The organism is Noviherbaspirillum galbum, assembly GCF_010974945.1.
Taxonomy (GTDB): domain Bacteria; phylum Pseudomonadota; class Gammaproteobacteria; order Burkholderiales; family Burkholderiaceae_D; genus Noviherbaspirillum; species Noviherbaspirillum galbum.
Genome location: NZ_JAAIVB010000052.1, coordinates 56,480 through 105,201, shown reverse-complemented (window position 1 = coordinate 105,201; position 48,722 = coordinate 56,480). Strand labels below are relative to the sequence as shown.

The 48,722-nt window shown below is 63.9% G+C and carries 39 protein-coding genes and 1 pseudogene (1 of these 40 cut by a window edge); 8 read left to right on the top strand and 32 right to left on the bottom strand.

Features of this window, described 5'->3' with window-relative positions:
- Positions 1–148: 148 nt before the first annotated feature.
- The 11 genes from G3574_RS16040 to sdhC form a co-directional block, all read right to left on the bottom strand.
- On the bottom strand, positions 149–1,267 hold the full coding sequence (locus G3574_RS16040) for a hybrid sensor histidine kinase/response regulator (RefSeq protein ID WP_163965125.1): 1,119 nt from the start codon (positions 1,265–1,267) through the stop codon (positions 149–151).
- Between the two features lie 14 nt (positions 1,268–1,281).
- Entirely contained in the window at positions 1,282–1,869 is a 588-nt protein-coding gene (locus G3574_RS16035; protein WP_163965122.1) for a chemotaxis protein CheB, read from the bottom strand.
- A gap of 7 nt (positions 1,870–1,876) precedes the next feature.
- Positions 1,877–2,695 (bottom strand): CheR family methyltransferase, encoded by an 819-nt coding sequence (locus tag G3574_RS16030; RefSeq protein WP_163965118.1) that lies wholly within the window; start codon positions 2,693–2,695, stop codon positions 1,877–1,879.
- A gap of 24 nt (positions 2,696–2,719) precedes the next feature.
- Entirely contained in the window at positions 2,720–5,842 is a 3,123-nt protein-coding gene (locus G3574_RS16025; RefSeq protein WP_163965115.1) for a response regulator, read from the bottom strand.
- Between the two features lie 181 nt (positions 5,843–6,023).
- Complete coding sequence (locus G3574_RS16020; RefSeq protein ID WP_163965113.1) at positions 6,024–8,294, bottom strand: ATP-dependent DNA helicase; 2,271 nt, start codon at positions 8,292–8,294, stop codon at positions 6,024–6,026.
- Positions 8,291–10,006 (bottom strand): VRR-NUC domain-containing protein, encoded by a 1,716-nt coding sequence (locus G3574_RS16015; RefSeq protein WP_163965109.1) that lies wholly within the window; start codon positions 10,004–10,006, stop codon positions 8,291–8,293. The genes G3574_RS16020 and G3574_RS16015 overlap by 4 nt, the downstream gene beginning before the upstream one ends.
- 511 nt (positions 10,007–10,517) lie before the next feature.
- Entirely contained in the window at positions 10,518–11,477 is a 960-nt protein-coding gene (locus G3574_RS16010) for a ketopantoate reductase family protein (protein WP_163965106.1), read from the bottom strand.
- 97 nt (positions 11,478–11,574) lie between these two features.
- Complete coding sequence (locus tag G3574_RS16005; RefSeq protein WP_163965103.1) at positions 11,575–12,285, bottom strand: succinate dehydrogenase iron-sulfur subunit; 711 nt, start codon at positions 12,283–12,285, stop codon at positions 11,575–11,577.
- A 45-nt stretch (positions 12,286–12,330) separates the two neighbouring features.
- Entirely contained in the window at positions 12,331–14,109 is a 1,779-nt protein-coding gene (sdhA, locus tag G3574_RS16000; protein WP_163964862.1) for a succinate dehydrogenase flavoprotein subunit, read from the bottom strand.
- 3 nt (positions 14,110–14,112) lie between these two features.
- Entirely contained in the window at positions 14,113–14,487 is a 375-nt protein-coding gene (gene sdhD, locus G3574_RS15995) for a succinate dehydrogenase, hydrophobic membrane anchor protein (RefSeq protein WP_163964887.1), read from the bottom strand.
- Between the two features lie 23 nt (positions 14,488–14,510).
- Positions 14,511–14,921, bottom strand: coding sequence for a succinate dehydrogenase, cytochrome b556 subunit (sdhC, locus tag G3574_RS15990; protein ID WP_163964859.1), 411 nt, complete (start codon positions 14,919–14,921; stop codon positions 14,511–14,513).
- 189 nt (positions 14,922–15,110) lie between these two features.
- Here sdhC and G3574_RS15985 point away from each other — a divergent pair, with 189 nt between their 5' ends.
- The 3 genes from G3574_RS15985 (at position 15,111) to G3574_RS15975 (ending at position 17,815) form a co-directional block, all read left to right on the top strand.
- Positions 15,111–16,040, top strand: coding sequence for a LysR family transcriptional regulator (locus tag G3574_RS15985; RefSeq protein ID WP_163965100.1), 930 nt, complete (start codon positions 15,111–15,113; stop codon positions 16,038–16,040).
- A gap of 71 nt (positions 16,041–16,111) precedes the next feature.
- A complete protein-coding gene (locus tag G3574_RS15980; protein WP_205609809.1) occupies positions 16,112–16,564 on the top strand; it encodes a CopG family transcriptional regulator in 453 nt (150 codons plus the stop codon).
- A 117-nt stretch (positions 16,565–16,681) separates the two neighbouring features.
- The gene (locus G3574_RS15975; protein ID WP_163965095.1) at positions 16,682–17,815 is read left to right on the top strand and encodes an extracellular catalytic domain type 1 short-chain-length polyhydroxyalkanoate depolymerase; all 1,134 of its coding nucleotides are present in this window, start codon (positions 16,682–16,684) and stop codon (positions 17,813–17,815) included.
- Between the two features lie 51 nt (positions 17,816–17,866).
- Here the strand turns inward: G3574_RS15975 and G3574_RS15970 are convergent, their stop codons facing one another.
- The 7 genes from G3574_RS15970 to G3574_RS15940 all read right to left on the bottom strand — a co-directional run bounded on the left by G3574_RS15970 (position 17,867) and on the right by G3574_RS15940 (position 28,651).
- Positions 17,867–18,820 carry a crotonase/enoyl-CoA hydratase family protein gene (locus G3574_RS15970; RefSeq protein ID WP_163965091.1) on the bottom strand — a complete coding sequence of 318 codons (954 nt, stop codon included), beginning with the start codon at positions 18,818–18,820 and terminating at the stop codon, positions 17,867–17,869.
- A 103-nt stretch (positions 18,821–18,923) separates the two neighbouring features.
- Positions 18,924–19,565 carry a TenA family transcriptional regulator gene (locus tag G3574_RS15965; RefSeq protein ID WP_163965089.1) on the bottom strand — a complete coding sequence of 214 codons (642 nt, stop codon included), beginning with the start codon at positions 19,563–19,565 and terminating at the stop codon, positions 18,924–18,926.
- Positions 19,566–19,581: 16 nt separating this feature from the next.
- On the bottom strand, positions 19,582–21,819 hold the full coding sequence (locus tag G3574_RS15960; protein WP_163965086.1) for an ATP-binding protein: 2,238 nt from the start codon (positions 21,817–21,819) through the stop codon (positions 19,582–19,584).
- 14 nt (positions 21,820–21,833) lie between these two features.
- Entirely contained in the window at positions 21,834–23,060 is a 1,227-nt protein-coding gene (locus G3574_RS15955; RefSeq protein ID WP_163965084.1) for an EAL domain-containing response regulator, read from the bottom strand.
- Positions 23,061–23,374: 314 nt separating this feature from the next.
- Complete coding sequence (ggt, locus tag G3574_RS15950; RefSeq protein ID WP_163965081.1) at positions 23,375–25,216, bottom strand: gamma-glutamyltransferase; 1,842 nt, start codon at positions 25,214–25,216, stop codon at positions 23,375–23,377.
- Positions 25,217–25,445: 229 nt separating this feature from the next.
- Positions 25,446–27,704, bottom strand: a complete 2,259-nt coding sequence (locus G3574_RS15945; protein ID WP_163965078.1) for an ATP-binding protein — start codon at positions 27,702–27,704, stop codon at positions 25,446–25,448.
- Between the two features lie 71 nt (positions 27,705–27,775).
- Positions 27,776–28,651: a YihY/virulence factor BrkB family protein gene (locus G3574_RS15940; protein ID WP_163965075.1), complete on the bottom strand. Its 876-nt coding sequence runs from the start codon at positions 28,649–28,651 to the stop codon at positions 27,776–27,778.
- A gap of 170 nt (positions 28,652–28,821) precedes the next feature.
- Here G3574_RS15940 and G3574_RS15935 point away from each other — a divergent pair, with 170 nt between their 5' ends.
- Positions 28,822–29,076 carry a GlsB/YeaQ/YmgE family stress response membrane protein gene (locus G3574_RS15935; protein ID WP_205609808.1) on the top strand — a complete coding sequence of 85 codons (255 nt, stop codon included), beginning with the start codon at positions 28,822–28,824 and terminating at the stop codon, positions 29,074–29,076.
- A 67-nt stretch (positions 29,077–29,143) separates the two neighbouring features.
- Here G3574_RS15935 and G3574_RS15930 read toward each other — a convergent pair whose 3' ends face one another.
- The 11 genes and pseudogenes from G3574_RS15930 to uraH all read right to left on the bottom strand — a co-directional run bounded on the left by G3574_RS15930 (position 29,144) and on the right by uraH (position 42,626).
- Positions 29,144–31,171: a hybrid sensor histidine kinase/response regulator gene (locus G3574_RS15930; protein WP_163965072.1), complete on the bottom strand. Its 2,028-nt coding sequence runs from the start codon at positions 31,169–31,171 to the stop codon at positions 29,144–29,146.
- A gap of 109 nt (positions 31,172–31,280) precedes the next feature.
- The gene (lnt, locus tag G3574_RS15925) at positions 31,281–33,782 is read right to left on the bottom strand and encodes an apolipoprotein N-acyltransferase (protein ID WP_235953476.1); all 2,502 of its coding nucleotides are present in this window, start codon (positions 33,780–33,782) and stop codon (positions 31,281–31,283) included.
- A gap of 2 nt (positions 33,783–33,784) precedes the next feature.
- Positions 33,785–34,381, bottom strand: a complete 597-nt coding sequence (locus G3574_RS15920; protein WP_163965070.1) for a hypothetical protein — start codon at positions 34,379–34,381, stop codon at positions 33,785–33,787.
- 150 nt (positions 34,382–34,531) lie between these two features.
- Positions 34,532–35,620, bottom strand: coding sequence for an SGNH/GDSL hydrolase family protein (locus G3574_RS15915; RefSeq protein WP_163965067.1), 1,089 nt, complete (start codon positions 35,618–35,620; stop codon positions 34,532–34,534).
- A gap of 232 nt (positions 35,621–35,852) precedes the next feature.
- Positions 35,853–37,835, bottom strand: coding sequence for a sensor domain-containing diguanylate cyclase (locus G3574_RS15910; protein WP_163965065.1), 1,983 nt, complete (start codon positions 37,833–37,835; stop codon positions 35,853–35,855).
- The gene (locus G3574_RS15905) at positions 37,789–38,397 is read right to left on the bottom strand and encodes a TetR/AcrR family transcriptional regulator (RefSeq protein ID WP_163965048.1); all 609 of its coding nucleotides are present in this window, start codon (positions 38,395–38,397) and stop codon (positions 37,789–37,791) included. The genes G3574_RS15910 and G3574_RS15905 overlap by 47 nt, the downstream gene beginning before the upstream one ends.
- A gap of 103 nt (positions 38,398–38,500) precedes the next feature.
- On the bottom strand, positions 38,501–39,655 hold the full coding sequence (locus G3574_RS15900) for a GGDEF domain-containing protein (RefSeq protein WP_163965046.1): 1,155 nt from the start codon (positions 39,653–39,655) through the stop codon (positions 38,501–38,503).
- 400 nt (positions 39,656–40,055) lie between these two features.
- Positions 40,056–40,259 (bottom strand): annotated as a pseudogene (gene hfq / locus G3574_RS28400) (RNA chaperone Hfq); the annotation flags it as partial.
- Between the two features lie 39 nt (positions 40,260–40,298).
- Positions 40,299–40,703 carry a hypothetical protein gene (locus G3574_RS15890; protein WP_163965040.1) on the bottom strand — a complete coding sequence of 135 codons (405 nt, stop codon included), beginning with the start codon at positions 40,701–40,703 and terminating at the stop codon, positions 40,299–40,301.
- Positions 40,704–41,002: 299 nt separating this feature from the next.
- Positions 41,003–42,244, bottom strand: coding sequence for a urate hydroxylase PuuD (locus G3574_RS15885; protein ID WP_163965037.1), 1,242 nt, complete (start codon positions 42,242–42,244; stop codon positions 41,003–41,005).
- 25 nt (positions 42,245–42,269) lie between these two features.
- On the bottom strand, positions 42,270–42,626 hold the full coding sequence (gene uraH / locus G3574_RS15880) for a hydroxyisourate hydrolase (RefSeq protein ID WP_163965034.1): 357 nt from the start codon (positions 42,624–42,626) through the stop codon (positions 42,270–42,272).
- A gap of 284 nt (positions 42,627–42,910) precedes the next feature.
- Between uraH and G3574_RS15875 the strand changes: the two genes are divergently transcribed.
- The 3 genes from G3574_RS15875 to uraD are packed head-to-tail and all read left to right on the top strand — an operon-like array spanning position 42,911 to position 45,894.
- Positions 42,911–44,413, top strand: coding sequence for a nucleobase:cation symporter-2 family protein (locus G3574_RS15875; RefSeq protein WP_163965031.1), 1,503 nt, complete (start codon positions 42,911–42,913; stop codon positions 44,411–44,413).
- Between the two features lie 18 nt (positions 44,414–44,431).
- Positions 44,432–45,379, top strand: coding sequence for an allantoinase PuuE (gene puuE, locus G3574_RS15870; protein ID WP_163965028.1), 948 nt, complete (start codon positions 44,432–44,434; stop codon positions 45,377–45,379).
- A complete protein-coding gene (gene uraD / locus G3574_RS15865) occupies positions 45,376–45,894 on the top strand; it encodes a 2-oxo-4-hydroxy-4-carboxy-5-ureidoimidazoline decarboxylase (RefSeq protein WP_163965026.1) in 519 nt (172 codons plus the stop codon). Before puuE ends, uraD begins: the two co-directional genes overlap by 4 nt.
- 69 nt (positions 45,895–45,963) lie before the next feature.
- Here the strand turns inward: uraD and G3574_RS15860 are convergent, their stop codons facing one another.
- Both G3574_RS15860 and G3574_RS15855 read right to left on the bottom strand, forming a co-directional pair.
- Complete coding sequence (locus G3574_RS15860; protein ID WP_163965021.1) at positions 45,964–46,656, bottom strand: GntR family transcriptional regulator; 693 nt, start codon at positions 46,654–46,656, stop codon at positions 45,964–45,966.
- A gap of 118 nt (positions 46,657–46,774) precedes the next feature.
- Positions 46,775–47,686, bottom strand: coding sequence for a LysR family transcriptional regulator (locus G3574_RS15855; protein WP_163965019.1), 912 nt, complete (start codon positions 47,684–47,686; stop codon positions 46,775–46,777).
- Between the two features lie 57 nt (positions 47,687–47,743).
- Between G3574_RS15855 and G3574_RS15850 the strand changes: the two genes are divergently transcribed.
- Entirely contained in the window at positions 47,744–48,526 is a 783-nt protein-coding gene (locus tag G3574_RS15850) for a GntR family transcriptional regulator (RefSeq protein ID WP_407941676.1), read from the top strand.
- Between the two features lie 61 nt (positions 48,527–48,587).
- On the opposite strand, the gene G3574_RS15845 is transcribed toward G3574_RS15850, so the two are convergent.
- Positions 48,588–48,722: the 3' end of an HAL/PAL/TAL family ammonia-lyase gene (locus tag G3574_RS15845; RefSeq protein ID WP_163965016.1), read on the bottom strand. The gene runs 1,491 nt beyond the window's last position; 135 of the gene's 1,626 nt are visible here — the last part of the coding sequence; its start codon lies beyond the right edge, outside the window; it ends in the stop codon at positions 48,588–48,590.

The following is a 48,722-nucleotide window of genomic DNA, read 5'->3' as shown; positions in this document are numbered from 1 at the left end:
CGTCCCGCCAGCCTTCGCCCAGCTCGACATACTGCCTTGCGACCTCGTCCATGGCCGTACCCTCCATCAACAAAGGCTTGGACACGATTTCGTCTCACTCATTCCGCATACTTACAGCTGTAGTATTTATAGCCTGGCCCCTGCCTTCTTACCTTGCCAGGCTGCCAGCGACGCGGCGCGGAATGTCGACGCAGAACGTCGTGCCGTCTTCCGGGGAAGATCGAACCGTGATCTCGCCGCCGTGGGCCTCCACGAAGCTCTTGACGATATACAGCCCCAGCCCCAGTCCCGCCGACGCGGTGCGGTTTTGCCGGCCTGACTGAAACGGCTGGAATACATCCTCCACGCGATCCGGCGAAATCTCTCCGGCATTGCATACTTCCAGGCATATGCGGTCGTGGCGCATGCCATCAATGCGGACTGTCACCGGGGCATGAGCGATGCCGTGCTTGATGGCGTTGCCGATCAGGTTGGACAATACCTGCGCCATGCGGTCCGGATCGAATTCTCCAGCCATGTCGCCTTGATCCGACAAGCCGATCGCGGTCCCGTGGTGGCTGCCCTTGAATTCTTCGATGACCGCCGCCGCGACGTCGCGGTAATTTCCAGGTGCGGACATGATTTCCAGGCGGCCGGAGCGGATCAAGGCGGTATCGAGCAAGCGGTTCACCATGCTCTCCATGCGCATGCCGCATGCCTTGATGCGTTGCGCCGCGGCAGTGATCTTTTCGTCGGTCGACAACACCTCGACGAGTTCCGCACCATGAATGGCGGCGGCCAGCGGCGTGCGCAGATCATGCCCGAGCACCGCGACGAACAGCTCGTTGATGTGCAGGGCATCCTGCAACTCCGCGATCTTTTGCCCCAGCAGTTTCTTTTGCCGGTACATCTCGATGAAGATCCTGACCTTGCTGAGCAGGATTTCCGGGGGAAAGGGCTTGTTCAGGAAATCGACAGCGCCGCTCTGGTAGCCGGCGAAGGTCCTGCCAGGTTCGTGCAGAGCCGCCGTCACGAAGATCAGCGGAATGTGCCGGGTCCTGGAATTACCCCGCATCAGTTCGGCCAGGGCAAAGCCATTCATGCCAGGCATGTTGACGTCCAGCAGGGCAAGCGCGACCTCATGGGTCAGGAGCAGCTCGAGCGCCTCTTCTCCGGAACGGGCCTGCAGGATGCGTATGCCCGGCTGTGAAAGCAGGGCTTCCATCGCGTCGAGGTTGTACTGGATGTCGTCGACCACCAGCAGGTTCACGACGTCGTCCGCGTGCATGTGTTCTAAGCTCGTCATCGTTCGGCCCGGTCCAGGCGCTTCAGTTTCTGCTTCATGGCTTCCAGCGTGAGCACGCTGTCCGGCGCCGCCGCATCGATGGCTGCCTGCGGCATGATCGTTGCCAGCGCATCGGCCGGTTCCTGCACCCACGTCGTTCCGCCATGCTCGCTGATCGCCTTCAGGCCCGCGCTGCCGTCCTGGTTCGCGCCGGTCAGCACGATGCCCAGCAGACGTTCACGGTACACCCAGGCGGCGGATTCGAACAGCAAATCGATGGAGGGGCGGCTGAAATGCACCGCTTCGTCCTGCGACAAGGACAGGCTGCGGTCCGGTTCGACCAGCAGGTGGTAGTCGGGAGGCGCGACATAGCCGCGCCCCGGTACGATGTCTTCCTTGTCCTGAGCTTCTTTGATCGGCAGGCTGCAGCGATTGGACAAGACGCTCGCAAGCACGCTGCGGCAATCGGCGGGAAGATGGAGAACGATCAGCACCGCGGCAGGAAACGATTCGGGCAAGTCTTCCAGAAGCGTCAGCAAGGCTTCGACGCCGCCGGCGGAGGCGCCAATCACGACGGCATCAAACTTGGAGTGCTGACGGTGCATAGATTGATCAGGTTCGCTGGTACAGCCGCTCCTCGCGGGCAATTTCCTTGAAGCGGTCGGCGAAGGAAGTCAGCTGCAGAGATTCCTTGTTTCCCAGGCCAAGCATTCCGCGGTGAGAAAGAGAATCGTAAAACAAACCGATCGCCCGGTTCTGCAATTCCCTATTGAAGTAGATCAACACATTTCGGCATGACACGAAATGGACTTCCGAGAACACGCTGTCCGTCGACAGGCTGTGATCGGAAAACACGACCTGGCTCTTGAAGCGTTGGGGAATGATTGCCTTGTCGTATGCGATGGTGAAATAGTCGGACAACGATGCCTTTCCTCCGGCAGCGATGTAATTGCTGGAAAACTGGGAGATGCGGTCGAGGTCGTAGATGCCCTCGCCAGCCTTCCTCAAGGCTTCCGGATTGATGTCGGTGGCATAGATGAGGGCGCGTTCGAGCAATCCCTCCTCGTCGAGCAGGATGGCAAGCGACCAGACTTCCTCGCCGGTGCTGCAGCCGGCGACCCAGATCTTGAACGTGGGATGGGTCTGCAGCTCGGGGATGACCAGTTCCCGGATCGCCTTGAAGTACGGCGGATCGCGGAACATTTCGCTGACCTGCACGGTGAAGTAACGCAGCATCTGCGCGAACACGGCAGGCTCATGCAGCACCCTGTCCTGCAGCTGGGAGAGCGTCTTGCAATCGAACCTGTCCACGGCCGCGCGCATCCTGCGGCGCATCGAGGCAACGCTGTACTGACGGAAGTCCTGCTGGTATTTTAGGTAGACGCCTTCAAGCAGCAGCTTGAGTTCGATGTCGAAATCCGGATCGATCATGGGAAGGTCCGCTCTCGTTTCGGTTCAGGCAGGCAGCCATATCTTGCACAGCGCGACCAGCCTGTCGACGTCGATGGGCTTGGCGATGTAATCGCTGGCGCCGGCGTCGAGGCTCTCCTTCCTGTCGTTGGCCATGGCCTTGGCGGTCAGGGCGATGATGGGAAGATTCCGGAACCTCGCCTGTTTCCGGATTTCGCGCATTGCCGTCAAGCCGTCCATTTCCGGCATCATCAGGTCCATCAGCACGAGATCGATGCGTTCACCGCCCTCCAGGCGGCGCAGCGCTTCCTTGCCGTTGCGGGCGATGTGCAGCTTCGCGCCAAGGGGTTCGAGCAGGCTGGTCAGGGCGAAGATGTTGCGCACGTCGTCCTCCACGATCAGGATGTCGCGGCCTTCGAATGCGGCATCCCGGGGTCTTGGCTGTCCCGCCGCACCTTGCTGGCTGGCGGGCATGTTTTCTTCCATCCTGTGCAGGAAGAGCGAGACCTCGTCCAGCAGGCGTTCCGGCGACTTCGCGCCCTTGATGATGATCGACTGCGCGTACTGCCGCAACCGGTCTTCCTCTTCCCGGGTCAGCACCCGGCCGGTGTAGACGATGACGGGGGGAAAGGAATACTTTCCGCTGCGGGTCATCTTGTCCAGCAGTTCATAGCCGGAGTGGTCGGGCAGGCCGAGGTCCATCACCATGCAGTCGAAGGTTTCCTCCGCCAGGCGCTCGAGCGCCTGCGTCGCGCTGCGGGCAAGCGTGATCACGGTGTTTTCGCCCTTGAGCATGTCGCGCATCCCGTCCGCCAGCGTGGCATCGTCCTCCACGATCAGGAGGCGATTGACGCGCCGCGCCAGCCTTCCCTCGATCTTGCGGATGGCGTTCGCAATTTCTTCCCTGGCGGCCGGCTTGATCGCGTATCCGATTGCGCCAAGCTCCAGCGCCGTCTGCTGATAATCGCCGACGGAAATGATGTGCACGGGAATGTGCCGTGTGGAAGGCTGGCGCTTCAGCCTCGCCAGCACGCTCAGCCCTGACTGGTCGGGCAGGCCGACGTCGAGCAGCACCGCATCCGGCTTGCGTGTTTCCGTGAAGTGGATGGCATCGCCGGCCGTCGCGGCATGCATGCAATCGAAGCCCATGTCGCGCACGAGTTCGCACAATACCTGTGCGAATTTCTCATCGTCCTCGACAATCAGGATCATCCGGCCAAACCGGCTTGCCGCATCGGTCGCGGCATCGGTTTCTGCATCTGGCGCCGGAGCGGATGACGCGCCGCTTTCCCGCGGCGGCGGTACGGCTTGCATTGGTTGGCGCGGCTGTTGCGCCACGCCGGGCCAGCCGGCTGCGCGCGGTGGCGCAGGGGCGCGTTCCGGCTGGCTGGAACGGGGCTGGGTGCGTCTTTGCCCAGGTTCGGCCGGAAGCTCAAGCGTGAACACGCTGCCGCGGCCCGGTTCGCTCTGCAGACGGATGCGGCCGCCGAGGAGGCTGGCCAGTTCGCGTGAAATCGACAGGCCAAGGCCGGTCCCGCCATAGGTCCGGTCGGTGCTGCCGTCGGCCTGGCGGAAAGCTTCGAAGATGATTTCCTGCTTGTCCGGCGCGATGCCGATTCCGCTGTCCGTCACCGAAAAGGCAACGGTCTGCTCACTGGCGCGGGCAATGTCCAGCCGGACCTGGCCGGCATGCGTGAACTTGAACGCATTCGAGAGCAGGTTCTTCAGTACCTGCTGGAGGCGCTGCGCATCCGTGACGATGCTCGCCGGAGCGCCATCGTGAACGACGACGTCGAAGCCGAGCCGCCGTTGCATTGCGACCGGCTCGAACATCAGCCGCATGCCGGCTGCGAGTTCGTCGACCGTTACCTGTTCGTTCTGCACTTCGACCTGGCCCGCCTCGATCTTGGACAGGTCGAGAATGTCGTTGATCAAGGTAAGGAGGTCCTGGTTGGCGGAATGAATGGTCCGCGCGTAGCGGACCTGGTCCTGGTTCAGGTTGCCGGGCTTGTTTTCCGCCAGCATGTGCGAGAGGATCAGCGAACTGTTCAATGGCGTGCGCAATTCGTGCGACATGTTCGCCAGGAACTCGCTCTTGTACTGGTTGGAGCGTGTCAGCTCCACCGTTGCGGCTTGCAGGTCGGCCTTCTGGCGCTCGAGCAGCTGGCTACGCTCGGCCAGCATGACGTTTGCTTCCTCCAGTTCGTTCTGTTGCGTCTCGAGCGTTGCCTGCGATTCCTGCAGCAACCGGCTCTGCTCGTGCAATTCTTCGTTGGTGACGCGCAGTTCTTCCTGCTGCGTCTGCAGCTCCTCGCTTTGACGGCGCGTTTCTTCCAGCACTTCCTGAAGGTGCTCGCGATATAGCGCCGAACGCAGCGCCAGGCCGAACTTGTCGGCGACGAGTTCGGCGAGCTCCTTTTCCTTGCTCAGGTCGCCATCCTCGCGAAGGAACCCGAATTCGACGATGCCCGTGACGCGGTTTTCGGCAAACACGGGAAATACCAGCACGTGGCGGGGTTCCGCCTCGCCCATCGCCGAGGTGATGCGCAGGTAGCCGGGCGGGACGTCATGCAGCACGACAGCTTCGCCGGTCAGCGCTGCCTCGCCGGCAATGCCCTGCCCAAGGGCAATGGGATCCATCTTCTCGACCCCGGCTTCCGTGGCGAACGTGCCTGCCGGCACCAGCATCTGCCCGTCGAGGCGATACAGGATGCCCACCTGTGCGTTGATGTGCGTGGCAAGCGCATGCAGCATCATCCTGGCCAGTTCGTTGATCGTCCTGTCGCCGATCATGCTGCGCGACACGGCCGACCGGCCCTGTTCCAGCCACAAGGTATGGGCAAGCCGATGACGGTCCTCGACCACCACGTTGACCAGGTAGGCTGCCACGATGAGGATCATGGTGCCGAGTCCGCGATTGACCATGCCGATGATGGGCGAGAGTCCCGCGGGAGACACGAAGTAGCCGGCAATGATCAGCACCGTGGCGACGGTGGCGATGAGGTAGGGCAGGCGCGGGTTGTCCTGCCTGATGCACAGGACGACCGGCACCAGGTAGAACACCCAGACCGCGACGCCGACCGGCGTCACCGCGTCGATGGCGAAAATGATGGCACAGATCAGCGCGATGCTGATATCGATCATTGAACGCGATAGCAGGGAGGTCATGAGCTCGTTTTCGCTTGCAGTCGGTACCTGCACCAATCAGGTGCCGGGCTGGTCAGACGCCACTTATATTGCAGTTCATTCATGTTTGCAAGCGGATCGCCGGGTGATCCGGTTCATGGAAAGGCAGCGAGCGGGCGGCAATGACTGGCTGGAAGGCGGACCGCGAAGCCTTGCCATCCTGCTAATTCGAATCCGGTCCCCGTCCCGCCTGCCACCATGCCGGCAGCAGGCGCCGCACCTCGGCGCGGGCGAACCTGTCATCCATCAGGTAAACGACGCCATGGTCGGAAGGCGTGCGAATGACGCGGCCTGCCGCCTGGACCACCTTCTGCATCCCGGGAAACAGGTAGGCGTAATCATAGCCGGCGCCGAAGGAGGCCTGCATGCGTTCACGCAAGCGTTCGTTGACCGGATTGAGCTGGGGGAGACCCAGCGTCGCGATGAAGGCGCCGATCAGCCGGTCGCCCGGCAGGTCGATGCCTTCGCCGAAGACGCCGCCCAGGACCGCGAACCCGATGCCCTGGCCCCCGGCGGTAAAGCGACCGATGAAGGCATCGCGTTCCGCTTCTTCCATCCGCCGCGTCTGTTCCCATGCCGTGATGTCGGGGTGACGCGAGCGGAACTCCGCCAGCACTTGCTGGAGGTAGTCGAAGCTGCTGAAGAAGGCGAGATAGTTTCCGGGCCTGGCCCTGAACTGCTTTCCCATGACGGCAACGATGTCGGACAGCGAGCGGGCACGGTCGTGATAGCGCGTCGATACCTTGTCGAGGATGTGGACCTGCAGCTGATCCGGCGTGAACGGCGACTCGACCTCGATGTACGCGGTGTTGTCAGGAAGGCCCAGCATGTCATGGTAGAAATTCCATGGGTTCATGGTGGCCGAGAACAGCGTGGCCGAATGCGGTTGTGCGAAGCGCGGGCGCAGGAAGGGCGCGGGAATCAGGTTCCGCAGGCAAAGCGTGGAAGTTCGCCGCCGCCCATGCTGCCGCAGCGTGATGTCGAAGAGAGAATGCGCGTCGAAGCTGTCGGCAAGACGCGAGAATTGCAAGGCGTCGAAGTAAAAGTCGAGGAAAGCGGGATCGGCATGCGCCGGGTTGTCCGCCATGTATTCGGTCATTGCCGAGATCGCCTGCTGCAAGGCATGGATGAATGCCGCAGGCAGGCTTTCCTGGACCGCATACGATGCGTCCTGCTCTTTGTGCAAGCCGTTCCATTGGCGGTTGAGCTTGTCCAAAGCTCCCTTGACCGAGGCCGGAGCGGTACGCCGCAAGGCGGCAAGGCTTTCCTGGACGAGCGAGGCGCTGTACATCGCCCGGGCGCGTTCGACCAGGTTGTGCGCTTCATCCACCAGCACGCCGGTGCGCCATTGATTGATGGCGGACAGCCCATGAAGCAACGCGGTGCTGTCGAAGAAATAATTGAAATCGCCCACCACGACATCGGACCATCGTACCAATTCCTGGCTGAGGTAATAGGGACACACCGCGTGGTCGAGGGCGACGGCGCGAAGCGCCTGCCGGTCGAGGGGAACGACGTTCAGCGCGGCAGCCCGCGCCTGCGGCAGCTTGTCATAGAAGCCCTGCGCCAGCTGGCAGGAATCGCCATGGCAGGCCTTGTCCGGATGTTCGCACGCCTTGTCCCGGGCTACCATCTCCAGAACGCGCAAGGGAAAGACAGTCTCGCTGGCGCGCAGCTTGCCGACTGCTTCGAGCGCAAGGCTGCGCCCCGAGGTTTTCGCTGTCAGGAAGAACACCTTGTCGAGCTGCTGGCCCGGACAGGCCTTGAGCATCGGGAAGAGGGCACCGACGGTTTTCCCGATGCCGGTCGGCGCTTCGGCCACGAGGCACCGCCCGGCGCTCGCCGCGCGGTAGACCGATTCCGCGAGGTGGCGCTGCCCTGGCCGAAAGTCTGCGTGCGGAAAGCGCAAGGCCGTCAGCATCGCGTCGCGCGCGGCGCGGTGCGCCAGTTCCTGTTCCGACCAGGCGAGAAACCGTTCGCATTGTTCTTCGAAGAATTGCTGCAGCGCCTCCGCGCCGTAGCGCTCTTCGAGCACGGTTTCCCGCTGGCTGCCGATGTCGTAATACACCAGCGCGAGCGTCACTTCCTGCAGTTGCATCTGCTTGCAGAGCAGCCAGCCATAGACCTTTACCTGCGCCCAGTGCAGCGCCCGGTGGTTCTCGGGCATGCGGCCGAGGTCGCCGCGGTAAGTCTTGATCTCTTCGATGCGATTGGCGGCGGGGTCATATCCATCGGCCCGGCCGCGCACCAGAAGGTGCTTGTATTCCAGCGAAAGGGCCACTTCCTTCTTGTAGTCGGGCGACCGGCGGGCGGTAACGACGGCATGGCCGGCAATGCCTTCCTGCGCGGTTGGGGAGGGCGTGAAACGCAGGTCGAGGCTGCCCGTCTTCGCGGTGAATTCGGTCAGAGTGCGAACGGCGATCGGGTAAGTCATGTTGCCTGCCCTGTCGCCTGCGACGCGGCATCGGGGTTTTCCGCGCAAACGGCGGCGCCATGGTGCCCGTCGTCCGCGAGCCATTGCACATGGCATACGCTGACCGGGATATCGTGCGCGAGGCAGTACTGGATCCAGCGGATCTGGTTGTCCTGGAGGCGGTCGTTGGGCGCCTTCACCTCGATCATCCGGTATTGCCTATCGCCCGGCCAGAACTGGATCAGGTCGGGAAATCCCGCGCGGTTCGATCTCAGGTCGAGCAGGATGCGGGAGAAAATCGACTTGAGGTGGGCGGCGGGAATGCATGACAACGCCATGTCGATCAGTTCGGCGCTGAGTACCGGCCAGACCACGAACGGCGATTGCAGGTCCGCCTTGGCGGAAAAACGCTCGCGGATGGTCGCGGCATAGGCGTCCGATTCGAGTTGCGCCATGCAGTCCGCCAGCGCCAGTTCGCGGCGCGTGTGGAAATCCGGGTGATAGAGGTCGGCGGGGCCGGACTGGAAAGGGTGGAAGAAGGCGCCGGGCACCGGCGCGAAGATGGCGTCCCAGAACAGCAGGCCGAACAGCGAAGTCATGAGGGTGTTCTCGACGTAGAGCACGGGCGATGCCTCTTCCGCAAGATGCCGCGCGACGACTCTCTCCACCGAATACGGCGCGTCAGGCTGGGGCAACGCAAGGGCAAGCAGCGGGATTTCGCCGCGTGCTTGCGCCTCGGGCTTCGGCAAGCCTAGCTTGCGGTGCAACCTTGGCAAGATACGTTCGAGTTGCTGGCGTTCCGCCTCGTTCTCCGGCGCGCGTTCCGCGATGCTGGCCAGGTCGTGCGCCATGCAAGTCCGGTCAAGTTTTTCAAGCACCCTGATCATGCGCAGGCGCGCGCCCGCGTAGCGGCATTGTGCATACACCGCCAGCGCGTCCTCGAACCGTCCCGACTGCTCATACCCTTGGCCGAGCTGGAACAAGAGCCGAGAGCGCCTGCTTTCCAGCCATGGGTTGGCGAGCGCGTCGGCGGGAATGTCCGCCATGATGGCATCCGCATCGCCGTCGACGTCGTAACGTTCGCGCAGCGCCTGAAGTTGAAGATAGACGTCCACGTCCTCGCGTGCCTGAAAGGCGTGGGAGGCGGTCGACAGCTCGACCTGTTCGTAACGGAAGATGCCGAGGTCGGACAGGACGAAATCCGTCCAGTCCTGCCTGCAGTTTCCGAAGAACAGCAGCTTGAGGCGATCGCACAGCGGGCCGATCCTGACCTGGTAGACGCGGTCCTCCGACGCGGGCAGCCAGGCGTCGAATGGATTTGGTTGGGGACGCGCCGCACGAAGAAGGTCGAGCAGATCGGCCTTCTTCAGCGACCTGGCGGCATTGTCCAATGGGAAGGCGGACAGGATTTCCGCCTTGGTCAGGAGAGTGAACAACCCATCCATGTCCAGCGGCGGGCGATCATCGACCCAGCCGTGCTTCACCAGGGGAGCAACCGCTGACCGGGTGCAGCCGATCTCGTCGTAAGCCAGCTTGCTTTCACGGAAATAAGGACCCTTGCGCATGATCATGCGTACCAGCAGGGCGCGTGAGGGTTGAGGCAGGCCGGCGATGTGCCCGAGGGTTTGGCGTTCGAGGTCGTCGAGCAGGTGCGCGTAGCGGGTGCCTACCCAGGCGATTACCCGGTCGAAGTTGTCGAGGTAGTAGAGCGGGTTGTCGAGAACCTGGGGCATGTTGCTTGAAAATAATCGCGGGTGGGGAAGCGTTTGGTGATCAGCGGTGGGCGAGGTTGATAGGGGGCTTGCCTGGCGGGGGAGCGACAGGGAAGCGGTGGATTTTGGGTTCAAAGCATGTGTATGCGTACAGTATAACGCTGGGGAGAGGTGGGTGGTTTGAATGTCGGAGCTTCGGGGCGTTGGCTCTCCGGTGACCCGGTGGGGTTCCCACTCCATGGGGCGGTGCCGAGACTGGCTCCGGCGGGCCAGTTCATTTCTTTGGACTCGACGTAGGCGGGCCCCACGAAACGAACCAAAGAAAAGCGACCCCTGCCGCCCTCCCTTTCGGCGACGTCAGGAGGGACAGCGCAGGCTCGCCTTCGGCATCGTGCCCGTCACAGCGCGACTACCTGTCATCTCCGCGCAAGCGGGGATGGAGCAAAGGTTTCGCAAGGCATCGCCCTGCAAGGCAGTACGGTGCCGCAGGAATGACAGGACACACTTCCTCGCCCAAGCAATCCCGCAAACGTCAAGCCTGACCGCCCGATTCCTTCATCAACCGGCGCGCCTCCGCAACCCTCAAATTCACGAGCGCCGCCTCCAGAAGTGAAGACCGGCCCAGCGCATCGCCATCCGCTGGTCGACGCGCGAGCAGCGCGCCGATGATGTGTTCCGCTTCCGTCCGGGTGCCATTGAGCATGTCCTTGCACATCGATGCGGTAATCGTGGAGCCCGGCGTGGTGAGAAAGCGCTTGCCCTGTTCGACTGCGGCGGCGCGTGGAGCATGGCCATGGTGAGCGGCGATGGCGGCGCATTGGTCATATACCGCTTCGCTGATGGACGTGCCGCCAGCGGCAACGATCTCGCCGACGGGCGCACGGAACAGGGTGGTCAGCGAGGCGAGGGATGCGATGAAGACCCACTTTTCCCACATGCGCTGAAGGACGTCTGACGATTCCACCGCGCGGAAGCCGGCGCCGTCGAGCGCAAGCTTGATGTCATGCACGGCATCGGTCTGCGAGGCATCGAGAGCGCCGAAGACCAGGTCGTGCATTTCGTTGAATTGATGGATTTCGCCTTGTGGGTCGAGGGCGGCGGAGATCAGGCAGAGTCCGCCAATGACCTTGTCCTTGCCGAAGCGCTCGGAGAGCAACTCGATGTGGCGCATGCCGTTGAGCATGGGAAGGATGATGGTGCGCGGGCCGACGACCGGAGCAATGGCATCCATCGCCGAGTCGAGGTCGTAGGCCTTGCAGCTCAGCAGCACCAGATCAGCCGGGGCGGGCGCGTCCTTCAGTTGCTCCGCCGTCAGGGTGGGCGGGTTGTCCAGCTTCACATCGCCGCATGGGCTATGGATCACCAGGCCGTTCTGCCTGAGAAGTGCCGCGCGTGCGGGGCGGACGAGGAACTGCACGTCCCGCCCGGCCTGCAGCAACCTGCCGCCGAAGTAACCGCCCAATGCGCCCGCGCCAAGAACCGCAATCTTCATTCCTCAACCCGTCCTTTCCAGATGAAAGCATGCCGGCGTGGCCGGCATGAGATGAGGCGAGGATACCAGAACGGTGGTGACGCGTTTGACCGGACCTTTACACGGAACGGCGGACCATCAGTTCCTTGATCTTGCCGATGGCGCGCGCCGGGTTCAGTCCCTTCGGGCACACGTCCACGCAGTTCATGATCGTGTGGCAGCGGAACAGCCGGTACGGGTCTTCCAGGTTGTCCAGCCGCTCGCCGGTGGCCTGGTCGCGGCTGTCGGCAATGAACCGGTACGCCTGCAGCAAGCCGGCCGGTCCCACGAACTTGTCCGGGTTCCACCAGAACGACGGGCAGGACGTCGAGCAGCACGCGCACAGGATGCACTCGTACAGCCCGTCGAGCTCCTCGCGCTCTTCCGGCGACTGCAGCCGCTCCTTCTCCGGCGGGATCGTCTCGTTGATCAGGTACGGCTTGATCGAGTGGTACTGCTTGAAGAACTGCGTCATGTCCACGATCAGGTCGCGGATCACCGGCAGCCCCGGCAGCGGCCGCAGCACGATCGGCTCGGTCAGCTCGTTGAGGTTGGTCGTGCACGCCAGCCCGTTCTTGCCGTTGATGTTCATCGCGTCCGAACCGCACACGCCTTCGCGGCACGAGCGCCGCAGCGCCAGCGAATCGTCCACGTCGGCCTTGATGCGCTGCAATGCGTCCAGCAGCATCTTGTCCGTGTCCTGCAGCGTCACCGTCAGGTCCTGCATGTACGGCTTGGCGTCCTTGTCCGGGTCATACCGGTAAATCTGAAATTTGAGGGTGCGAGCCATGCTCTTTTACCTTTGCTTTGCTTGTCTGCTGTCTTGGAACGCGCCTTAGAACGTACGCGCCTTGGGCTTGAACGTCTCCACCGTCAACGGCTTGGTGTTGACCGGCTTGTAGTCCAGGCGGTTGCCTTCCGAGTAGAACAGCGAATGCTTCATCCAGTTCTCGTCGTCGCGCTTCTCGTAATCCCGGTGCGCATGCGCGCCACGGCTTTCCTTGCGTGCCGCCGCCGAGATGATGGTCGCCTTGGCCGTCTCAATCAGGTTGTCCAGCTCCAGCGCTTCCACCCGCGCCGTGTTGAACACCTTGGACTTGTCCTTGAACGACACATGCTTGCGCCGCTCATCCAGTTCGAGGATCTTCTGCACGCCGGTCTGCAGCAGCTCGTCGGTGCGGAACACGCCGCAGTACTGCTGCATCGTGCTGCGGATCGCGTTGGCCACGTCCTGCACCCGCTCGGAGCCGGTGCTCGTCTCCAGCCGCGCCAGGCGCTCCATCGCCATGTCCGCCGCGCCCGCCGGCAGCGGCTTGTGCAGCTTCTGCTTCAGGTTCGAGGCCACGATGTGGTTGCCGGCAGCGCGGCCGAACACCACCAGGTCCAGCAGCGAGTTCGTGCCCAGGCGGTTGGCGCCGTGCACCGATACGCAGGCGCATTCGCCGATGGCGTACATGCCATTGACGACCTCGTTGGGGTTGCCGTTCTTCGGCGCGACCACCTGGCCGTTGATGTTGGTCGGAATGCCGCCCATCTGGTAGTGAATCGTCGGCACGACGGGAATCGGTTCCTTGGTGGCGTCGACGTTGGCGAACTTGTGGCCGATCTCGAGAATCGACGGCAGGCGCTTCTTGATGGTGTCGGCGCCGATGTGGCGCAGGTCCAGCAGCACGTGGTCCTTGTTCGGACCGCAGCCGCGGCCTTCCTTGATCTCCTGGTCCATCGAGCGCGACACGAAGTCGCGCGGCGCCAAGTCCTTCAGCGTGGGCGCATAGCGCTCCATGAAGCGCTCGCCGTTGGCGTTGATCAGGATGCCGCCCTCGCCGCGCACGCCCTCGGTGATCAGCACGCCCGCACCGGACACGCCGGTGGGATGGAACTGCCAGAACTCCATGTCTTCCAGCGGCAGGCCCGCGCGCGCGGCCATGCCCATGCCGTCGCCGGTGTTGATGAAGGCGTTGGTCGAGGCGGCGAAGATGCGGCCCGCGCCGCCGGTGGCGAACAGCGTGGTCTTGGCTTCGAGGATCATCACGTCGCCGGTTTCCATCTCCAGCGCCACCACGCCCAGTACGTCGCCATCCACATCACGGATGAGGTCGATCGCCATCCACTCGACGAAGAAGTGGGTCTTGGCGCGCACGTTGCGCTGGTACAGCGTGTGCAGCAGCGCATGGCCGGTGCGGTCGGCCGCGGCGCAGGCGCGCTGCACCGGCTTCTCGCCGAAGTTGGCGGTATGGCCGCCGAACGGGCGCTGGTAGATGGTGCCGTCGGGATTGCGGTCGAACGGCATGCCGAAGTGCTCGAGCTCGTAGACGACCTTGGGCGCTTCGCGGCACATGAACTCGATGGCGTCCTGGTCGCCCAGGTAGTCCGAGCCCTTGACGGTGTCGAACATGTGCCAGTACCAGTTGTCCTCGGTCATGTTGCCCAGCGAGGCGCCGATGCCGCCCTGCGCGGCCACGGTGTGCGAGCGAGTCGGAAAGACCTTGGAAAGCACGGCCACGTTCAGGCCGGCCTCGGCCAGCTGCAGCGACGCGCGCATGCCGGAACCGCCGGCGCCGACGATGACGGCGTCAAAACGGCGAACGGGAAGGGATTGCTTGATGGCTGCCACGATTTACGGTCTCCAGATGATCTGCGCGGCCCAGCCGGCGCAGCCGATGAGCCACGCGATGGTGGCCAGGTGAAATGCCAGGCGCAGGGCGACGGACTTGGTGACGTAGTCCATCCAGATGTCGCGCATGCCGACCCAGGCGTGGTAGAGCAGGCCCAGGAAGGTGACGAAGGTGGCGATCTTGAACCACTGGCGGGCGAAGATGGTGGCCCAGGCGTTGTAGAAGCCGGCGCTGCCGTCGCTGGTGAGGTAGGACACCAGCAGCAGCACGGTGTACAGGGCCATGACGATGGCAGTTGCGCGCTGGGCGAGCCAGTCGCGCACGCCGTAATGGGCGCCGACGACGAGGCGCTTGGGGCCGATGTTGTTGCCGGCGATGTCCTTGGCGATACCGTGTTCCATCAGAAGACTCCGAACAGTTTGAGGGCCACCAGCAGGGTCAGCGGCAGGCTGACGGCGAACACGGCGGCGGAGGTCTGCTTGCCGGAGACCTTGTCCATGCCCATGTGCATGTCGAGGAAGAGGTGGCGCACGCCGGCGCAGAAGTGGTGCAAGTAGGACCAGACCAGGCCGAGGATGACGAGCTTGACGAACCAGTTGGCGGTGAAGCCGCGCAGGGCGTCGAAGGAGATCTCGGAGGTGAGGCTCTTGTCGAGCAGGTAGAGGGTGAAGGGCAGCAGGAAGAACATGGCCGCGCCGCTGACGCGATGCAGGATGGAGACGTAGGCCGGCAGCGGCAGGCGGTAGTTGCCCACCTGCGAAAACGTCATCACATTGAATTGCCGTCGTGGCTTCTTTACGGCTTCAGACATGGTAATACCTCATTGACTCTTCTCTCTCGTGATTGATCATGTCGAAAATCCCTGCCCGGGGCAGCCTGCCGCGTCGTTCCGGAAAACAGCGCCTGACGGGTTTTTCTCAGCTTCGATATTTTGAGGCCTTAGCGTTATACTGTCCAATATCTTGATCATCTTCCGGAAAGACGTTTTACATATACCGCGATGGAACTGCGTCATCTCAGATACTTCATGGCCGTTGCCCAAGAGGGGAACGTTACCCGTGCGGCGGAGAAACTCGGCATTGGCCAGCCGCCACTCAGTCAGCAGATCCTGGCGCTCGAGCGCGAGATGGGCGTGCAGCTTTTCCGGCGCACCGGACACGGCGTCACGCTGACCGAAGCGGGCGAGGCATTGCTCGTCGACGCGCGGCGCCTGCTCGACGACGCACAGAATGCCGTCCTGCACGCCCAGCGTGCAGGACGCGGAGAAGCGGGACAGCTCAGCCTCGGCTTTACCGCTTCCTCCGCATTCAACCCGGTGGTCCCGGCGATGATCCGCGCCTTCCGGAATGCCTATCCTGGCGTGGGGCTGACCCTGATGGAGGGCAACACGCCCCAGCTTCTCGCGCAGCTCGACGAGGGGCGGCTCGATCTCGCCTTCCTGCGTCCCGGAACGCATTCCTTCGCGGGAGTGACTCTCTACCAGATCGCCGATGAGCAGATGAAGATCGTGTTGCCCATCAAGCATCCCCTGGCAAAGCGCAAGCGGCTTCCCCTGTCGGCGCTCGCCGGCGAATCCTTCGTTCTCATCCCGAGGCGGACGAGCCCGACGCTGCATGACGAAATCATGTCGGCGTGCAGGCAGGCGGGATTCGAGCCGGCCCTCGGGCAGCAGGCGCCGCAGCTCTCTTCGGTGGTTAGCCTGGTGTCGGCGGAATTCGGCATTTCGATCGTGCCGGCTTCGGTGAGCCAGATCCAGGCCGAAGGGGTGGTGTATGTCGACATTGCTGGCGCGAGCGTGCGGACGAGGCTCGCCTTGGCGTCGCGTGAGTACGATACCTCCGTCAAGACGGAAAATTTTCTCAAGATGGCCACTCTTGCCAAACGGGAACAAGGTTCACGGACTAACATCACGTCGGAATACCTCGGTTAGCGAAACGGCAAGCAATTTTCATTCGCTGATCACGGAACCTTCCCAATACCATCCAGTCGGATGGTAAGTGGATGGGGAATGCCCTGTCCGAGATTTGGAGAGGGCATACCGTGAACCTGCAGGAAACGCGTATCAAACCTGGCGACACTGAAAAGATCACCATCAATCTCGGTCCAGTGGACCTGGGAAAGATCGATTTGCTGGTGCAGGAAGGCTTTTATTCCAACCGAACCGACCTGATCCGCACCGCCATCCGCAACGAGCTTGCCACCCACGTCGACGTGATCAAGGAGACCGTCAGCCGCAAGCGGCTCGTCCTCGGATTGCAGCAGGTGTCCCGCGCCGAACTCGAAGCCGCGCGGACGGCAGGCGAACAACTCCACATACAGGTGCTGGGCATGGCCAGCATCGATCCAGACGTGACGCCGGAACTTGCCATGGAGGCAATCGGTTCCATCAGCGTGCTGGGCGTGCTGCATGCAAGCCCGGCGGTCAAGGCGGCGCTTGGCCCGCGAATACACTGATTTTTTGCGCCTGGCGATTGCCGGATCGCCGCATGGACTTGTCGCAAGCCAATGCGACCCGGACCGACGCGCCTTGCCGTCGGAATTCCGCCAGGCACCTTTCATAGAAAGCTCGACATGAAACTGAATGAAGATTTTCTCGCGCGGATGCGCGAGGCAACCGCATTGCTGCGCACCGCCGGACCCATTGCCGCAACCGAGGCGATCCAGCGCGCGCTGAGCGGGCAAGATGCGGAAACAGGCACGCCGCGCGCTCCCGCGCATCAGGCGGAAAGCGGGCGTGCGGCAGGCAAGCCCTGGACGGAATCCATGTTGGATCGCACCGTAGAGGACGCGGTGGTCCATGAACCGCAAGGCAGGCAATCTGGTCCGGCGAGTCAGCAGGGCCAATTCCTGTCCGGTTCCTGGTCGGAAAAAAGCGGAACGCGGGCCTATCGCTTGTATGTTCCAGCGTCATCCGGCACCGAGACCCCTGCCAAGCGTCCCCTGATCGTGATGCTCCATGGATGCAAGCAGGATCCTGACGATTTCGCCGCCGGCACCGGGATGAACCGCCTCGCGGATGAACACGGCGCGCTCGTGCTTTACCCGGCCCAGAGCCAGAATGCCAATGGCTCGAACTGCTGGAACTGGTTCGAGCGCAAGAGCCAGCGCCGGGCTGGCGGCGAGCCTGCGATCCTAGCGGGCATGACGCGCCACATCATGCAAGAGTACGACATCGACCCGGCAAGGGTGTACGTCGCGGGATTATCCGCCGGCGGCGCGATGGCCGGCATCCTTGCAGCGGCATATCCCGATCTCTTTGCGGCCGTGGGAATTCATTCCGGGCTTCCGGTGGGCGCCGCGAAGGACGTGGCTTCCGCGTTCGGCGTCATGAAGAACGGTTCCCCCAAGGAGCTGGCTGCCCACGACCATGCCATTCCGGTCATCGTCTTCCATGGCGACCGGGATCACACCGTTCATCCGGGAAATGGCGCGCAGGCGCTGCGGCAATGCCTCGGAACGGATGTGGACCCGGATCGCATCGACACCCGCATCGTCAAGGGAAAGGCCGAATCAGGAAGGACTTATACGAAGGCAATCTTCCATGACCGCGCGGGCGCGCCGGTGGCCGAGCACTGGGTCGTTCATGGCAGCGGGCACAGCTGGTCGGGCGGCAGCAAGGCCGGGTCATACACCGATCCGAAGGGACCGGACGCTTCGGCGGAGATGATGCGGTTTTTCCTCGCCCATCCCCGGCGCATGGATTGACCGGCGGGAATGCCGGCCGTTTCCCGATCCCTTTAGCGGCGACCGCGTGCGTCACTCCGCCAGGACCAGGGCATCCTCGACGGCCTCGCCGCCGGGTTCGGCGACATGTCCTGCCTTGCGCAGCGCGAGCTGCTTCTGCTGCGAGCGGACCAGCCTTCCCATCATCTTCAAGTCCCTGTCATCGAGCCTGAGCGCGGCATCGACCCAAGCTTCAGTGATGCCCATCAGTTCATCGTAACTGATCGGCGTGGTATGCCGGCGGCACTCATACATCGCACGCAGTCCGTTGCGGCGGCGTTCGTTCTTGCGGATGAAGTCGTACACCGCGTTCTCGCCCTGTCCATCCGCGGCGAGCACATCCACGAGACCCATTTCATGCAGTTCGGTCGCGGAATAAATCTTCCCGCTGGAGATCATCTCCTCCGCCGCGCGCGCGCCGATGCGTCGTGACACGAGGCTGTAGGCGCCCATGCCCGGGAACAGGTTGAATAGGATTTCCGGAAATCCCATGCGGCTGGACTGCTCCGCCACGATCACGTGGCTGCTCAGCGCCGACTCGAAGCCGCCACCCAGCGCTTCTCCCTGCACGAGGGAGATCGTGATCGCGTTCGTTTCATAGGAAAGCAGGCGGCCATGCAGGCAATCGATGCACTGTTTCGCGTAATGCAGGAGCGCCTCGCGGTCGCGCGACTTGATGAGCAGGACAAACAGCGCGAGGTCGCCCCCGTAATTGAATACATGGGGCGTGCGGGATCCGCCGATGATGTAGTCGACGGGTTCGAGGTTGCCGTTGCAGAGAACCTTGCCGCCGTTGGCCGCGAGCGTGCGGTGGTTGTCGATCAGCTCCCCAAGCAGGCCGAGGTTGAAGCAAGGCGTGCCCTGGGGCTGGAGATAGGTCCATACGGAGCGCGTCTCGCGGTCGTATTCCACCGCCAGTTGGCGGTAGGGCTTGCCGATCGGGTGACGCACGTTGCCAAGATGTTTGATGTCCGTAAATGCATTCATTTTTTATCAGTCCTTCTGAAATTAACTTCGTTGAACAGGACTAATGTAAATGAAAGCTTGCCAACAGGCTATCCTGCCGGCGAATTCCCGATGGCCGGTCGGATCAGGCGGACAAGAACTGGCTGAACAGGTAGAAGTTCATGTTGATGGCATCGATCACCACCTGCTGGACGCGCCTGTCGTCGATCTTTTGCAGCAGCGCGTTCAGCCGGGCCATGTGGTCCAGGTCCATCGACGCGTGGCTTTCCAGGAACGAAAAGCCCTGCGGCAGCTGCCGCTCGAGGCCGGCGGCGATGGACGAGGCCACCTGTCCGCCATAGACCGAGGAAATCACTTCCAGGACGTAGAGCATGCCGAGCACGCAGCAGGGATGGATACGTTCGCTGGCATAGTAGTTGTAGGCGATCATCGCCTGCGCGCTGTAGGAGGGACGCGAAGCCCGGATGGCATCGGGATCGGCGCCGAAGTGGACGAGGTCGTCCAGCACCATGTTCTCGTGTCCCTTTTCCTCATCGATGTTGTGGTAGAGGTGCAGGCGGACGTCGAGGTAGGCATCGTCGCACCGGCTGGCCGCGGCGGCCATGATGGGACAGAAATGCCAGACGATGTGGTACAGGTCGCGCAGGAAGTCGAGGTAGGTTTCTTGCGACATGCGGCCGTTGAGCATGTCCTGCACCTTGGGCAGGGCTTCCATGTCGCGGCGGCTTTGATCGGTGGTTTCGAGCAGGTGAATGAAAAAAGACATCGTTGATTGAGCGGGATTAAATGGATGCCGCCGGGGTGGCGGCGGATGTGCCTTGCCGATGAACGAGCAAGGCTTGGTAGGTTGCGTCCAGACAAAGACGCATCTCATGGGTGACGTTCCGTCCTGCGAACTCGAGCTGGCTTGCCGGGATGGCGTCGAAACGTTCGCAGAGCTGGCGCAGCCCGATCGCGCCGATGCTCAGGGCCGAGCCCTTCAGGGCATGGGCCAACTGCTTGGACTCGTTCGACCTGTGCAACGCGAGTCCGCTTTCGATGCGCTCGATCAGCGAGCGCGCTTCCGACATGAAATCCTGGATCATGCGGTCGGCGAAGCCGGTTTCCTGGAAGATCACGTCGAATTGCCTGAGGACGGCGATATCGATCAAGGTGCCGCCGCTAGCGGAAACGACCGGGTCGATGGCAGCGGAGAGCGTTGTCATCGCGGCGCGGGCCGGCGCCTTCGGCTCGACGCTGGCTGCGCCAGGCGTCAATTCGAGGATCAGCTTCTTCAGGTTATCCGGCTGGATCGGCTTGCTTAGGCAGGCGGCGAATCCTGCGGCGAGGCTTTCCTTGTTCAGGATGCTGGATGCATCCGCCGTCAGCATCACGAACGGCAGCATCGTGCCGCGGGGACGAATGACATCGTAGGTCCGGAGTACCTCGATGCCTGACATGTCCGGCATGTTCATGTCCAGGATGGCAAGGTCGAAATGTGCGCTTTCCAGCTGATCGAGAGCGTCTTCGCCGCAGGTCGCCATGACCGGGACATGGCCCCATTGCTCGAGCATGCGCGCGATGACCGCGCGGTTGGTGGCGTTGTCATCGACCACGAGGACACGTCGCGGCATTGCTGACGATTGGACCGGCTCCGCTTCAGTCTGCAACGCCTGCACGGCCAGTGCCGGCGATACCGTCGTTGCCGGCATCGCCGCTTGTGCCGTCATCGGAGCAAGCGGAGATACGCCGGCCGGATGGCCGTGGTGGCGCAGGAAGCGCAGCTCGCACCAGAATGTGCTGCCCTTGCCTTCCTCGCTGCGGAATCCGATGCGGCCTTGCATCAGTTCCACGAGCTGCTTGGCGATCGTGGTTCCCAGGCCGGTGCCGCCGTAGCGGCGGGTCATCGATGCGTCCGCCTGAGTGAAGCTCTCGAAGATATGTGCCTTCGCTTCGGCGGCAATGCCGATGCCGGTGTCCTCGACGGTGAACAGCAGCGTTGCGTCTTCTTCCTTGACGGACAAGGGCTCGATCCTCAGGAGAATCTTGCCGCTGGGCGTGAACTTGATGGCATTCGACAGGAAGTTCGACAGGACCTGGCGCAGGTGCGCGGGGTCGCCGACGAGCTGTGCCGGCGTATCGTCCTGCACCTGGACTTGAAACGCCAGGCCGCGCTCGGCCGCCTGGTACTTGAACATCCTGACGGTGTCCTCGACGAGCACCTGCAGATTGAAGGACACCTGCTCGATGGTCATCTTGCCGGCCTCGATCTTCGAAAAGTCGAGCACGTCGTTGACGAGGGCGAGCAGCATCTTGGAGCCGCTGTCGAGGCTGCGCATCATTTCCGCCTGGTCGGCGCTGAGCGCGGTGCTGCGCATCAGGTCGGCCATGCCGATGATGGCATTGAGCGGCGTGCGCATTTCATGGCTGATGGAGGAGACGAATTGCCGCTTGGCGAGGTTTGCCGCCTCCGCCGCGTTGAGCGCGCTCTGCAGGCGCTTTGCCAGCGTGCTGAAGTAGAGCGAGATGGCGATCAGGCCGGCGGACAGGCCAATGCCCAGGTTGATCTTGTCGTTCCAGTAGGGTTCGAAGGTGATCACCGCGAAGAAGCCGGCGCTCGCGAGGAACAGCGTGTAGTAGAGGTAGTTGACGCCATAGCGGAAACCGTTGCCGACCACGTACCACAGGTAAAGGCAGTACAGCGGCGCCGACACCTCGGGCACCGCATGGAAGAAATACGTGGTATTGCAGACGTCCGAGGTGATGGCGATGAGCCGCCGCGCGCGGCTGACCGGCTTGCCGAGCCGGATCCAGGCGATCACGACAAGGCTGACCATGAACCACGCCGTCATGACGACATCTGAAACCAGCAGGAGGTGGCCGGCGCGCTGCGGCCAGGACCAGGTATTGAACAGGTAATAGGCGATCAGGCCAATGCCCATCACGATCCGGATGATCGCCTGTTCCTGCTCAGGCTTCGTTGCCTCCAGCGCCGCAGGGCCCGCTGCGTCTTCAGGCGACGCTTGCCATGGGATACGCATGCGTGGCCCGCGCCTCAGCGTTTGCGGACGTTCTTGAGCAGCGTGATCAGGCCGGTATTGTCCAGCGGCCGTGACAGGTAATAGCCTTGCCCGCTTTCGCAGCCCAGCTGCTTGATGAACTCGAGTTCCTCGAGGGTCTCGATTCCCTCGGCAACGGTATGCAGGTCGAGTTTCTTGGCAAGCTGCACGATCGATTCCGCAATCGCCACCGTCTTCTTGTTTTCGGTCGCGCCATGCACGAAGCTGCGGTCGATCTTGATTTCATTGAACGGCATCTCGGTCAATTGCAGCAGCGAAGAGTAGCCGGTGCCGAAGTCGTCCACCGAGATCGAGAAGCCCTGCATCCGCAGCCGCGTCAGTGTCTCGAGCAATCCGGAAACGTTTTCCGAAACGGCGGTCTCCGTGACCTCGATGGTGATGGTCCTGGGTTCGACCTTGTGCTTGCGCAGCAGGGAGCTGATATGGTTGGGCATGTCGGTGTTCTGCAGCGTGAGCGGCGACATGTTGACGGCCAGGCTGATGTCGCATCCCAGGCTCGTCCAGTCTTCGAGGCAGCGCAGCGACTGGAGCAGGAGCGAGTCGCTCAGCCAATCCATCATGCCCGACTGTTCCATGACCGGGATGAAGGCGGAAGGCGGAAGGATGCCCTGGGATGGATGGTTCCAGCGGGCCAGCATTTCGACGCTCGTCGGCAAGCCGGTGTCCAGGTCGAACTTGGGCTGGAAGTAGGGAATGAACTCATTGGCGGCAAGCGCGCGGGAAATCTGTTCCGCGGTAAAGGCCGGCTTGCTGGCGCCTCTTGCCGGCCGGGCTTCCTCCGACTTGACTTTCTTGCAATCGGACAGCATGCCTTTCAGGCGCTCGAGATTGACGGGCTTGGGCAACACGCCGATCAGGCGCGTGCCGAAACTCCGGACCACCGCTTCCGCCGTGGCGAGCAGGCTGCCTTCGATGGCGGACGTGACGATGAAGGATGGCACCTTGCGCCGGACGGCATGCCGGATGAATTCGATGCCATCCATGCCCTCCATCCGCAGGTCGCAGATCGCAACGTCGAAGCTGCCGGGATCGTGCTCGAGCGCGTCGAGCGCGGCGGCACCATCGCTGGCGGTCTCGATCGCCGTGATGCCGAGGTGCCTGAGGGCGCCAATCAGGACGTTGCGTTGGAAGGGCTGGTCTTCGAGAATCAGCACCTTGAGCCTGGAGAAATCGTTAGCAGGAAGGCTGGAAGGCTGAGTCATGGGATTTTTTCATTGTTGATACGGGCTAGTCGATAGTTCTACCATAAGACTTTCGCGTTGCCCATAGACAATCATGAAAATTGTCCAAGTTGTTGGTCATGGAGACGTCATGATGTGTCTAGAACAACGCGAAGGGGGGCCGGGCGCCATCCCGGCCGCCGGTAACGTCAACCTGCATGGCGCTTTCCCTTCGGCGCCCGCCTCGCCGCAGTGCCGCGCAAGGGACTCCGTATGAAAAAGAGCGGCCCCGCGGCCGCTCTTCCCTGGTTCAAGCCTTGTTATGGCGCGACACCGTGGCCCGGTGTGAAAGGGACTTAGTGATGCCCCACCTGCCTGATGCCAATGACCGTTCCTTCGCGCCGCTGGTCGGCGCCGCCATACTGCTTGCCGGTCCGCAGGTCGGTCACGACGCCTTGGACCGATCCGATGGGGGTGGCGCATGCCGGCGCGCCGTCGACCACGGGAACGGGGTGCCCTAGCGATGCCAGGGATTGCAGGCTGTCCGACGAAATGCCTTTCTCACAGCTGATCGTACCCGCCGCGCTGGTGACGGACCACCGCGGCGCATTGATCGCCTGCTGGATCGACATGCGATGATCGATCAGGTTGAGCGTGACGTTCAGGACGGAATTGATGATCGTCGCGCCGCCTGGAGAGCCGTAGGCAACCACGGGCTGGCCTTTGTAGAAGAGCATGGTGGGTGACATCGACGAGCGCGGACGCTTGCCGGGCGCGACGTCGTTCGCACCGGGGTTGCCGGTGGCGGCATTGTAGGCCGGCGTGAAATTGAAGTCGGTCAGCTCGTTGTTCAGCAGGAAGCCATAGCCCGGAACGAGGATGCCGGTGCCCCAGGTGTTTTCTATCGTCGTGGTGTAGGAGACGACGTTGCCGTCCCGGTCGACCACCGAGAAATGGGTGGTGTGCACGCCTTTTTCCTCATCGAGGCCCGCCAGCCTGAGCGTCGACTTCCCCGAGGCGGATGCCGCGTCGCAGGGCCAGGGATCGCCCGCCGTGGCGCTGGCGAGTCGCTGGTCGAGCTTGATCAGTTGCCGGCGGACGTCGGTGTAGCACGACGATACCAGGCCGCGCTTCGGCACTGTCACGAAATCTTCATCGCCCATCCAGACCGCGCGGTCCGCGAAGCCGAGACGCATGGCTTCGGTCATGACATGCAGCGTTCGCGGACTTCCGAAGCCGAAGCCCTGCGCGGTGTCACCCATGGGAAATTGCTCGAGCATCTTGAGCATCTGGATGATGGTCAGGCCGCCGGAGGAGGGCGGAGACATCGACTTGATGTGAACGCCGCGATACTCTCCCTCGACAGGCTGGCGCAGCGCGACGTTATACGCGGCAAGGTCGTCGAGCGTCATCCGGCCCGTGCCCGCGGTGCCTAACGCTGGGTTGCTGCGCTTCTGCGCGTCGACGATGGCCTTGGCGATTTCGCCCTTGTAGAACACCTGGCTGCCTTGGGCGGCGATCAGCCGGAAGGTCTTTGCCAGGTCGGGCTGGCGCAGGAAGTACCCCTCCGGCAACGGACTGCCATCCGGCAAGCGGAACACGGCGCGGGTTTCCGGCTGGGTTGCGGTCCGGTCGTCCTTGATGTCGTTGGCAAGGAAGCGATTGATGGCAAAGCCGCTGTCGGCAAGGGTAATCGCCGGATCCATGGTTTCTGCGAGCGTCTTCGTGCCCCAATGCTTCAGCGCGGTTTCAACGCCGAGCAAGGTGCCCGGCACGCCGACCGCATGGCCGCTCGTCGAGGCCGTCGCGAAGGTCTGGTTGAGGAACATGTCGGGCGTGGCAGCCGCCGGCGCCTTTTCGCGCGAGTCGACGATGACGGTCTCGTTCGTCTTCGCCAGGTGGATCATCATGAAACCGCCGCCGCCGATGCCGGAGAACTGCGGCTCGACGACATTCAAGGCGAACTGGATGGCCGCCGCGGCATCGATGGCATTTCCGCCTTCGCGCAACATGCGTGCGCCGGCTTCCGCGGCCAGGGGATGGGAAACGGCGACGACGCCCTTGCGGTAGGCTTGTTCTTCCGAAACGAGCGTCTCGGGAAATGCCGGCGCCTTGACATTGTTCGCGCTGACTAGGCCGGACGACAGGGCGGCAACAAGGGGAAGCACGCGCAAGGCGTGCAGCATGAGAGGTTTCATGGGGATTCTTCCTTATTCGTTGACTTGCCTGCCCGGATGCCACCGGGCACGGCTGCGGCGGGAGTTGGCGACTGCTGCTCTACACCTTGTTGTTACTGGTTGGCGTGGTCGCGTCGCTTCTTGAATGTAGTTGGCGATCCCGCGTTTGCCAGTGCATCATGAACCGGCTTGAGTCAGCTCAATGAAAAAGGAATGATTTACTTGATGGCGTTCAATGCCATCGTCCGCGTTATGGTTTTTTGCGGGGCAAGCTGAAGTAGAAGCGGCTTCCCTCTCCCTGCACGCTTTCCACCCAGAGCTGTCCGCCATGGATGGCGATGATGGTCTTGACGATCGCGAGTCCTAGTCCGGCGCCTTGCTGCTGCGCGTGCTTTTCCTGGTAGAAGCGGTCGAAGATCCGCGGCAGCTGGTCGGCCGCGATACCGATGCCGGTATCCGCGACGCAGAACACCAGCATGTCGCCGTCGGGCCGGGCCGATACCATGATGCGTCCGCCGGCGGCGGTGAACTTCAAGGCATTGCCGATCAGGTTGTTGAAGACCTGGGTGATGCGTGCCCGGTCGCAGCAGACTCTTTCGCCGGGAGCATGCAGTCCGGCCTGCAGAAGCACGCCCTTCTTTTCGGCAATCGGCAATGCCAGGTCGACCGCTTCCTGAACCAGCGCCTGCGGGTCTTCGGGTTTCTGGGCGACGGACAGCGTGCCGGCATCCATCTTCGCCATGTCCAGCACGTTGTTCGCGAGCTGCTCGATGGCGGTGCTTGCCCTCAAGCCGCGATGCACGATGGCGTCGAGCATCTGGGCATTGCTGACGTCGCCATGCTGCAGCATCTCGGAGCTCATCCTGACGACGGCGAGCGGTGTGCGCAAATCATGCGACACCACGTTCACCATGTTTTCCTTTTCCCGGCTCACCCGTTCCGCCCGCGCGCGGGCATCCTGTTCCTTGCGGAATTCCCGCTGCAGGCCGATGGCGAGAATGCTGTTGCGGAATTCGGCGATCACCTCGGTCTCCACTTTCTTCCAGGGCATGGCCACGCCGCTGACGGTTTCACGCCATGAATGGAATGATTTCCTGGGATGCAGCCGCGGCTGGCCGCCATCAATGATCACCGCTTTTTCCGGGTTGCCCGCCCAGGTGATGGTGTCCGCGGCTTCCGGGCGGAACCACAGGATGTAATGGCGCTCGGACTTCGGAATCGAGACGGCCAGCAAGCCGCTGGCAATGTCCTTGTAGGCATGCGCCGGCGGAAAATGCACGCTCAGGCGATCGGTGCAATACATGGGCTGGCCGGCCTGTTCCGACGCCAGCCAGTCCACCAGTTCGGCGATCTGTTCCGGTGACGGCGTCTTGCCGATCGCGGTCCACTTGACGTCACCCTGGATGGCGGCCGCCGCGCCTTGCGCCGCTGCCAGGTCCAGCAGCGTCGGCGAGTGCTTCATCATGCCTTGCGCGAGGTCGCTTTCCTGTTCCATGAATGCAAGCAGGCGCTGCTGGACTTCCCGCAGGCGTGCCCGATAGTGCATGTTTTCCAGCGATTCCTTCAGATGCAATTGCGCCGAGACGAGCTGCCCGACCATGCGCGCGCCAAGGCGGCTGTCGGTATCGACCAGGCGCGGACTGGCATGGTGGCAGGCGATCAGGCCCCAGAGCTTGCCGCTGTCGACCAGGGAAATCGTCAGGCTGGCCCTGACTTCCATGTTGCGCAGGTACTCGAGATGGATGGGCGAAACGCTGCGCAGCATGGCATGCCCGAGGTCGAGCGGCGCGCCGGACCGGGGATTCGTGCCAGGCTCGATCGCGGCCGGCACGTAATTCACGTCCGGGATCATGCGCACCCAGTTCTGGAGGAAGACGGCACGCGCCTGCGGCGGGATGTCCGAAGCGGGGAAGTGATGGCCCAGGAACGATGTCATGTGAGGCAGGCGGGCTTCCGCGATGACCCGGCCATGCCATTCTTCGGTGAACTGGTACAGCATCACCCGATCGAAGCCGGTGATTGCCTGCACCTGTTGCACGGCAATCTCGCATAGCTGCTGCAGCGTGCCGCTGGTCTGGAGACACTGCACCGCATCCCGGATGCGGTGGTGGAAGGAAAAGGTGTCGCCGGCGTTCTCCCTCCCCGGCTCGAGTTCGACGATCAGGCAGCCCTGGTATTCATGCGCGCTCAGCTCCCAGCGGGCGGAGGTTCCGCCGTCGCCAAGCAGGCGAATGCCGAAGGGCGCCTGTTCCCTCAGGTTATCCTGCCTGAGATAGCGATCGAGTTCCTGCAGCTGGCTGCCGTCGACGAGCTCGGCCAGGGATCGCCCGAGAAGCGCATCCGGGCCAAGCCCGAATGCGTCGGGGCAATTGACGCTGGCGTTCCGGATGATGAGTTGCGGTCCGTCGACCGTAACCAGCACGCCGAAGGGCTGGATTGCGCCGGGGATGTGTATCGGTTCCTTCTCGCATGCCTGCAAGAGGCTGGAAATATCTTGGCTTGTCTCCATCTGGCGATCTTGTTCCTTGGTTTCGACCTTGTTGCCTGCTTGCGCATCGCGGCCATGCGGGCCGCGCCATCTCAGTCAATGCGCTTCTCGCCGGGATCCTTTCCGCTCGGCGCGTGGTGTTCGATGACTGCATTCATTTCCGCGCCCAGCAGGAATACCGCCGAACTCAGGTAGGTGTACAGGGGAATGACAATCAGGGTGCCGACCGTGCCATAAACCCTGTCGTAGCCGGCGACATCCCTCACGTAGCAGTTGAACGCGGACGAGGCGCCGAGCCAGGCAATGACCGCAAGCACGGCGCCCGGCGTGACGAAGCGCAGGCGCTGCTGCACGTCGGGAATCATGCCGTAGAGCAGGGCGATGACCACCGCCAGCATCGCAATGGCGGCCGGCCATCGCAACCACCAGGCCCAGATGAACGAGATCGACCAGTCCATGCCGAGTGAATGCACCAGCGCCTCGATCGCGCCAGGCGAGACGACAACCAGTCCCAGCACCAGCACCATCATCATGCCGATGACCAAGGTATAGAGCACCGAGAGCAGATAACGTTTCCAGATCGGCCGTCCCTCGCGCACCTCGTACACCGCATTGAGGGCGCGCATCATGGCACGCATGGATGAGGACGAGGCCCATAGGGAAGCCGCGGCGCCGGCCGACAGCATGCCGATGCGCCGTTGCTGCAGCAGGTCGAGCAGGTGATTGATCTGCTCCATGGTATCCGGAAGGAAATAGGCGCCGGTACGCTGCCGCGCCCAGTCGAACAGCGGCGTGACATGCAGGTAGCCGAACAGGGCAAGGACGAAGATGAGAAAGGGCAGGGAAGAAAACAGCATGAAGTAAGTCACTGCCGCGCAATACGACGGCATGTCATGACGCATGAATTGCATGACGGTCTCCAGCAGCAATCGCTTCAGGGACAGGCCGCGCAATCCGGGCAGGTTCATGGGAATGTCTCTCTCGTTGGTTTCGCATGCGTGGCGGCGGGGCGGCCTCCCGGGTCGTGTCCATGATGGAAAGAGTCTTGCGCCGCGAGCAAGTTCATTCCATGGCCGCGAAGAACCTTTTCCGGGCAAGGTTGTCGAATTGGCACGAACAATCTCGACAAGGAGTAAGAATGGATCTGTTATGGCTATTGCTGGTCGGCCTGATCGCCGGCTGGCTGGCGAGCATGATCGTTGGCGGCCCTTTCGGCCTGCTCGGCGACATCATCGTCGGCATCATCGGTTCCTACATCGGCGGCTGGCTGTTTGGCCGCATGGGATGGAGCGCGGGTGGCGGAACCCTCGGCACCATCATCGTTGCGACGGTCGGCGCCATCGTCCTGCTGTTGCTGATCCGGCTCTTCAACAGCGCGCGCTGGAGACGCTGAGCGCGCTTGCTCAATGAAAAAGGGGCTCGCATGCGAGCCCCTTTTTCATTGGACGCTTTTCATTTCCTCACTCCGGTGCGGGAGGGGGAACCTTGCCCGCCTTGTTCAGGATGCCCGCGAGCTGCTCCATGTTGGCCGGCTTCACGAGATGGTGATCGAAGCCCGCGTCCGCCGAGCGTTGCCGGTCCTGGTTCTGCCCGTAGCCCGTGAGCGCGACGAGCATGACATGACCCATGCCGGGCAAGGCGCGGACGCGGCCGGCGAGCGCGTAGCCGTCCATGTCCGGCAGGCCGATGTCCAGCAGCAGAGCGTCCGGCCTTTCCTGCTGAAGCCGGCGCAGCGCGCCCCCGGCATCATGCTCGACGACCACCTGGTGGCCCGCCGCCTGGAGCAGCATGGAAAGCATCTGGGTGGCATCCACGTTGTCGTCCACCAGCAGGATCCGCAGCGACCCGGCCGGCCTGGGCGTCGCATCGTGGTCCGCCGCGCGGGCGGGTTCGGCCTCCGCCAGGCGCGGCAGCCGCACCGTGAACCGGCTGCCCATTTCCACGCCCTCGCTTTCGGCCAGCACGGAGCCGCCATGCAGGGCCACCAGGCTCTTGACCAGTGACAGGCCGATGCCCAGCCCGCCCTGCGAGCGCGCCAGGGTGCGGTCGGCCTGCGCGAACAGGTCGAAGATGTGGGGCAGGACCTCCGGCGCGATGCCGGTGCCGTTGTCGCGCACCGTCACCTCGACATTCCCCGAGTCGACCTCGACCCGCAGCGTGATCTCGCCTTTCGGCGGCGTATATTTAGCGGCGTTGTTGAGGATGTTGGAAAACACTTGCACGAGGCGCGTGCGGTCACCCATGACGTGCGCCGGCTCGCCAGACAGCTGCAGCGTCAGCCAGTGGCGCCTGGAATCGATCAGGCCGCGCACCTGCTCCACCGCGCTGGTGACGACGGCGTTGATGTCCAGCTCTTCCTGGTCCAGCGTGATCAGCCCGCGCGTCACGCGCGACATGTCGAGCAGGTCGTCGACCAGCGCGGTCATGTGTTCCGCCTGGCGCGAGATGATGGCGCTGGCGTTCTGCAGGCCCTTGGCATCGAGGTGGCCCAGCCTGAGCAGTTCCGCCGCGGTCGTGATCGGCGCGAGCGGGTTCCTGAGTTCATGCGCGAGCATCGCCAGGAATTCATCCTTCTGCCGGTTGGCGTTGCGCAGGTCGTCCTCCGCCTGCTTGCGTTCGGTCACGTCGCTGCCCTCGGCGAAGATGCCGGTGACCGCGCCCTGCGCATCCCGGATCGGCTGGTACACGAAATCGAGGAAACGTTCTTCCAGGGGACCGTCCCGCTCGCGCTGGAGCTTGATCGCCACGGCCCGGCCGACGAAGGGCTCGCCGGTGTCATAGACTCGGTCCAGCAGGCGGATGAAGCCTTGGTCCACCACTTCCGGGAGCGCCTCGCGCGCCGACTTGCCCAGCACCGAACGATGGCCGACGAGTTGCTGGTAGGCCCCGTTGGTCAGGTCGAAGAAGTGTTCGGGGCCGCGCAGGATCGCCATGAAACCCGGCGCCTGTTCGAAGAGCGTGCGGAAGCGCTCGTTTTCCTCGTTGCGGTATTTCTCGGCAAGCACCTGCTTGGTGGTTTCCACGCAGGTGCAGTACATGCCGGCGACGTCGCCGTTTTCATCGTGCAGCGGCGAATAGGCGAACGTGAACCAGGTGGCTTCGTCGTAGCCATGGCGGTGCATGAGCAGCGGCAGGTTCTCGCGAAAGCTGGACTGGCCCGACATCGCGCGTTCGATGAGCGGATTGATGTCGTGCCAGATTTCCGACCAGATGTCGTAGAAGCGCCTGCCCAGCGCGGCCGGATGCTTCTCGCCGAGGATCTCGCTGTACGCGTCGTTGTACAGAAAGCCGAGGTCCGGCCCCCAGGCGACGAACATCGGGAAATTGCTATGGATCATCATCCCCACGGCGGTGCGCAGCGCGGGCGGCCAGTCCGCCGGATGGCCTAGCGGAGAGGAAGTCCAGTCAAGTTCGCGCATCAGCGCGCCGACATGTCCGCCGTCGCTCAGGAACCTGAGGGGCGTAGCGCTATGTTTTTTATCGTTCATGCCGCAGAAGTCGCAGGGGTCGGATCGCCGTGTGCCTTGGCGGTGGATGAGGGAAATGACAGGCAGCATACCGTGATTTCCCGTTCTCCGTAACAAGGCCGGCGCCGAATCAATCCCCGAAGATGCGAAGCAGCAGCCAGGCGGGCAAGCCGATGTAAAGCGTGCCGAGTCCGGCGTGCTCGAGCCAGCACCGGATGGCGGCGGCCCGTGCCGGGCGCAGGGCGACGGCAAGCAGCGTTCCCGCCTCGATGGCGGTGCGCACCGCCGCGGCGCTCAGGGCGACCCCGATCGCCCAGGCAGCCCACCAGAGCGAAAACGCGACCAGGTAGGCCTTCAGGCCGAAAAGGGTGTATTCGCCGATGCCGCTGCCATAGGCGATGTGCTGGTGCAGGCGGAACGCCGGAATGGCCAGCAGGGTCGGAAACACGATGAACTTCAGCACGGGATGGCCAAGCAGGATCGGGCGCACCGCGGTGCGGACGGCAGCGTAGGCAGCGTTTGCGGCTTCGTTCGGAGCGCTCGTCTCCACGGGCAGGCCGCGCGCGGACGTCACTGCGCGCGCCAGCGCCGCCGGGTCGTCGACCGCGAGTCCGTAGGGCCAGCGCCGGCCCGAGCTCAGGTGCAGCGTGGCGCCGGACGCCGGCACCGGCAGGCGCCAGGGCTTGACCGCGACGACGTCCCGCAGAGGGACTTCCATGCGCTGCGTGCCGCGCGCGAGCACGAGGCGGCCGCCTTCGATGGAGGCGAGCGCGCCGAAGGCATGCAGCACGCACCAGGCGGCAAGCTCCGGGATGAGGAACAGGCCGGTGAAGGCGCGGATCTGCGACAGCGTGTTCTCCTGGAAGGAACCGCCGGCCAGGAATGACACACCCATCCAGAGCAGGCCGGCGCGCGCGAAGGCCCGCAGCAGGCCGGCGAGCACGCGCGCCGCGGGCGGCAGCACGGCAACCCTGGCAGGGAAGGCCATGGCGATGTCGGCGTTGTCCGTGGCGTCCGCCGGGCGAGGCGCCAACCGGGCGTACGCGATCCGCCACGCGCCAAGGGCGGCGAGCATGAGCAGGAAGGCGGCCGCCGCGGCAGGAACCCAGTTGCCCAGGGAAACAACGAGGGTCCGGGGCGGCGTCGTCACGCGCACGTTGCCGACGACCAGCGCACGTTCTCCCGGCGGGGCCCCGGCGAGCTCGGCTCCCGTGGCGTCGATCACGACGCTGCGGCCGTTCGGCGTGACGCGGAACTGCGGCAGGCGCGTTTCGATGCTGCGGAAGGCCGCCGCGGCAAGATGCATCTGCATGCCCGGCGTGCCGGTGAACCAGGAATCATTCGACATGCTCAGGATCGCCTCTGCGCCGAGCCGCGCGCCATCGATCGCTAGGCCGGCATCGAGATCATCGAGGCAGATCATCGGCAGCACCGGTAATTCGCGGCCGCCGGCAACGCGCAGCGGAAAAACGCGGGCGCCGTCGCCAGGCTGCCAGGCGCCGGTCCAGGGCAGCCAGCGCCGCAGCGCCGGTCCGTCCAGCCAGCCGGGAACGTGCTCGGTGAGCGGAAACAGGTTGGCCTTGCGGTAGTAGCCCGCGACGCCCTTGCCTGGCTCGAGGAAAGCCGCCGCGTTGTACTCCCCGCTGTCGTCGACGTCGTAGGTTCCGAAGATGACCGGCACCCCGGTGGCATCGACGAAGCGCAGGATCTCCCGGTCGAACTCCGCGCCGGCCTCGCTCCTGGGATGGCCGAAGGTCGTCGGGAATACCGTCTCCGACCAGAGGACGGCGTCCACCTGCTGCCGGGAGACCGCGTCGCGGGTCATGGCGAAGTGGGTGTCGAGCACCTCGCGCACGACTGCATGGGATCCTTTTTCCTGGCGCTGTTTTTCATAGTCGATGATGTTCGACTGCACCATGCCCAGGCGAAGCGGCACGCCCTTGCCCTTGGGGAGGGAGGACAGCGCGACCGCGCCATAGGCGGCCAGCAGCAGCGGCGTCAGCGCGGCGAGCGCCAGCGGCGCGGCCATGGCGCGCGGGCCCGCGCGCCGCCGCTTGAGGCCAGCCGCCAACGACTGGTTCGCCAGCAGCAGCAGGCAGGTAAGGCCGGACACGCCGACGAGGTCCGCCGCCTGGGACAGCAGCCTGGACGGATAGAGCCCGTAGCCGACGGTATAGCCGAGGGCGGGGCCGAAGGTCCTGGCAGCGAGCCATTCCGCCGCCACCCAGGCGGCGGCTCCCGCGAAGGCGGCCGTGGCGGTGCCGTGACGCCGGGCCGCGGCCCGGTTCGCCAGCGCGAAAGCCAGGAATTGCGGCTGCAGCAGCGGTGCGGCGAGCAGCAGCAGCGCGAGGCCCGCCGTTTCGCTCGATTGGGTGTAGTTCGCTATCGTGCCGCCGAACCAGCCATAGACGGCCGCGGTGAAGGCGATCGCCATGGCGCAGGCGGCGGCCAGCGCGCCGGCGAGGCCGCGGCTGGCATCCAGCGCGATCAGCCAGGGCACGAGGAAGACGAAGCCAAGCAGCCAGCCTGCTCCGCCGCGTGATTGCAGCCCGGCCAGCAGCGCGCTGGCGGCAATGCCGGCCAGCATGCGCAGGCCGGTACGCGCGGCCGAAGGCAAGGCGTCCAGGAGCATGTTCACCGGGGTTCCGTCGGCGCGGGAACCGCGATGCGGCGGATCGGCATGCCGGGCGGCGCGTGTTCCGGGGGAACGACGCGGTCCTTGGGAATGGCGACCGGCTGGTTGGCCGCATCGACGAACTGGTAGTCGGGGGAGTACATCAGGATCGCCTCGATCCGCTGGCCGTCATCGGTCGCCTGGTAGTGGCGGACATAGCCGGGCGGAAGCACGAAATCCTCCGGTACCGCGAGGCCGACGAGGGGCGGACGGAATCCCGGCGGGTTGAAGGCGCCCAGCCCGCTGTAGATGCCCTCCTGGTGCAGGCGGTCGATGACCTCGGGCATGGTCGGCTTCTCGCCGCGCGCCACGTAGAACGACAGGTCGCGGGTCGGGTCCTGGCTGCCTTCCGTGGATGCTTCCTGCGCAGGCTCGGGCGTGGCCGGCATCACCGGTTGCGAGGGCAGCGGCGGCGGCGTCCAGGTGAGGATGGTATTCGGCGCCGCGGTTTGCGGCGCCGATGCCTTGGCCGGGGCGTCGCCGGCGCCATCCGAGCGCTTCAGGAGGAAGAGCACGCCGGCAAGCGCCAGCCCCGCGGCGATGGCGAGGTAGGCCATGGACGGACGCCATCCGTCCCGGCTGTCATTCCGGCTGTCATTCCGGCCTGGAGGCGGCTTTCCGTTGCGGCGTGTCGAAGGCATGGTTGCGGTTCCCGGACCCCGGCGCAGGCAGGCGGCTGCCCGCCCGTGCCGGGGAATCAAGGTCGATCAAGGCGCGGCAGGGTTGAAGGTCGACAGTCCCCAGCCGATGCGCTCGTGTCCGTACTGGTTCCATATCGGGCTCTTGCCGCCGGTGAACGAGGTGTAGCGCGGCGCCCCCGTGCCGGTGCTGCTGCCGAACAGGCCGGCGGTGACCGTGCCTCCAGTATAGGTCGGATGCGTGTCGTCGGACTGGATGTAGTCGTAGCTGGTGCCGGCGGAAACGAAGTGCGTGTTGGCATCGCGCAAGGTGGATCGCAGCGTCGTGGTGATGCGGTTCACGTAGCTGGCTTCGGTCTCGCCCGCGACGTAGCGCAGCGCATTGGAATCGACCTGGCCGTCGCCGTTGCTGTCATAGTCCGCGCCCATGTATTGCGCGAACTGGTCGACGCAGGCGAAGCCTTTCTGCCGGGCATAGTCGCACATCGCGAAGTTCATCTTCGCGATGTAGGGCAGGAGCGTGTTCTGGATGTTCACGGTGGCGCCGGTGGACGCGCTCTTGCATGAACTCTGCACGTTGTCGGCGGCGTAGCCAGGGTAGTGCAGGTTGGAGATGACCTTCAGCTTCACGCCGGCATACGCATTGGCGTTGATGTAGTCCATCGCCTTGGCGACGTAGGTCTTGCAGCTGTTGAGGGCGGCGTCGAGGCCGCTGGTGTCGCAGGTCCCGGTCTGGTTCTTGAACGCCGTGCGCGCCTGCAGACCATCGTTGCCGCACATCTCGAACGCCACCACGCGGGTGGAGCTGTGCTGCATGTAGGAACGCTCCGCGACGATCTTGTTGTCGTAGACGTCGGAGGCGATCGCGCCGGACTTGGTGCGGCGGATGTGTTCCATGTCCGCATTCCACAGCGCAGACAGGTATTCCGCCTGCACGACCGGCCCGGCGTATTTCGCGGCATTGCTGATCGAGCCGTTGTAGCCGGCATAGATCGAGTCGCCGTAGGCGACCGCGCGGTACTTGGTCGCGGTGCCGGCGCGGTCGATGGTCCACGAGGCGTTCTGGTTGAGCGTGTTGGCCGATGCCCCGGAACCGATGGCCAGCAGCGCCAGGGCAGGCAGCAGCGTTCGCGCCCTCAGGCGTAATCTTTCTTTCATGGGTAGTCTCCTCTGGATGATGTTGTCCTTCTTGCCTGCGGTGCGGGCTGCGCCACGACACCCCGGCGTCATCACGCTCCGAGAGGGACTATAAAGGAAGGCGGGCCGGCCACGGACATGGCCGGAGCGCTTGGAAGGGCGCGGATGAGATGGATCAATTGACTTTGCAGACTGCCACGCCGGAACGGTGCCGTGCGGCAGATCGTTGCCCGCCGCCGCGGCGCAGCCGTGCTCAAGCGGACAGGCTTTCGGCCGCGCGTTCGCGGTACTGGCAGATGCGGTTGCGTCCTTCGCGCTTGGCGCGGTACATCGCCGCGTCGGCATGGCGCAGCAGGGTTTCCTCGTCGAGGCCGTCCTCGGGATAGGTGGCGATGCCGAGGCTGCCCGTGATCTCGAGGCGCAGGCCGTCGACGACGAAGGGTTCGTTGAGGGCGCGCAGCACCTTGGCGGCGACGTCCATGGCGTCTTCCTTCGCGGCAAGCCGGGCAAGCAGCACCGCGAACTCGTCGCCGCCCAGGCGGGCGATGGTGTCCGATTCGCGCAGGCAGCCCTTGATCCGGTCGGCGACCGCCTTGAGCAGCTTGTCGCCGACATCATGGCCGTGGTAGTCGTTGACCGGTTTGAACTTGTCCAGGTCGAAATAGATCAGGCCGAACATCGTCTGTTCGCGGTAGGAACGGACCAGCGCCTGGTGCATGCGGTCCGAGAACAGCCAGCGGTTGGGCAGCCTGGTGAGGCGGTCATGCTGGGCAAGATAGATGGTGGATTCCTCGCGCGTGCGCCGCTCGGTGATCTCGAGGAAGGTGCCGACCATGCGCAGGGCGTGTCCGTTGGCGTCGCGTTCCGTCACCATGCCGCGCGAGAGAATCCAGATCCAGGATCCGTCGCGCGCGCGCACGCGATGCTCGATGGAATAATCCGCGGAATGACCGGTGATGTGCGCCATCAGCGCGTGGTTGATCAGCGCGATGTCCTCGGGATGCACGGATTCCTGCATCGCCTCCGCGGTGCAGGACAGGGTAGGGCTGTCCACCTGCAGGATTTCCTGGGCCCGCTCGGACAGGGTTGCCGTTTGCCGCACGAGATCCCAGTCCCAGACGCCTTCCCGCGAGCCTTTCAAGGCCAGCTTCAGGCGGATTTCCGTATCCGCCAGGGCCTGCATGGCCTGCTGCCGGTAGCGCGATGCGTAGGCAAGGGCGAGGCCCAGTCCCGCCAGCACCACGCTGAGCACGATGGCGGCATTCAGGTAGAACGATTCCTGGTGGGCATACCGTGCATAGCCTTCGTCGACGGATTGCCCGACATTGACGATCAGGCCGTACGCGGGCAGCGCGCGCCAGGCGTAGAAGCGTTCGATGCCATCGACGACGGATACGTAGCGGGCGTAGCCGGACAGCGGTTCGCTCGCGTCGTCGAAGGGCGGGGTGGGCAGCTTCGTTCCCATGCCCTGGTCATTGTTGGCATCGGAGGCGCGCGCCAGGACGGTGCCGTCCGCCAGCGACAGGGAAACCGAGGCATTCTTGCCAAGGTCGATCTGATGGTAGAACCGCGAGAAATAGCTAGGCTCGACCGAGGCGACGATCACGCCGTCGAACTTGCCTTCCAGGGTAAAGATGGGGCGGGTGAACTGGACCGACCATTTTTTCGAGACCCGTCCCTTGACCGGCTTGCTGATGTACAGGTTGTCCGAACTGCGCCGGGCATGGACGCTGACGTGGTCCCGGTCCCGCAGGTTGAGCGGCGGGGGATTCGGATCGGTGCTGGTGAACACCAGGTTGCCGTCCGCGTCGACGATGGTGACCTGGAAGATGATGTTGTCCTTCAGCATCGGCGTGAAGCGGTTGACGATGGTCCTGAAGTCGGCGCGGTTGCGTATCCAGTTGGCGCGCAGGCCGATCAGCGACAGGTCGATCGTGCTGACCGTGGCCTTGACTTCCTGGGCGAATGCCAGCGAGAAGTTGTGGGCATCGCGGTTGCTCTCTTCCTCGGCGATGGTGCGCAGGTTGCTTATTTCGAGGAGGGCGACGCCCCACAGCACCGGCAGCGTCACCAGGAGAAAGACGGCAACCTTCCAGGGGATCGCCTTGCGCCCGAAATCCATGTAGGCGCGCAGAAAGGCCGCAACCGGCCTGTCGAGGGCCATCCTGGCGCGCGAGGGTGCGGCTGGCTCAGTTGGCGGCATCGGCTGGCGCATCGGATGGCTTTCGTCGTCCAAGAGAATCCGCGGCCGCCTCGAGCACGGCGTCGGACAGGGGATCGCCATTGGCGGCGCGGGACAGGGCCAGCGCGCCCGCGAGCAGGCAAAGGGTGGCGAGCGCCGGGCGGGCCTGTTCGTCATTGCGCGGGGCAAGCCCGTGTATCTCCCCGGCCAGCGCCCGGGTGCCTTCGACGTAGGCAGGGTGGCATGCCGTGCCGGGTCCGGCGCGCGCGATGTCGGTTGCCATTGCGACGGCCGGACAACCGCGTTCCGGATGGTCCCGGTGTGCCGAGCTGAGATAACGGTCGATGAAAGCCTGCAGCGTCCGATTGCCGCCCGGACCATCGGTCCAGTCCTCTCGCAGTTCTTCGGTCTGCCGGAAGGCGTGGCTGCAAGCCTCGGCGGCGAGCGCACCTTTGGAGGGGAAATGCGAGTAGAAACCGCCGTGGGTCATCCCGACTTCCGCCATGACCTGCGGAACCGACACGGCGTCGATGCCGTGCTGGCGGAACAGGCGCGACGCGGCGGCGACGATGAGCGCGCGCGTGGCTTCGGTCTGGGAGCGGGAGGATCTGGGCATGGAAGTTTCCTTGGGGCATGATAAATGACGTTCATCATTTATACAAGCGCGCGCCCGGGGTGGAAGACCGCCGCGCCTTCGTCTTCCCCGGGCGGCAAAATAGTCAGGCAGACAGGGTGTCGGTTTCGACCGAGACGGCGTTGCGGCCCCTGTCCTTGGCGGCATAAAGCGCGCGGTCGGCGCGGCTTACCAGCGACTTCAGGTCGTCTTCCTTGTTCAGTGTGGCGATGCCGATGCTCAGGGTGATGCCAAGCAGGCTGGCCTGCTCCTGCGCGATGCGCAGCCGGAGGCGGTTCGCCACCGTTGAGGCGCCCGGCAGGTCGGTTTCCGGCATCAGGACGGCGAATTCGTCGCCGCCCATGCGGCAGAGGCAATCGACGCGGCGCAATTCGAGCAGCGCCTGCTGGACGAAGCCCTTGAGCACGGTGTCGCCGGCGTCGTGTCCGTGCGTATCGTTGATCGGCTTGAAATGGTCGAGGTCGATCAGCAGCAGCGAAACCGGCCGGCCGTTGCGCCGCGCGCGCGCAAGTTCGCGCCCGCCGACGTCGAAGAAGGCCCGGCGCGACCAGGCGCCCGTCAGGTAGTCCTGGTTGGCCGCATGCTCCGCCATCAGGACGATGCGCCGGTGCGCGGTGAGCAGGGCGCCGAGCGCCAGCACCGGCAGGGCGAACGCGCCCGCCGCCAGGATCAGCGTGTTCCAGCCCGTCGGCTCGAGCAGCGACCGGGGCGCGCCGGCCGTCAGCAGCTGGTAGAACACGCGAAAGACATGGCCGCCCGCGATCAGGGCGCACATGCCGAGAATGAAGTGATTGGCGGAATAGGGCCGGCGCCATTCCTGGCGGGCCTGCAGCACCGTAAAACCGATGGCGGCGGCCACGCCCGCCTGGAACAGCGAAGTGATCGCGGTCCTTGCCTCGAAGGAATCGAAGACGTAGTGGAACACGCCCGTCGCGACTGTCAGCCCGGCGACGAGACCGGCCAGCAAGCGGATGTGCGGGGGACGCTTGAACAGCTTGCGGTAACCCACCAGCATCGCCGCCGACGCGGCGGCATAGGTTCCGTTGGCCATTTCATAACCGAAGAAGGGCGCAAGCTCGCGGCCATAGGCATACAGGATGTTGCCCGCCATGCCCAGCACGCAGCCGAGAATGACCTGGCGAATTCCCTTCACGCCGTTTTCGCGGAACGAAAACAGCACGAGAAAGGTGACGAAGCACAACAGGCAGGCGATGAGGAAAATCTGTTTGGTACTTAGCATGACGAAGCGCGGACAGGCGCGGATGGACTACCCGGCGCGACCGCGGAAATTGCAGGCGTAATCCTGCAGGCATGGCTCTGCAGGGTCAAATCGGGTCCATCCTACCATGAGCTAGTCTTGGTTAAGGCGGGCCACCTTGTCTCGGGTGGGCCCGGGGCGGGCAGGCGGTCCGGGTTGTGGACGGCGCGCGACGGCCACGCAAATGCGTGGCGTTGCGCATCCTGCAAGTTTCAGGAGAAGGTCAGGCGGCGGGATTGGCCCGGGATCCGCGTCATTCCCGCTCGATGATGCGCCGCGTGACCTTGCGGATGACGACCGGCGCGGCGGGCCGCGCCTGCGGTTCGGCGCGGAGGGCGGGACGGCTGGCGGTGGGCGAGGCCAGGGCCGGCATGGCCTTGGCGGCCGGCATCACGCTCGCGATGGTGTGCTTGTAGATGAGCTGGTTGCCGGTGCCGTGCCTGAGCAGGACGGCGTGCTGGTCGAAGGATTCGATCACGCCCGTCTGCTTGATGCCGCTGACCAGGTAGATGACGACCGTCGTGTGCTGCTTGCGCAGGTCGTTCAGGTAAGTACTTTGGAGGGTGTTGCCGTTGTCGCGCGCCATGATGGTTGAGCTGGCGTTGCCGCCATGATTCGTTTCAGGTCAGATGTCGTATCTGGCAAGCATGTCTTCGAGTGCGAGGCAGACTGACGGATTGGCAGCATGGATCATGGCATGGTTTTCCGGTTCGGGCTCGGCCGCCTTTTTCGCGCCGCGGGCCGGCTGCGGCCTGGCCAGTTCCGCGAACTGCTGCCGCAGGTGGCGGGCAAGGGAAATCCGCTTCTGGGACCGCTTGAGGCCGATGCGGCCATGATAACGGAAGCCGTCTTCGAAAATGATCTGTATTTCGCAGCGGCCCTCGCCTTTTTCGGGAGCGTCGCTCGCCCAGCGCTCGAGTACGCCATTCGCCAGGGCAAGAGTGCTGACACGGGCTTTCGCCACCACGCCATCAATACGCTCAATCAGGATACGTGCGATATCGATTTTGTCACATTGTGCGGTGACCAATTTTCATCCTTTGGCGCGTGCTTGCGTCCAATATAGAAAATAGAAGGGAAAAGGGAAGCAAAGCCGCCATTGCCGCAACGGCCTGTCCGTCCGGCTCCCGCGGGAAAGGAAAGAAAAAACCCGCTGACCTTGCGGAGAGCGGGCAAATCCAATTCAAGGAGAGTTGGAGGAGACAGGCGCCACTTTAGCTTTCCCAGACTCAATAGTCTGCTTTATTGTGGTGATACGTGATATTCATAAAGCATATATAACTGGGAAACACCCCCTCATCGCCCTGCGCCGGCCGCCGATCCGGGTCCTTACTTCCCGCCCGCCTGGAACCATGCCGCGATCACCGCACGTTCGTCGTCGGTCATGTTCGTGGCGTTCCCCAGGGGCATGACCTTCTGCATCACCACCTGCTGGTAGATCTGCTGGCCGTGCGCCTTGATCTGCTCGGGCGACTCGAGGACGATGCCCTTGGCCGGGGAAGGCATGAGGGAAGGTTGCGCCGCATGGCATTGCACGCAGCGCGCCTGGACGACCTGCCGCACCCTTTCGATGCCTGGCTGTTCGTCCGGCGGCGCGGACAGCAAGGCGGGGTTGCCGCCCGGTGCCGACGGCACGCCCGCGGGCGCGGCGGCAGGGCGCTTCGCCGGCGCGGGCATGGTCCATGCCATCACGCCCGCCAGCAAGGCGATCGCTGCCGCCGGATACGCCGGGCTCGCCTTACCCTTGTGCCGAAGGATGAAAAAGCGCCGGATGAGCACGCCGGCCAGCATGATCAGCACCAGCACCAGCCAGTTCTGCGGATGGCCGTAGGTCATGCTGTAATGGTTCGACAGCATGGCGAACAGCACGGGCAAGGTGAAGTAAGTGTTGTGCACGCTGCGCTGCTTGCCGCGCTGGCCGTGGATCGGATCGATGGCAACGCCTGCCTTCATGGCTGCCACGATCTTGCGCTGGCCCGGAATGATCCAGAAGAACACGTTGGCGCTCATGATCGTCGCGATCATCGCGCCGATCAGCAGGAAGGCGGCGCGTCCTGCAAACAGGTGGCAGGCCGCCCAGCTCGCGGCGACCACATACAGCGTCACCAGCGCCGCGAGCAGGCTCTCCTTCTTTTGAAGTAGGCGGCAAAGCTGGTCGTAGGCCAGCCAGCCCACCGCGAGAAAGCCGATGGCAAGGATCACCGCCATGGCAGGCGTAAGCGCGGCGACGCTGGGGTCGATCAGGAACACCCTGGGGTTGAACAGGTAAAGGACAGTGAACAGGCTGAAACCGGAGAGCCAGGTGCTGTAAGACTCCCAGTAGAACCAGTGCAGGTCCTCTGGCAGCTTCGGCGGCGCGCCAAGGTATTTCTGCGGATTGTAGAAGCCGCCGCCATGCACCGCCCACAGCTCGCCACCCACGCCGTCCCCCTTGAGCTTCGGATCCTGCGGCGGCTTGAGGCTGTTGTCCAGCCAGACGAAGTAGAACGACGAACCTATCCAGGCAATGGCAACGATCACATGCAGCCAGCGCAACAGCAGGTTTGCCCAATCAAGAAAAAAGCCTTCCATGTCATTTGTCTCCTCGGTTCTCTGGTCAGCTGCCGCGATAGGTGGAATAGCTCCAGGGCGTGACCACCAGCGGCACGTGGTAGTGCTTCGCGGGATCGGCGACGCCGAAGCGCAGCGTCACCACGTCCAGGAAGGGCAGGCGGGCGGTATCGGTCAGGCCGGCCCCGGCGAAGTAATCGCCGACGTGGAAGTCCAGCTCGTATACGCCGGCACGGAAGGCATCGCCCTGCAGCAAGGGCGTATCGCAGCGGCCATCGGCGTTGGTGTGGCCGGAGGCCACGGGATGTCTAAGATTGTCGACAATATGGAAAAGCTCAAGCTTGATCCCTTGCCCCGGGCAACCACGGGCGGTATCAAGGACGTGCGTGGTCAGGCGACTCATCGCGGCTCCTAATCTGTATCGGTGGTAATGGAAGACGTGACTGAAACGCGGAACGGTTTCAGACCCGGGCATGAAGTGTCTCCGCCAGCCATCGGGAGATTGCAGCTGCCCTTTTTGTTGAACAAAGAGGTGAGGAAATTGTTGACAATTCTAGGGGCAGTCGGCATGCTCGTCAACACGCCGGACATCAGCCGAACGAGGGCGGCAGGAAGCCCAGGCACATCGGCCCCGGCAGGCTTGCCATACAAAAACAATATTCCCCGATTCATCCCTGGAGCAGACACATGAATACCCTGGAGTCATCGACCGCCCCGCCGGGCCATGCCGCGCCCGACGCCACGAAGCGGCCTTGTGCCGTGGACGAACGCCTGCCCGTCGGCAAGCTTGCCACGCTCGGCCTGCAGCACGTCCTCGTCATGTATGCAGGTGCGATCGCCGTGCCGCTGATCGTGGGCCGTGCCCTCAAGCTGCAGCCGGAACAGGTTGCAGCGCTAATCAGCGCCGACCTGTTCTGCTGCGGGCTCGTGACGCTGATCCAGTCGCTGGGCGCCGGCAAGCTGTTCGGCATCCGCCTGCCGGTGATGATGGGCGTGACCTTCGCGTCGGTCAGTCCGATGCTGGCGATGGGCGCGGACCCCTCGCTTGGCCTTTCGGGCATCTTCGGCGCGGTGATCGGCGCCGGCATCGTCAGCATCCTGATCGCGCCGCTGGTCGGCCGCATCCTTGCCTTCTTTCCACCGGTGGTCACGGGCAGCATCATCGCGGTGATCGGCATCTCGCTCATGCGCGTCGCGGTGAACTGGGCCGTTGGCGGGCCACCCGGCCTGGCGAGCATTCCCGATCCCGCCTTCCTGCAGGCGGTCGACGCGGCCAAGGCGGCCGGCGCCGCCATCCCGGCCGGCCCGGCACCCATGATTCCCAACCCGGCCTATGCCGCCCTCGACAACCTCGGCATCGCCCTGTTCGTGCTGGTGGTGATCTTGGTGATCGCCAAGCACGGCAAGGGCTTCCTGGCAAACATCGCGGTATTGGCGGGCATCGTCGCTGGCACCGCGCTCTCGTTCGCGATGGGCAAGGTCGACTTCGCCAAGGTCGGCGCGGCGAAGATGTTCGCGGTCGTCACGCCGTTCCAGTTCGGACCGCCCACCTTCAACCTGGCTGCGATCGCGACCATGACCCTGGTCATGATCGTGGTCATGATCGAATCGACGGGAATGTTCCTCGCCCTGAGCGAAATGACGGGCAAGCCGGTCAGCCGCGAGGACATCGCGCGCGGTCTGCGCGTGGATGGCCTGGGCACCCTCATCGGCGGCATCTTCAATACCTTTCCCTACACCTCGTTTTCCCAGAACGTCGGCCTGGTCGGGGTGACGGGCGTGAAGAGCCGCTGGGTATGCGTGGCGGGCGGGATGATCCTCATGGCCATGGGTGCGATTCCGAAGATCGCACAGGCGGCGGAAGCCATTCCGCAGTTCGTCCTCGGCGGCGCCGGACTGGTCATGTTCGGCATGGTGGCGGCGACCGGCGTGCGCATCCTGTCCGCCGTCGACTTCCAGGGCAACCGCAACAACCTCTTCATCGTGGCGCTTGCCATCGGCTTTGGCATGATTCCGCTGGTAGCCGAAAAGTATGCGCAACACATGCCGAAGGCGCTTTCCCCGCTGCTGCATAGCGGCATCCTGCTGACCGCCATCGTGGCGGTCGTGCTCAACCTGTATTTCAATGGTCTCGCGCCGCGCGATGCCGCCGAAGCTTCCGCCAAGGCGAGCAGCCACGGCAGCGAATAACCTTTCATCTTTCGATACATGGCAAATTCATCTCATTATCCCCGCGACCTCATCGGCTACGGCCGAGACGTGCCGCATGCACGCTGGCCAGGCGGCGCGCGCATTGCCTTGCAGTTCGTCCTCAACTACGAGGAGGGCGGTGAAAACTGCGTGCTGCACGGCGACAAGGCCTCGGAACAGTTTCTGTCGGAGATCATCGGCGCGGCGGCATTCGAGGCGCGGCACATGTCGATGGAATCGATTTACGAATATGGTTCGCGCGCCGGCGCCTGGCGCATCCTGCGCGAGTTCGAGCAGCGCAAGCTTCCCCTGACGGTCTTCGGCGTGGCGATGGCCATGCAGCGCCACCCAGACCTTACCCGGGCATTCGTCGAACTGGGCCACGAGATCGCCTGCCATGGCTGGCGCTGGATCCATTACCAGAACTTGGATGAAGCCACCGAGCGCGAACACATGCGCATCGCGGTCGAGATCCAGCGCGAGCTCACCGGGAACGCGCCGCTTGGCTGGTACACGGGACGCGATTCGCCGAACACGCGGCGGCTCGTGGTCGAACACGGCGGATTCGCCTACGACTCGGACTATTATGGCGATGACCTGCCGTTCTGGACCCGGGTGGCACTGCCGGACGGCAGCGAGAAGCCGCACCTCGTGGTGCCTTACACGCTCGACACCAACGACATGCGTTTCGCGACCGCGCAGGGGTTCAACACCGGCGAACAGTTCTACCAGTACCTGAAGGACAGCTTCGACGTGCTGTATGAAGAAGGCGATCCGAACGGACTCGACCGTCCGAAAATGCTTTCCATCGGCATGCATTGCCGCCTGCTCGGGCGGCCGGGACGGTTCCAGGCGCTGCGCCGCTTCCTCGACTACGTGCAATCGCATGAACAGGTATGGATCTGCCGTCGCATCGACATCGCGAACCACTGGATGCAGGCCCATCCCTGCGAGGAGAATAAATGAATGCTCGCATCACCCTCGCGGCGCTCAACGCCATGCCGCCCGAGGTCTTCGCCGCCACGCTCGGTGCAATCTATGAACATTCGCCCTGGTTCGCCGAGCGTGCGGCGGAGAAGCGGCCCTTCGACGACCTGGAGCAGTTGCAAGCTGCCATGGCAAGCGAAGTCTGCAACGCCGCGGTCCGCGAACAGCTGGACCTGCTGCTTGCCCACCCGGAACTCGCCGGCAAGGCCGCGATACGCGGCGAGCTGACGGCGGAGTCGACGCGCGAGCAGAAGGGCGCGGGCCTGGACCAATGCACGCCGGAAGAGTTCGACCGCCTGCAAGCGCTGAATCGCGCCTACCGCGAGAAATTCGGCTTTCCCTTCATCATTGCCGTCAAGGGACATACGCGGCAAAGCATCCTGGCGGCGATGTCGTCGCGCCTGCAGCACGACCGCGAGCGGGAACTGCGGGAATGCGTGGAGCAGGTCATCCAGATAGGGCGATTCCGGATCGCGGAGCTCGTCGGCGCCTGAGGCATCGGTCCGTCCGCGATGGGCGCGGCCGGGCTCACCTCGTCCCAGCCAAACTCAACTGAGCCAAACTCAACTGAGCAGCGCTGACACCAGGTCTTTCTTGCCGCCGGCGTGATCGAACTGCAATGCCGTCTCGACATGGTCGAGATGGGCAACCATCAGCTGTACGGCCTTGTCCGCATCGCCGGCCTTGGCCGCCGCCAGGAATTCCACGTGCTCATCGGCGGAACAGGCGGCATCCCGCTCGGACTGGTAGAGCATGGTAATGAGCGAGCTGCGGGCAACCAGCTCCTGCAGGATTTCGGTCAGCACCTGGTTGCCGACCGCCTGCGCCAGCAGGACATGAAAGTCGCCGAGCAATTGCGATCGCTGCTTGGAATTCTTTCCGGACAAGGCATCGCGCTCCTCGCGCAAATGCCGTTCCAGCATCTTGAAATCGCTGGCCTTCGCCTTGCCGACGAATTCACGCGCCAGCGCACCCTCGATCAGGCGGCGGGCGGCGAAGATGTCGCGGGCTTCCTGTTCCGTCGGCTGGCTCACGAAAGCGCCCTTGTCGGGCACCATGTCGATCAGCTTGTCCTTCGACAGGATGAGAAGCGCGGCGCGGATCTTGGTCCTGCTCACCGAATAGGCGCGGGACAAGGCTTCCTCGCGCAGGCGGGTGCCCGGCGGAAGCTGGCGCGAGGCGATGGCCGCCGCGATGTCGTCGGCGATCCACTTCGAGCCTTTTCCGGGGCCGCTGTCGTCCTGTGTTGTGGTCATGTGTCCTGCTGTCCTGCGTGTTGGGGTTCGCCTTGACGGGCCGGGAATGCCGGCGATGCCAGCAACGGCTTCAAGGGTCCTTTCATTGTATAAGAAGTCCCTGCCAGGCAATGATGAACTATGCGGCGCGGGTCCAGTATCCCGGTCCGGCGTAGACCGACTTGAGCATGTCGATGAAGAAGCGCACCTTGGCCGGCAGGTGGCGTTGCTGCGGATACACCGCCATGATGTCGTAGTGATCGAGCGCATATTCGTCCAGCACGGTCACGAGCCGTCCCGACGCGAGCTCGGACTGGATTTCCCAGGTGGAGCGCCAAGCAAGCCCCAGACCCTCGCATGCCCAGCGGTGCAAGAGTTCCCCGTCGTTGCAATCGAGGCTGCCATTGACCCTGACGGTGACCGGCTTGCCTTTCTCCTGGAAATACCAGCCGCGCTGCTGGCCGCCCTGCAGGTTGAACGCGAGGCATTGATGATGCTCGAGGTCGTCCAGCGTTCTTGGCGTGCCGCGACGGCTCAGGTACTCGGGTGTGGCGCAGACTACGCGCTTGTTGCCCGCCAGCTTGACGGCCACGAAATTCGGATCGATCGCGCCGCCGATGCGAATGCTCAGGTCATAGCCTTCCCGCACCAGGTCGACCACGCGGTCGGTCAGGTTGAACGACATGCGCACTTCCGGATTGCTCGCAAGGAAGCCGGGCGCATGCGGCGCCACGTGCTTGCGGCCGAAGGCGGCCGGCGCGGACACGATGAGATGTCCGGTCGCCTTGTGCCTTCCTTCCGAAACCAGGGTTTCCGCGCGGTCGAGTTCGCTGAGCAGCTGGCGGCACTGGTCCAGGAAAAGCATGCCCTGTTCCGTCAGGGTGAGGTGCCGGGTCGTGCGGTGCATGAGCTTCACCCCGAGCCGTTTTTCGAGCGCGTCGATGCGGCGTCCGAGCATCACCGGCGTCACCTGCTGCGCGAGGGCGGCCTTGGCGAGGCTGCCCTTGTCGACGACCTCGACGAATGCTTCTATCTGCTTGAACTTGTCCATGGTCTTGCCTGCGGATTGTTGACAATCTCGGTCGCCGGCTGCATGCTGGCAACCCGAATGTTTAGTCCCGGAACCCAGCCGGAAATGGAGTCATCGATCATGTCGCGCACCAGGCCGGCCACGGCATCGCGTTCCGCTCCCGCGAAGGACGTCGCCCCGGAAGAGCAGATGTACTATGAAATCTACGACGGCATCATGGAACACCGGCTTCCCGCGGGCACCAAGCTGACCGAGCAGGCGCTGAGCGAAATCTATGAAATCGCGCGCCACAGCGTGCGCAAGGTCCTGTCCAGGCTGGCGGCCGACGGACTGGTCGACCTCGAACCAAACCGCGGCGCCTTCATCGCCAGCCCGGACGAACGCGAAGCGGAAGACATGTTCGAGCTGCGCCAGGTGCTGGAGCGTTTCGTCGTGCAGAAGGTCGGCGAGTCCGGCGAATCGGGCGAAATCGGCAGCCAGCAGCTTCACGCGCTGCGCAAGATGGTGGAGCAGGAGCGGGACGCCTACCTGTCAGGCAACCGGCCGCTCTGGATCCGCCTGTCCGCCGACTTTCACATGGAGCTTGCCAGGCTGAGCGGCAACGCGCTGCTGGTCGACATGCTCCGCCGCCTCGTCTGCCGCACCACCTTGCTGATCTCCTCGTCGAACGAAGGCGGCGCGCAACAGCCTTGCTCGTTCGACGAACACTTCGCCGTGCTGGACGCGCTGGAAAAGCGAAACGCCAACGCCGCCGTCAACAGGATGGCCCAGCACCTCGAACAATGCGCCTGCCGCATGCTGCAGCGCCCGGAGCAGCGCTTCGACCTGCGGGCGGCGCTGCGCAAGCCGTCCCGGAAATGAACGCCGCCATGGCAGCGCGGCGTTCCTTCCGCCGGGACTGAGCCTGCCGCCGCCTGCCTGCTCAGGCGAACCTGCCGATCCGCGCTTCCACCGCGGCGCGCACCGAACCGGACTTCACGAAGGACCGCGCCGCGGCGATGTCATCGTGGAACCAGCGGTCCCCGTCCAGGCAGGCGGGGATCTGGCGGCGGATTTC

Bases quoted from the DNA above. Each gene is read 5' to 3' on its own strand.
- G3574_RS16040 (WP_163965125.1), bottom strand. From the start codon at position 1,267: ATGCACGCGGACGACGTCGTGAACCTGCTGGTGGTCGACGACATCCAG.
- G3574_RS16035 (WP_163965122.1), bottom strand. From the start codon at position 1,869: ATGCACCGTCAGCACTCCAAGTTTGATGCCGTCGTGATTGGCGCCTCC.
- G3574_RS16030 (WP_163965118.1), bottom strand. From the start codon at position 2,695: ATGATCGATCCGGATTTCGACATCGAACTCAAGCTGCTGCTTGAAGGC.
- G3574_RS16025 (WP_163965115.1), bottom strand. From the start codon at position 5,842: ATGACCTCCCTGCTATCGCGTTCAATGATCGATATCAGCATCGCGCTG.
- G3574_RS16020 (WP_163965113.1), bottom strand. From the start codon at position 8,294: ATGACTTACCCGATCGCCGTTCGCACTCTGACCGAATTCACCGCGAAG.
- G3574_RS16015 (WP_163965109.1), bottom strand. From the start codon at position 10,006: ATGCCCCAGGTTCTCGACAACCCGCTCTACTACCTCGACAACTTCGAC.
- G3574_RS16010 (WP_163965106.1), bottom strand. From the start codon at position 11,477: ATGAAGATTGCGGTTCTTGGCGCGGGCGCATTGGGCGGTTACTTCGGC.
- G3574_RS16005 (WP_163965103.1), bottom strand. From the start codon at position 12,285: ATGGCTCGCACCCTCAAATTTCAGATTTACCGGTATGACCCGGACAAG.
- sdhC (WP_163964859.1), bottom strand. From the start codon at position 14,921: ATGTCTGAAGCCGTAAAGAAGCCACGACGGCAATTCAATGTGATGACG.
- G3574_RS15985 (WP_163965100.1), top strand. From the start codon at position 15,111: ATGGAACTGCGTCATCTCAGATACTTCATGGCCGTTGCCCAAGAGGGG.
- G3574_RS15980 (WP_205609809.1), top strand. From the start codon at position 16,112: ATGGGGAATGCCCTGTCCGAGATTTGGAGAGGGCATACCGTGAACCTG.
- G3574_RS15975 (WP_163965095.1), top strand. From the start codon at position 16,682: ATGAAACTGAATGAAGATTTTCTCGCGCGGATGCGCGAGGCAACCGCA.
- G3574_RS15970 (WP_163965091.1), bottom strand. From the start codon at position 18,820: ATGAATGCATTTACGGACATCAAACATCTTGGCAACGTGCGTCACCCG.
- G3574_RS15965 (WP_163965089.1), bottom strand. From the start codon at position 19,565: ATGTCTTTTTTCATTCACCTGCTCGAAACCACCGATCAAAGCCGCCGC.
- G3574_RS15960 (WP_163965086.1), bottom strand. From the start codon at position 21,819: ATGCGTATCCCATGGCAAGCGTCGCCTGAAGACGCAGCGGGCCCTGCG.
- G3574_RS15955 (WP_163965084.1), bottom strand. From the start codon at position 23,060: ATGACTCAGCCTTCCAGCCTTCCTGCTAACGATTTCTCCAGGCTCAAG.
- ggt (WP_163965081.1), bottom strand. From the start codon at position 25,216: ATGAAACCTCTCATGCTGCACGCCTTGCGCGTGCTTCCCCTTGTTGCC.
- G3574_RS15945 (WP_163965078.1), bottom strand. From the start codon at position 27,704: ATGGAGACAAGCCAAGATATTTCCAGCCTCTTGCAGGCATGCGAGAAG.
- G3574_RS15940 (WP_163965075.1), bottom strand. From the start codon at position 28,651: ATGAACCTGCCCGGATTGCGCGGCCTGTCCCTGAAGCGATTGCTGCTG.
- G3574_RS15935 (WP_205609808.1), top strand. From the start codon at position 28,822: ATGGATCTGTTATGGCTATTGCTGGTCGGCCTGATCGCCGGCTGGCTG.
- G3574_RS15930 (WP_163965072.1), bottom strand. From the start codon at position 31,171: ATGAACGATAAAAAACATAGCGCTACGCCCCTCAGGTTCCTGAGCGAC.
- lnt (WP_235953476.1), bottom strand. From the start codon at position 33,782: ATGCTCCTGGACGCCTTGCCTTCGGCCGCGCGTACCGGCCTGCGCATG.
- G3574_RS15920 (WP_163965070.1), bottom strand. From the start codon at position 34,381: ATGGCCTACCTCGCCATCGCCGCGGGGCTGGCGCTTGCCGGCGTGCTC.
- G3574_RS15915 (WP_163965067.1), bottom strand. From the start codon at position 35,620: ATGAAAGAAAGATTACGCCTGAGGGCGCGAACGCTGCTGCCTGCCCTG.
- G3574_RS15905 (WP_163965048.1), bottom strand. From the start codon at position 38,397: ATGCCCAGATCCTCCCGCTCCCAGACCGAAGCCACGCGCGCGCTCATC.
- G3574_RS15900 (WP_163965046.1), bottom strand. From the start codon at position 39,655: ATGCTAAGTACCAAACAGATTTTCCTCATCGCCTGCCTGTTGTGCTTC.
- G3574_RS15885 (WP_163965037.1), bottom strand. From the start codon at position 42,244: ATGGAAGGCTTTTTTCTTGATTGGGCAAACCTGCTGTTGCGCTGGCTG.
- uraH (WP_163965034.1), bottom strand. From the start codon at position 42,626: ATGAGTCGCCTGACCACGCACGTCCTTGATACCGCCCGTGGTTGCCCG.
- G3574_RS15875 (WP_163965031.1), top strand. From the start codon at position 42,911: ATGAATACCCTGGAGTCATCGACCGCCCCGCCGGGCCATGCCGCGCCC.
- puuE (WP_163965028.1), top strand. From the start codon at position 44,432: ATGGCAAATTCATCTCATTATCCCCGCGACCTCATCGGCTACGGCCGA.
- uraD (WP_163965026.1), top strand. From the start codon at position 45,376: ATGAATGCTCGCATCACCCTCGCGGCGCTCAACGCCATGCCGCCCGAG.
- G3574_RS15860 (WP_163965021.1), bottom strand. From the start codon at position 46,656: ATGACCACAACACAGGACGACAGCGGCCCCGGAAAAGGCTCGAAGTGG.
- G3574_RS15855 (WP_163965019.1), bottom strand. From the start codon at position 47,686: ATGGACAAGTTCAAGCAGATAGAAGCATTCGTCGAGGTCGTCGACAAG.
- G3574_RS15850 (WP_407941676.1), top strand. From the start codon at position 47,744: ATGTTTAGTCCCGGAACCCAGCCGGAAATGGAGTCATCGATCATGTCG.